General features: G+C 74.9%; 55 protein-coding genes and 1 pseudogene (2 of these 56 cut by a window edge). 27 read left to right on the top strand and 29 right to left on the bottom strand.

Features of this window, described 5'->3' with window-relative positions; translation table 11 throughout:
* Window positions 1-243 carry the start of a helicase-associated domain-containing protein gene (locus tag ACFVHB_RS04880; protein ID WP_380315133.1) on the bottom strand. 2,163 nt of this gene lie to the left of the window's left edge, so the window shows 243 of its 2,406 coding nt (coding positions 1-243); the start codon lies at window positions 241-243; its stop codon lies beyond the left edge, outside the window.
* A 193-nt stretch (window positions 244-436) separates the two neighbouring features.
* Window positions 437-1,054, bottom strand: a complete 618-nt coding sequence (locus ACFVHB_RS04875; RefSeq protein WP_380315130.1) for a TetR/AcrR family transcriptional regulator — start codon at window positions 1,052-1,054, stop codon at window positions 437-439.
* Between the two features lie 106 nt (window positions 1,055-1,160).
* Between ACFVHB_RS04875 and ACFVHB_RS04870 the strand changes: the two genes are divergently transcribed.
* From ACFVHB_RS04870 to ACFVHB_RS04860, 3 genes are all read left to right on the top strand, one after another.
* Window positions 1,161-1,730, top strand: coding sequence for an ester cyclase (locus ACFVHB_RS04870; RefSeq protein ID WP_380315128.1), 570 nt, complete (start codon window positions 1,161-1,163; stop codon window positions 1,728-1,730).
* Between the two features lie 326 nt (window positions 1,731-2,056).
* On the top strand, window positions 2,057-4,033 hold the full coding sequence (locus ACFVHB_RS04865; protein WP_380315125.1) for a protein kinase: 1,977 nt from the start codon (window positions 2,057-2,059) through the stop codon (window positions 4,031-4,033).
* 83 nt (window positions 4,034-4,116) lie between these two features.
* The gene (locus ACFVHB_RS04860; RefSeq protein WP_380315122.1) at window positions 4,117-4,926 is read left to right on the top strand and encodes a hypothetical protein; all 810 of its coding nucleotides are present in this window, start codon (window positions 4,117-4,119) and stop codon (window positions 4,924-4,926) included.
* Window positions 4,927-5,104: 178 nt separating this feature from the next.
* Here the strand turns inward: ACFVHB_RS04860 and ACFVHB_RS04855 are convergent, their stop codons facing one another.
* Together ACFVHB_RS04855 and gcl are read right to left on the bottom strand one after the other, a co-directional pair.
* A complete protein-coding gene (locus tag ACFVHB_RS04855) occupies window positions 5,105-5,593 on the bottom strand; it encodes a glutathione peroxidase (RefSeq protein WP_380315119.1) in 489 nt (162 codons plus the stop codon).
* 179 nt (window positions 5,594-5,772) lie between these two features.
* Complete coding sequence (gcl, locus tag ACFVHB_RS04850) at window positions 5,773-7,551, bottom strand: glyoxylate carboligase (protein ID WP_380315201.1); 1,779 nt, start codon at window positions 7,549-7,551, stop codon at window positions 5,773-5,775.
* Between the two features lie 1,202 nt (window positions 7,552-8,753).
* Here gcl and ACFVHB_RS04845 point away from each other — a divergent pair.
* A complete protein-coding gene (locus ACFVHB_RS04845) occupies window positions 8,754-10,361 on the top strand; it encodes a SulP family inorganic anion transporter (RefSeq protein ID WP_380315198.1) in 1,608 nt (535 codons plus the stop codon).
* Window positions 10,362-10,566: 205 nt separating this feature from the next.
* Window positions 10,567-10,848: a hypothetical protein gene (locus tag ACFVHB_RS04840; protein ID WP_380315116.1), complete on the top strand. Its 282-nt coding sequence runs from the start codon at window positions 10,567-10,569 to the stop codon at window positions 10,846-10,848.
* A 152-nt stretch (window positions 10,849-11,000) separates the two neighbouring features.
* Here ACFVHB_RS04840 and ACFVHB_RS04835 read toward each other — a convergent pair whose 3' ends face one another.
* Window positions 11,001-11,486 carry a DoxX family protein gene (locus tag ACFVHB_RS04835; RefSeq protein ID WP_380315113.1) on the bottom strand — a complete coding sequence of 162 codons (486 nt, stop codon included), beginning with the start codon at window positions 11,484-11,486 and terminating at the stop codon, window positions 11,001-11,003.
* Window positions 11,487-11,653: 167 nt separating this feature from the next.
* Here ACFVHB_RS04835 and ACFVHB_RS04830 point away from each other — a divergent pair, with 167 nt between their 5' ends.
* The 4 genes and pseudogenes from ACFVHB_RS04830 to ACFVHB_RS04815 form a co-directional block, all read left to right on the top strand.
* Window positions 11,654-12,244: a TetR/AcrR family transcriptional regulator gene (locus ACFVHB_RS04830; protein ID WP_380315110.1), complete on the top strand. Its 591-nt coding sequence runs from the start codon at window positions 11,654-11,656 to the stop codon at window positions 12,242-12,244.
* 92 nt (window positions 12,245-12,336) lie between these two features.
* The gene (locus ACFVHB_RS04825; RefSeq protein WP_380315107.1) at window positions 12,337-13,428 is read left to right on the top strand and encodes an MFS transporter; all 1,092 of its coding nucleotides are present in this window, start codon (window positions 12,337-12,339) and stop codon (window positions 13,426-13,428) included.
* A gap of 118 nt (window positions 13,429-13,546) precedes the next feature.
* A complete protein-coding gene (locus ACFVHB_RS04820) occupies window positions 13,547-14,743 on the top strand; it encodes an RNA-guided endonuclease InsQ/TnpB family protein (RefSeq protein WP_380315105.1) in 1,197 nt (398 codons plus the stop codon).
* Window positions 14,744-14,780: 37 nt separating this feature from the next.
* A pseudogene (locus ACFVHB_RS04815) lies at window positions 14,781-15,170 on the top strand (SDR family NAD(P)-dependent oxidoreductase); the annotation flags it as partial.
* A 104-nt stretch (window positions 15,171-15,274) separates the two neighbouring features.
* Here ACFVHB_RS04815 and ACFVHB_RS04810 read toward each other — a convergent pair.
* From ACFVHB_RS04810 to ACFVHB_RS04800, 3 genes are all read right to left on the bottom strand, one after another.
* Window positions 15,275-15,514 (bottom strand): hypothetical protein, encoded by a 240-nt coding sequence (locus ACFVHB_RS04810; protein ID WP_380315102.1) that lies wholly within the window; start codon window positions 15,512-15,514, stop codon window positions 15,275-15,277.
* On the bottom strand, window positions 15,511-16,419 hold the full coding sequence (locus ACFVHB_RS04805) for a hypothetical protein (RefSeq protein WP_380315099.1): 909 nt from the start codon (window positions 16,417-16,419) through the stop codon (window positions 15,511-15,513). The genes ACFVHB_RS04810 and ACFVHB_RS04805 overlap by 4 nt, the downstream gene beginning before the upstream one ends.
* Window positions 16,420-16,689: 270 nt before the next feature.
* Window positions 16,690-16,962, bottom strand: a complete 273-nt coding sequence (locus ACFVHB_RS04800; protein ID WP_380315096.1) for a helix-turn-helix domain-containing protein — start codon at window positions 16,960-16,962, stop codon at window positions 16,690-16,692.
* 93 nt (window positions 16,963-17,055) lie between these two features.
* Here ACFVHB_RS04800 and map point away from each other — a divergent pair, with 93 nt between their 5' ends.
* Together map and ACFVHB_RS04790 are read left to right on the top strand one after the other, a co-directional pair.
* On the top strand, window positions 17,056-17,823 hold the full coding sequence (gene map, locus ACFVHB_RS04795; protein WP_380315093.1) for a type I methionyl aminopeptidase: 768 nt from the start codon (window positions 17,056-17,058) through the stop codon (window positions 17,821-17,823).
* Between the two features lie 202 nt (window positions 17,824-18,025).
* On the top strand, window positions 18,026-19,375 hold the full coding sequence (locus ACFVHB_RS04790; protein WP_380315091.1) for a DUF2254 domain-containing protein: 1,350 nt from the start codon (window positions 18,026-18,028) through the stop codon (window positions 19,373-19,375).
* Window positions 19,376-19,579: 204 nt separating this feature from the next.
* Here the strand turns inward: ACFVHB_RS04790 and ACFVHB_RS04785 are convergent, their stop codons facing one another.
* Window positions 19,580-20,479 (bottom strand): hypothetical protein, encoded by a 900-nt coding sequence (locus ACFVHB_RS04785; protein ID WP_380315089.1) that lies wholly within the window; start codon window positions 20,477-20,479, stop codon window positions 19,580-19,582.
* Window positions 20,476-21,483, bottom strand: coding sequence for an SPFH domain-containing protein (locus ACFVHB_RS04780; protein WP_380315086.1), 1,008 nt, complete (start codon window positions 21,481-21,483; stop codon window positions 20,476-20,478). The genes ACFVHB_RS04785 and ACFVHB_RS04780 overlap by 4 nt, the downstream gene beginning before the upstream one ends.
* A 119-nt stretch (window positions 21,484-21,602) precedes the next feature.
* On the opposite strand from ACFVHB_RS04780, the gene ACFVHB_RS04775 reads away from it, so the two are divergent.
* Entirely contained in the window at window positions 21,603-22,703 is a 1,101-nt protein-coding gene (locus tag ACFVHB_RS04775) for a hypothetical protein (protein WP_380315195.1), read from the top strand.
* 213 nt (window positions 22,704-22,916) lie between these two features.
* On the top strand, window positions 22,917-25,241 hold the full coding sequence (locus ACFVHB_RS04770) for a transglycosylase domain-containing protein (protein ID WP_380315083.1): 2,325 nt from the start codon (window positions 22,917-22,919) through the stop codon (window positions 25,239-25,241).
* 154 nt (window positions 25,242-25,395) lie between these two features.
* Here the strand turns inward: ACFVHB_RS04770 and ACFVHB_RS04765 are convergent, their stop codons facing one another.
* Entirely contained in the window at window positions 25,396-26,682 is a 1,287-nt protein-coding gene (locus ACFVHB_RS04765; protein ID WP_380315080.1) for a glycerophosphodiester phosphodiesterase, read from the bottom strand.
* 458 nt (window positions 26,683-27,140) lie between these two features.
* On the opposite strand from ACFVHB_RS04765, the gene ACFVHB_RS04760 reads away from it, so the two are divergent.
* Window positions 27,141-27,707, top strand: coding sequence for a DJ-1/PfpI family protein (locus ACFVHB_RS04760; RefSeq protein WP_380315077.1), 567 nt, complete (start codon window positions 27,141-27,143; stop codon window positions 27,705-27,707).
* 149 nt (window positions 27,708-27,856) lie between these two features.
* Entirely contained in the window at window positions 27,857-28,399 is a 543-nt protein-coding gene (locus ACFVHB_RS04755; RefSeq protein WP_380315074.1) for a gamma carbonic anhydrase family protein, read from the top strand.
* 56 nt (window positions 28,400-28,455) lie between these two features.
* Here ACFVHB_RS04755 and ACFVHB_RS04750 read toward each other — a convergent pair whose 3' ends face one another.
* Window positions 28,456-29,778: a serine hydrolase domain-containing protein gene (locus ACFVHB_RS04750; RefSeq protein ID WP_380315071.1), complete on the bottom strand. Its 1,323-nt coding sequence runs from the start codon at window positions 29,776-29,778 to the stop codon at window positions 28,456-28,458.
* Between the two features lie 401 nt (window positions 29,779-30,179).
* On the opposite strand from ACFVHB_RS04750, the gene ACFVHB_RS04745 reads away from it, so the two are divergent.
* The 4 genes from ACFVHB_RS04745 to ACFVHB_RS04730 all read left to right on the top strand — a co-directional run bounded on the left by ACFVHB_RS04745 (window position 30,180) and on the right by ACFVHB_RS04730 (window position 32,056).
* Entirely contained in the window at window positions 30,180-30,416 is a 237-nt protein-coding gene (locus tag ACFVHB_RS04745; protein ID WP_380315068.1) for a DUF2277 domain-containing protein, read from the top strand.
* 37 nt (window positions 30,417-30,453) lie between these two features.
* Complete coding sequence (locus tag ACFVHB_RS04740) at window positions 30,454-30,690, top strand: DUF6296 family protein (protein WP_380315066.1); 237 nt, start codon at window positions 30,454-30,456, stop codon at window positions 30,688-30,690.
* Between the two features lie 102 nt (window positions 30,691-30,792).
* A complete protein-coding gene (locus tag ACFVHB_RS04735; protein WP_380315063.1) occupies window positions 30,793-31,077 on the top strand; it encodes a DUF427 domain-containing protein in 285 nt (94 codons plus the stop codon).
* A 94-nt stretch (window positions 31,078-31,171) separates the two neighbouring features.
* Window positions 31,172-32,056 (top strand): hypothetical protein, encoded by an 885-nt coding sequence (locus tag ACFVHB_RS04730; RefSeq protein ID WP_380315060.1) that lies wholly within the window; start codon window positions 31,172-31,174, stop codon window positions 32,054-32,056.
* Window positions 32,057-32,237: 181 nt separating this feature from the next.
* Here ACFVHB_RS04730 and ACFVHB_RS04725 read toward each other — a convergent pair whose 3' ends face one another.
* The 6 genes from ACFVHB_RS04725 to ACFVHB_RS04700 all read right to left on the bottom strand — a co-directional run bounded on the left by ACFVHB_RS04725 (window position 32,238) and on the right by ACFVHB_RS04700 (window position 37,802).
* Window positions 32,238-32,594: a hypothetical protein gene (locus ACFVHB_RS04725; RefSeq protein ID WP_380315057.1), complete on the bottom strand. Its 357-nt coding sequence runs from the start codon at window positions 32,592-32,594 to the stop codon at window positions 32,238-32,240.
* A gap of 109 nt (window positions 32,595-32,703) precedes the next feature.
* Window positions 32,704-32,865, bottom strand: a complete 162-nt coding sequence (locus ACFVHB_RS04720; RefSeq protein WP_380315054.1) for a hypothetical protein — start codon at window positions 32,863-32,865, stop codon at window positions 32,704-32,706.
* Window positions 32,866-33,004: 139 nt separating this feature from the next.
* A complete protein-coding gene (locus ACFVHB_RS04715; protein ID WP_380315051.1) occupies window positions 33,005-34,276 on the bottom strand; it encodes a GyrI-like domain-containing protein in 1,272 nt (423 codons plus the stop codon).
* 106 nt (window positions 34,277-34,382) lie between these two features.
* A complete protein-coding gene (locus ACFVHB_RS04710; protein ID WP_380315048.1) occupies window positions 34,383-35,597 on the bottom strand; it encodes a cytochrome P450 in 1,215 nt (404 codons plus the stop codon).
* 217 nt (window positions 35,598-35,814) lie between these two features.
* The gene (locus ACFVHB_RS04705; protein WP_380315045.1) at window positions 35,815-36,024 is read right to left on the bottom strand and encodes a ferredoxin; all 210 of its coding nucleotides are present in this window, start codon (window positions 36,022-36,024) and stop codon (window positions 35,815-35,817) included.
* A gap of 236 nt (window positions 36,025-36,260) precedes the next feature.
* Window positions 36,261-37,802 (bottom strand): ATP-dependent DNA ligase, encoded by a 1,542-nt coding sequence (locus ACFVHB_RS04700; protein WP_380315042.1) that lies wholly within the window; start codon window positions 37,800-37,802, stop codon window positions 36,261-36,263.
* Window positions 37,803-38,057: 255 nt separating this feature from the next.
* Between ACFVHB_RS04700 and ACFVHB_RS04695 the strand changes: the two genes are divergently transcribed.
* From ACFVHB_RS04695 to ACFVHB_RS04685, 3 genes are all read left to right on the top strand, one after another.
* Window positions 38,058-38,672 carry a GNAT family N-acetyltransferase gene (locus ACFVHB_RS04695; protein WP_380315039.1) on the top strand — a complete coding sequence of 205 codons (615 nt, stop codon included), beginning with the start codon at window positions 38,058-38,060 and terminating at the stop codon, window positions 38,670-38,672.
* Window positions 38,673-38,854: 182 nt separating this feature from the next.
* Window positions 38,855-39,802 (top strand): CAP domain-containing protein, encoded by a 948-nt coding sequence (locus ACFVHB_RS04690; protein WP_380315036.1) that lies wholly within the window; start codon window positions 38,855-38,857, stop codon window positions 39,800-39,802.
* Window positions 39,803-39,969: 167 nt separating this feature from the next.
* The gene (locus ACFVHB_RS04685) at window positions 39,970-41,571 is read left to right on the top strand and encodes a sigma-70 family RNA polymerase sigma factor (RefSeq protein ID WP_380315034.1); all 1,602 of its coding nucleotides are present in this window, start codon (window positions 39,970-39,972) and stop codon (window positions 41,569-41,571) included.
* Between the two features lie 139 nt (window positions 41,572-41,710).
* On the opposite strand, the gene ACFVHB_RS04680 is transcribed toward ACFVHB_RS04685, so the two are convergent.
* Window positions 41,711-41,962, bottom strand: a complete 252-nt coding sequence (locus ACFVHB_RS04680; protein WP_380315031.1) for a hypothetical protein — start codon at window positions 41,960-41,962, stop codon at window positions 41,711-41,713.
* A 165-nt stretch (window positions 41,963-42,127) separates the two neighbouring features.
* Here ACFVHB_RS04680 and ACFVHB_RS04675 point away from each other — a divergent pair, with 165 nt between their 5' ends.
* Window positions 42,128-43,228, top strand: a complete 1,101-nt coding sequence (locus ACFVHB_RS04675) for a chemotaxis protein (protein ID WP_380315028.1) — start codon at window positions 42,128-42,130, stop codon at window positions 43,226-43,228.
* A 131-nt stretch (window positions 43,229-43,359) separates the two neighbouring features.
* Here ACFVHB_RS04675 and ACFVHB_RS04670 read toward each other — a convergent pair whose 3' ends face one another.
* The 5 genes from ACFVHB_RS04670 to ACFVHB_RS04650 form a co-directional block, all read right to left on the bottom strand.
* A complete protein-coding gene (locus ACFVHB_RS04670; RefSeq protein ID WP_380315025.1) occupies window positions 43,360-43,785 on the bottom strand; it encodes a hypothetical protein in 426 nt (141 codons plus the stop codon).
* 169 nt (window positions 43,786-43,954) lie between these two features.
* On the bottom strand, window positions 43,955-44,500 hold the full coding sequence (locus ACFVHB_RS04665) for a L,D-transpeptidase family protein (protein WP_380315022.1): 546 nt from the start codon (window positions 44,498-44,500) through the stop codon (window positions 43,955-43,957).
* A 348-nt stretch (window positions 44,501-44,848) separates the two neighbouring features.
* On the bottom strand, window positions 44,849-45,886 hold the full coding sequence (locus ACFVHB_RS04660; protein ID WP_380315019.1) for a hypothetical protein: 1,038 nt from the start codon (window positions 45,884-45,886) through the stop codon (window positions 44,849-44,851).
* Entirely contained in the window at window positions 45,873-46,394 is a 522-nt protein-coding gene (locus ACFVHB_RS04655; RefSeq protein ID WP_380315016.1) for a SigE family RNA polymerase sigma factor, read from the bottom strand. The genes ACFVHB_RS04660 and ACFVHB_RS04655 overlap by 14 nt, the downstream gene beginning before the upstream one ends.
* A 503-nt stretch (window positions 46,395-46,897) precedes the next feature.
* Entirely contained in the window at window positions 46,898-48,412 is a 1,515-nt protein-coding gene (locus tag ACFVHB_RS04650; RefSeq protein WP_380315013.1) for a M1 family metallopeptidase, read from the bottom strand.
* A 358-nt stretch (window positions 48,413-48,770) separates the two neighbouring features.
* On the opposite strand from ACFVHB_RS04650, the gene ACFVHB_RS04645 reads away from it, so the two are divergent.
* The gene (locus ACFVHB_RS04645; protein WP_380315010.1) at window positions 48,771-49,190 is read left to right on the top strand and encodes a LysR substrate-binding domain-containing protein; all 420 of its coding nucleotides are present in this window, start codon (window positions 48,771-48,773) and stop codon (window positions 49,188-49,190) included.
* Here the strand turns inward: ACFVHB_RS04645 and ACFVHB_RS04640 are convergent.
* Window positions 49,118-49,657, bottom strand: coding sequence for a GNAT family N-acetyltransferase (locus ACFVHB_RS04640; RefSeq protein ID WP_380315007.1), 540 nt, complete (start codon window positions 49,655-49,657; stop codon window positions 49,118-49,120). The genes ACFVHB_RS04645 and ACFVHB_RS04640 overlap by 73 nt on opposite strands.
* 121 nt (window positions 49,658-49,778) lie before the next feature.
* On the opposite strand from ACFVHB_RS04640, the gene ACFVHB_RS04635 reads away from it, so the two are divergent.
* Together ACFVHB_RS04635 and ACFVHB_RS04630 are read left to right on the top strand one after the other, a co-directional pair.
* Window positions 49,779-50,303, top strand: coding sequence for a hypothetical protein (locus ACFVHB_RS04635; protein ID WP_380315192.1), 525 nt, complete (start codon window positions 49,779-49,781; stop codon window positions 50,301-50,303).
* A gap of 42 nt (window positions 50,304-50,345) precedes the next feature.
* Complete coding sequence (locus tag ACFVHB_RS04630; protein WP_380315004.1) at window positions 50,346-51,413, top strand: polysaccharide deacetylase family protein; 1,068 nt, start codon at window positions 50,346-50,348, stop codon at window positions 51,411-51,413.
* A gap of 45 nt (window positions 51,414-51,458) precedes the next feature.
* Here the strand turns inward: ACFVHB_RS04630 and ACFVHB_RS04625 are convergent, their stop codons facing one another.
* Window positions 51,459-51,905, bottom strand: a complete 447-nt coding sequence (locus ACFVHB_RS04625) for a YchJ family protein (RefSeq protein WP_380315001.1) — start codon at window positions 51,903-51,905, stop codon at window positions 51,459-51,461.
* Between the two features lie 145 nt (window positions 51,906-52,050).
* Window positions 52,051-52,707, bottom strand: a complete 657-nt coding sequence (locus ACFVHB_RS04620; RefSeq protein ID WP_380314998.1) for an NADPH-dependent F420 reductase — start codon at window positions 52,705-52,707, stop codon at window positions 52,051-52,053.
* Window positions 52,708-52,864: 157 nt separating this feature from the next.
* On the opposite strand from ACFVHB_RS04620, the gene ACFVHB_RS04615 reads away from it, so the two are divergent.
* Window positions 52,865-54,457 carry a PQQ-binding-like beta-propeller repeat protein gene (locus tag ACFVHB_RS04615; protein ID WP_380314995.1) on the top strand — a complete coding sequence of 531 codons (1,593 nt, stop codon included), beginning with the start codon at window positions 52,865-52,867 and terminating at the stop codon, window positions 54,455-54,457.
* Window positions 54,458-54,460: 3 nt separating this feature from the next.
* Here the strand turns inward: ACFVHB_RS04615 and ACFVHB_RS04610 are convergent, their stop codons facing one another.
* A complete protein-coding gene (locus ACFVHB_RS04610; protein ID WP_380314992.1) occupies window positions 54,461-54,661 on the bottom strand; it encodes a hypothetical protein in 201 nt (66 codons plus the stop codon).
* A gap of 112 nt (window positions 54,662-54,773) precedes the next feature.
* A protein-coding gene (locus ACFVHB_RS04605) for a hypothetical protein (RefSeq protein ID WP_380314989.1) crosses the window boundary here: on the bottom strand, window positions 54,774-54,993 show its 3' end. The gene runs 1,229 nt beyond the window's last position; the window shows 220 of its 1,449 coding nt (coding positions 1,230-1,449); its start codon lies off the right edge, out of view; the stop codon is at window positions 54,774-54,776.

Genomic DNA, 54,993 nt, shown 5'->3' with positions numbered 1-54,993 from the left:
CACCGCGTCCAGCAGGCTGGCCACGGCGTCCCGGGAGGCCGGCGCGACGGCGGCGACGGCTTCCGCCACCTGGAGGTGCGGCAGCACGAGCAGGGGCAGCGCCAGCGCCACTGAGGCCGGCCGCTGAAGCCGGTCCGCCAGTTCACCGACCGACCGCGGCTCCGGCGCCGACACCGCGTCCGGACGTGCCGCCAGGACCCGCTCCAGCTCGGGAGTGTCGAGCCCGCGCAGCCACCCGGCCATACCTGATCCGCTCGCCCCGCCGATGGGGACCACCTCATCGTGTAGGAGGAAGACCGTCCTGTCCCGGCGTCAGCCGGGGACCCAAGAATGGCGCACGCCACGGAGAAGAACGAATCCGAGACGACCACATGACGATTCCCGAGGCCATGGGCCGCTGGCCAACCAGCCGCCCGGTGGAGTCGAGGTCAGGGGTTCACGGCGTCCGCAGGGTGGCGAGGGCGGTTCGGAGGAGGAAGGCTTCGGCGCGGTCCCAGGGCCAGCCGTTCTCGGCGACGAGGGTGCGCCAGCCGCTCGGGCCGAACCAGAACCACAGGAGGTCCGCCGTCTCTTCCTCCTCCGGGCCGGCGGGCGGCGCCAGCGTGCGCAGGTGGCGTGCGGCGGCGCGGAGGGCCGCGCGGTAGTCGGCGGTGGCGCGCTCCCACAGGGCTTCGCCGTCCTCGTGCGACGGCAGCGCCTTGTGGACCGCCTCGTGCACGGCGAACATGCCTTCGTTCCCCGCCCGGGTGCCGTGGGCCAGTGCCCTGAGCACGGATTCCGCGTCCCCTGCGGCGAGTACGGCCCGCATCGCCTGCTCGTAGCCGGAGGCCCGGACGGCCGTGTCGACGATCTCGTTGAGGATGTCGCTCTTGCTCCCGGCGCTCGCGAAGACGGCCTTCGAGGAGACGCCCGCCTCGGCCGCGATGTCCGCGACGGTCACCCGCCCGTAGCCGCGTTCGGCGAACAGTCGGGTCGCCGACTGGAGGATCTGCGCCCGCGTCTGGGCGGCGGCCTGCTCCCGCCGGGGCGAGACGTAACTGCGTTTGGTCGGCATGGGGACAGCCTAGTCGCGGAAATGCTAGACCTATTCAATAGGTGATCTGTAACCTGAATATTGGTCAGGGCGGCGGACCGCCCCATGTGTGAGAGGAACCCAACCGATGGGAATGTCAGCCGAGGACGCGGCCCGCGGACTCTTCACGGTCCTGGCGACAGGGGACGCGGCGCTGGCCGCGGCAGTCGTGCACGAGGACTTCACCAACCGCGAGGCGGTCGTCGCCCCGGCCGCCTGCTCGCTCCCCGGCCCGGCGGGCGTGCTGGCCTCGGGCGCGTGGCTGCGCTCCGCCTTCACCGACCTGAGCTTCCCCGTCACCGACCTGGCCCACGACGGGGACCAGGTGTGGATCCGGCTGCGCATGCGGGGCCGCCACACCGGCCCCTTCGTGCACTACCGCGACGGAACGCTCCTCCAGGCGATCCCGCCCACCGGAGGTGAGATCGACTCCGAGCAGGTCCACGTGCTGCACCTGAGGGACCGCAAGGTCGTCCGGCACGAGGCGGTCCGCGACGACCTCGGCCTGCTCGGGCAGCTCGGCATCTTCCCCGCCGGCGCCACCGTCCAGCTCATCCGCGACTGGCACGAGAGCGGACGCGCGGCCAGCGCCGCGGCCCGGATCGCCGAGGCCGCCGAGCGGGCGGCGGCCACCGCCCACGAGCACACGTCCGGCTGAGCGGAAGTCGCCGATGTGACGACCCGTCGGGCGGGGGCCCGGGTGGCGAAGGGCCCGGGCCTCCGTGACGGGTCGGACGGGGGCGTGACGGCGCGTTGGGGGAGCGGGTGGGTGGGGCGCGCGACCGGTGTGTGCGCCGATGTGTTCCCGTTCGTCGTTTCCGCAGGTCGGCCGGGCTGCCTGCGGGAACGGGCAAGGTGGTGCACGACCTTTCGGCGGTGGGGTTCGGACGGCGCCCGGAGCGGGAACCGGGCTGCTCGCCGCCTCGTCGGCGGTGGCACGAGGCGAGGGCGGACCGGACGGCGTGCTGAGGGGGCGGGCGAGCGATGCAGGACGAGGCAGGGCGGAGAGCCGACGAGTGGCGGCTCCCGGACTACAGCCAGGTGCGGGAGCTGGGCGCGGGGGCGAGCGGCCGGGTGGTGCTCGCGCACCACGACCGCACCGGCACCCCGGTGGCGATCAAGTACCTGCTCGACGCGGTGGGCGGCTCCGGCCTCCGCGAGGAGGCGCAGATCCTGGCCCGGGTCGACTCCCCGTACGTCACGCGGCTCTACGAGTACGTCGAGGCGGGGCCGCACGCGGCGATCGTGATGGAGCTGGTGGACGGCGTGCCGCTGCGCACGCTGCTCAGGTCCGAGGGGGCGACGACGCCGGAGGCCGCGCTGGTGGTCCTCAAGGGCTCGCTGCTGGGCCTGGCCGCCGCGCACGCCGCCGGCCTGGTGCACCGCGACTACAAGCCCGCCAACGTGCTCGTCGCCGCGGACGGCTACACCAAGCTGGTCGACTTCGGGATCGCCGTGCCCAGCGGCGACGACCGGGACATCTCCGGCACCCCGGCCTACCTGGCCCCGGAGCAGTGGTCGGGCGCGCCGGCCTCGCCCGCCGCCGACGTGTACGCCGCCACCGTCACCTTCTTCGAGTGCCTCACCGGTACCCGCCCGTTCCCCGGCCGGACGGTCGTGGAACTGGCGGTGCAGCACCGGGAGTACCCGGTGCCGGACGAGCTGGTCCCCGAGCGCGTCCGGTCGCTGGTCCGGGCCGGGATGGCGAAGCTCCCGGAGGAACGGCCGGCCGGCGCGGCGGAGTTCGTCCGGCAGCTGGAGGCGGTCGCCGCGGCCGGGTACGGCGAGCGGTGGGAGGAGCGCGGACGCGCCGACCTCGCCGCCCTGGTGGCCCTGCTGGCGCTGCTGCTGCCGTGGGGCGCGGCCGGGCCGCCGCCCGGCGGGGCGACGGCGCTGGCGCGCACGGAGCTGGTGGCCGGCCGGGGCGCCGCGGCGAGCCGGGGCGAGCACGCGCTGGGCGGCCGTGCCTCGGCGAGCAGGAGCGCCCGCCCGCGCGGGGGTGCCTCGGCGAGCCGGAACGTCCGGCGGCTCGGGCTGCGCGAGCGGGCCCGGGTGGAGCACCCGATGCGGTCGCGCCGCCGGCGCGCCCGGGCGGTCGCGGGCGCGGTGGCGGGCACGCTCGCGGTGGCCTCGCTGGCCGGGGTGGCGCTCGCCGGGGTCGCGGACCGCGCGGACCGGACGCTGACGGGCAGCCCGATGCCGCAGGTCACCACCACGCTGGGGGCGGTGCGCGGAGCCGGCGGGGAGGCGACGGAGGGGCCGGCCGACCCCACGGCGTCGGCCGGCCCGTCCGACACCGGGACGCCTACCGGCCCGCCGTTCCCCTCGGGGAGCCCCACGCCGTCCGCGTTCCTGTCCCCGCCGCCCCCGTCGACGGACCCGTCGCCGTCGAGGCCGGGCGCGCCCGTGCCCGCGCCGTCGCCGAACTCCGGTACGACGTCGAGCCGTTCGGCCGGGCCGACGTCCGGTACCGGGCCCAGCCGGCCGCCCACCTCGGGCACCACCTCGCCGCCCGCGCCCAGGATCACGGACTCCCCCCGAACCACCCCGCCGCCCACCGGCACCCCGCCGTCCACCCCGGCCGGCCAGCCGCGGCCCACCGTGACCACCACGCCGCCGCCCGCGACCAGGGTGACCTCGCTGAACGTCGACTCGATCAGCTGCCTGGACAACGGTCATCACGGCATCCAGGCCAGGATCACCGTCGTGGCGTCCGGACCGCCCGGGGCCACGCTCATCGTGTCCTGGCAGCACCATTCCGGCGCGATCAACCCGCCCGTGACCATCGCCACCGAGACCGTGCGGCTCGGCACCGGCTCCGTCACCCTCACCCGGTCGTACGACTTCGGCAACGACGCCATGCGTCAGTGGGGCGTCCGGGTGGGCAGCGACCCCAGGCCGGAGAGCACGCCGACGCCCTACCGGGAGCTGCCCGCCATCGACTGCAGCCAGCCCGGCTGATCCCGCCCGCGGCTCCTGCCGCGGGGCTCCCGCCGCACGTCCCCCGTCGCACGTCCCCCGCCGCACGTCCCCGGAGGTCTCCCATGTCCCTGCCCCGACCGGAGCCCGGCCGCCCGGGTTCCGGCCCCGACCGGACCGTCCGACTCGGCGCCGGCCCCGCGGCCGAGCGGACGGTCCCGCTCGACGGCGCCGCGCCCGCCACGCCCCCCACGCCCGATGCCGAGGACGCCGAGTGCGCCACGTTCCTCGACCCGACCGTCTGGGGCACCTCGGGCGGCCGGACGCCCGGGTTCGGTGCCGGACCCGTCCCGCCGGCGCCGTCGACGCCGCCGGCCCCGGCCCCGACCCCAGCCACAGCCCCGACCCCGACCCCGACCCCGGACCCGCAACAGCCGTACGAGGTGCGCCGGTTCGGCCCCGGCGTGCCGCCGGTGGCCGCGGCGGTGTGGCACGGCGCTCCGCCACCCTGGCAACGGCAGCCGCGACCCCGCCGGCGCCGAGCGCTCGGCTGGCTGGTCCCGGCGGCCGTCCTGGTCGTCCTGCTCGCCTTCCTGACGGCCCGCTGCCGGTCCGAGGCGCCGCTCGCGCTGACCGGCGTCACGGTGGCGGCCGACCCGGCGGCCGGCCCGCCGTGCGGCGGCACCGCCGTGATCACCGCGACGGTCGGCACCGACGGCCACGCGGGCACCATCCGCTACCGCTGGCTGCGCAGCGACGGCACGTCGTCCGGCGAGCTGCTGCAGCCGGTGCAGTCCGGGGAACACCGGGCGGACCTGGTGCTCCGCTGGTCCTTCGACGGCCGCGGCACGATGCGGGCGACCGCGACCGTCGACATCCTCGAACCCCGCCGCCTGGGCGCATCCGCCTCCTTCACCTACACCTGCCAGGGCTGAGCGCGCGGGGCGGCCGCGGGGGCGCCTCGGGGCTGATCGCGGCCGGGCGGTTCGAGGCCGTCCGTGGGACGGTCCCGCGAGCGCCGCGGGCGTGGTCACCGGCTGCCGGGACGCGGTCGTGCGGGTACGCCGAAGGGCCCGGGGCACGCGGCCCCGGGCCCTTCGGCGAGTGCGCGGGTCAGGCCGGGAGGACGGCCTCGATCGCGGCGATGACCTCGTCCGACTCCGGCTCGGTGCGGGGGCGGATGCGGGCGGCGACGGCGCCGTCGGGGGAGACGACGAACTTCTCGAAGTTCCAGGCGATGTCGCCGGCCCGGCCCTCGGCGTCGGCGGTGCGGGTCAGGACCTCGTACAGCGGGTGGCGGTCGTCGCCGTTCACGTCCGTCTTCTCGAACAGCGGGAAGGAGACGCCGTAGGTGGTGGAGCAGAAGGTCTGGATCTCCTCGGCGCTGCCCGGCTCCTGGCCGGCGAACTGGTTGGACGGGAAGCCCAGCACGGTGAAGCCGCGCGCGGCGTACCGCTCCTGGAGCCGCTCCAGGCCGGCGTACTGCGGGGTCAGGCCGCACTTGGAGGCGACGTTGACGATCAGCAGTGCCTTGCCCTTGTAGTCGCCCAGGGAGGCGGCCTCGCCGGACAGGGTGCGCAGCGGGATGTCGTACAGGCTCACGGAAGTCCCCTTCGGGTGGTCGGTTGTACGTGTACGGGGCAGCACTCGTCACGGAACGGTAGCCGTCCCCGCCTGCCCCAACCACGACCGGGCCGCCGGTGTTCCGCCCCGGGCGGCTGGATCCGCTGCCGGATCGGGCCGGCCGCGGTCCCCTCGACCGCGGCCGGCCCGGATCCCGACTACACCGCCAGCGGCTTGATCGCCGTCGGGGCGTGCTCCGGCAGGGTGGCCAGCTCCTCGAACTCGGTCACGTTGCTCATGTCGACGGTCTTGCTCATCGAGATGTTGGTGACGCGCTCCAGGATGGCCTCGACCACGACCGGGACGCTGTGCTCGGCGGCGAGCTTCTTGGCCTCCTCGAAGGCGGCGCCGAGCTCGTTCGGGTCGGTGACGCGGATGGCCTTGACGCCCAGGCCCTCGGCGACCTTGACGTGGTCGACGCCGTAGACGCCGATCTCCGGGGTGTTGATGTTCTCGAACTCCAGGTTGACCTGGAAGTTGATGTCCAGGTTGACCTGCGCCTGACGGATCAGGCCGAGGTAGGCGTTGTTCACCAGCACGTGGACGTAGGGGACCTTGTGCTGGGCGGCGACCGCCAGCTCCTCGATCATGAACTGGAAGTCGTAGTCGCCCGAGAGCGCGACGATCGGGGTCTCCGGGTCGGCGGTGGCGGCGCCGATCGCGGCCGGGATGGTCCAGCCGAGCGGGCCGGCCTGGCCGCAGTTGATCCAGTGGCGCGGCCGGTACACGTGCAGGAACTGCGCGGCGGCGATCTGGGAGAGGCCGATGGTGGTGACGTAGCGCGTCTCCGGGCCGAAGGCCTTGTTCATCTCCTCGTACACGCGCTGCGGCTTGATCGGGATGTCGTCGAAGTGCGTGCGGCGCTGCAGGGTGGCCTTGCGCTCCTGGGCGGAGGCGGCCCAGGCCGAGAAGTCGGGCAGCTTGCCCTCGGCCTTGAGCTCCTCGGCGACCTCGATGAAGAGCTCCAGGGCGACCTTGGCGTCGGAGGCGATGCCGTAGTCGGGGGCGAAGATCTTGCCGATCTGGGTCGGCTCGATGTCGACGTGGACGAACGTGCGGCCCTTGGTGTAGGCCTCCATGTTGTAGCCGGTGTGGCGGTTGGCCCAGCGGTTGCCGATGCCGAGGACGAAGTCCGACGCGAGGAAGGTCTCGTTGCCGTAGCGGTGCGCGGTCTGGACGCCGACCATGCCGGCGGCCAGCTCGTGGTCGTCCGGGATGGTGCCCCAGCCCATCAGGGTGGAGATGACCGGGACGCCCGTGAGCTCGGCGAACTCGACCAGCAGGTCGGAGGCGTCGGCGTTGATGATGCCGCCGCCGGCGACGATCAGCGGGCGCTCGGACTCCAGCAGGAACCGGACGGCCTTCTCGATCTGGGCCCGGGTCGCGGACGGCTTGTAGACCGGCAGCGGCTCGTAGGTCTCCGGGTCGAACTCGATCTCGGTCAGCTGGACGTCGATCGGCAGGTCGATGAGGACGGGGCCGGGGCGGCCGGAGCGCATCAGGTGGAAGGCCTGCTGGAAGACGCCGGGGACCTGCGCGGCCTCCAGGACGGTGGTGGCGGCCTTGGTGACCGGCTTGGCGATCGCGGCGATGTCGACGGCCTGGAAGTCCTCCTTGTGGAGCTTCGAGACCGGCGCCTGGCCGGTGATGCAGAGGATCGGGATCGAGTCCGCGATCGCCGAGTACAGGCCGGTGATCATGTCGGTGCCGGCGGGGCCGGACGTGCCGATGCAGACGCCGATGTTGCCGGCCTTGGCGCGGGTGTACCCCTCGGCCATGTGCGAGGCGCCCTCGACGTGGCGGGCGAGCGTGTGCTTGATGCCGCCGACGTTCTTGAGCTCTCGGTAGAACGGGTTGATGGCCGCGCCGGGCACGCCGAACGCTTGCTCAACACCCTCGCGCTTGAGGATCTCCACTGCCGCGGCGGCGGCGGTCATACGAGGCATCGGGTTTCTCCTGCGTCGGCCCGCAGTGGGTCGGAGGGCTCATCTCCAGAATTCCACCATACGGAAGAACGGTTTCTGTATGCGAAAACAAAGTAAGGCGGCGCCTGTCGGGGCGTCAAGGGGAGTTTCAACAGAATGTGGAAGCCGGCCGCTCGGCGGCTGTTCGACGAAAGCCGCAGGTCGGACCGGGCGGGCCGGGGCGACGGAGGGCGCTCCCGGGGTGTCCGGCCAGGCTGTCACGGCAGGAGGCGACCGATCCATCGCCCGTTCCTCCAGTCCCGGGCGGTGCCGCGGGGGTGCCGGTCGTTCCTTCCTGCAAAGCCCCGGACCCGGCGCGCGGACTTCGCCGGGCCTTCGTCGGGCCTGCGCCGGACCTTCGTTCGTATGCCCGACCGGCGAACGCGTGCACCCGCCGGAGGGGTCGATCCGGACCGAAAAGTGATGCCGGTGTGTCACCACGGTGAAGGATCGGTGCACGAGGTTGGCTCGGTCCGGACCCCTGGGTACCGTCGGTGGCACGCCGGGCCATGGTTCTCATGTTCAACTAGGGCCGCGGCAGGGGGGTTTGGGAACGACCGGGGAGCGGGGGAGCTCCGGCCGTCGTGTCCCGTCCGGAACCGCGCGCGCCCGGTCCGCCCGCACCCGACCGAGGGACACGCCCCCTGACCGCGAGCCACCCGACCCGACACCCACCGCCGCCGCCTCCGGCCCGCCGGGGCGTCGGCCGTACCGCTGCCGAGCGTGCTCGCCCCCGGGGCCGGCCCACCGCGCCCCGCTCCACCCTGCCGGTCCCGGCAGCCTCGCCGGTCCCGGCGTCCCTGATGGTCCGGCCACCCCGTCGGCGCGCCCGAGTGATCCCTCCGACGTACCCGAGCGGCCCGCGCCTGTCCGGCCGGCCGCAAGCCCCGCGCCCCACACCCGCACGGCTCATGCCCGCACGGCTCACACCCGCACGGCTCACGCCCCGCGGCGCCGCGCCGCGAGCGGCCGCCACCCCTCCCAGCGGCGCACCCGCCCCTCCGGCGGGCGCGCGGAAGGAACGCCTCCATGCACCGACCCGCCTGCTCTCCCCCCGTCCGCCCCTCGCGCGCCCCGGTGGTGGCGCGGTGAGCGCCCTGCCCCGGCGCCGCAAGAGCCCGCCCGGCGGCCCCCGCCGGAAGGCTCCGCAGGGCCGCGCCCGCCCGCACCGCGCGCTGGGCCGCCGCGGCCCTGCCGCGATCGCGGCGCTGCGCGCCGTGCCCTGGCGCTTCGACCTGCCGGCCTCGCTGGTGGTCTTCCTGGTCGCCGTGCCGCTCTGCGTCGGGGTGGCCGTCGCCTCCGGCGTGCCCGCCGAGCTCGGGCTGGTCACCGGGATCGTCGGGGGCCTGGTCGTCGGCTCGCTGCCCGGCAGCAGCCTCCAGGTCAGCGGCCCGGCCGCCGGGCTGACCGTCCTGGTCTACGAGGCCGTGCAGGAGTACGGCGCCGGCGCGCTCGGCCTGCTGGTGCTCGCCACCGGCCTGCTCCAGCTCGCGATGGGGGCCCTGCACCTGGGCCGTTGGTTCCGCGCGATGTCCGCCTCCGTGGTGCACGGCATGCTGGCGGGCATCGGCCTCACCCTGCTCTTCGGCCAGCTGTACGCGCTCGCCGACCGGAAGGCGCCGTCGACCGGACCGGAGAAGATCGCCGGACTGCCCGCGCTGCTGCGCGACGCCCTCACCGGCGCCGCCACCCCGAGCGCGGTGGCCCTCGGCATCGGCACCCTGCTGGTGCTGGTGTTCTGGAAGTACCTGCCCGTCCGGGTGGCCCGGGCGGTGCCCGCGCCGCTGGCCGCCGTCGGCCTCGCCGCGGCCGTGACCGTCGCCGCCGACCTCCCGGTGGCCCGGGTCCGGGTCGCCGGCCTGCTGGGCGTGGTGCGGCCGCCGGACCGCGACGCGCTCGGCGCCCTGGCGAGCACGGCCGGACTCGGCACCATCCTCGCCTTCACCCTGATCGCCTCCGCCGAGACGCTGTTCAGCGCGGCCGCGGTGGACCGGATGCACCACGGCCCGCGCACCGACTACGACCGCGAGCTGACCGCCCAGGGCGTCGGCAACGCGCTGTGCGGCCTGCTCGGCGCGCTGCCGATGACGGCGGTGATCGTGCGCAGCGCGGCCAACGTCCAGGCGGGTGCCCGGACGAAGGCCTCGCGCGTCCTGCACGGGCTCTGGCTGCTGCTGTTCGCCGCGCTGCTGCCCGGCGCGCTCGGCCTGGTGCCGCTGACGGCACTGGCCGCCGTTCTGGTGCACGCGGGTGCCAAGCTGGTGCCGGTCGGGCGGATCGCCGGGCTCTGCCGGGAGCACCGGGGCGAGGCGGTGGTGCTGGTGGTGACGGCGGTCGCGATCATCACCACGGACCTGTTCGAGGGCGTGCTGATCGGCATCGGGCTGGCGGTGGTGAAGTCGGCCTGGCAGACCTCGCACCTGCAGATCGGCGTGGAGGAGCTGCCCGCGGGCGGGCCCGACGCGGTGACCGGGGCGCCGGCCGGGTCGGCGGACGGCCCCGACGGCCCCGACGGCCCCGGCGGCCCGGGCGGCTCGGACAGCCTGAACGACGCGCGTCCGCTGCGCGTCCGGCTCAGCGGCAACGCGACCTTCCTGCGGCTGCCCCGGCTGCTGGACGCGTTGGAGCGCCTGCCGGGCGACCGCCCGGTCGAGCTGGACTGGTCCGGCCTGCGCCACCTCGACCACGCCTGCACGGTGGCGCTCAGCACCTGGGCCGCTCAGCACCGGGCCCGCAGCTCGGCGCCGCTGGCGGTCGAGCCCCCGCTGCCGACGGTGGTCTGACACCGGTCGCGCGACGGGCCCCGGTGGCCTCGCCGACCGGCTGGCGAGGCCACCACGGGCGTGCGAGCCTCGATCTGTGGGGGCGGTTTTTCCGAGGACGGCCGAGGTCGGTCGAGGTCGGCCGACGAGCGCCGACGGTGACCGGCGTGCGGTCACCGAGGGCAACCGAGGCCGCGGACCCCAGGCGGAACGAGGTGAGGTCGCCATGACCGCTCAGACCCGGATGGCCGGACCCGACGTGGACACCGGGTTCTTCAAGGCCCTGGAGAAGGTGTTCGACCAGTACCCGGACCTGGTCGGCAAGTACGTGATCCGGTGGAACCGTGACGGCGCGTCGAGCCGGGGCGGCCGGGGCGGCCCACCGGCCGGCGGGCCGGACGGCGGGCAGGGCCCCGGCGCGGTCCCCCGCGCCGGCAGCTTCCACGCCTGCTGCGAGTGGGACTTCAACGGCGGCCGGTGGGAGTGCAGCCACCAGTGCGAGGAGTGACCACCACCGCCACCGCCACCGTCGTTGCCACCGCGCACCGCTGACGGCACGTCGCCGGGTGGTACGTCCGGCCGTCGGGCGCCGGGGCGGTGGACGGCGGCGGACGGCCGATGGCCAGAGCGCGCCCCGCAGGGCGCGCCCTGGCAGAGCGGTCAGCTCGCCGGGGTCGGCTGCGAGCTGCGCCCGGCGCCGTCGGCGTGTCCGGTCTTCCCCGCCCGGCCGGCGTTCCGTCCGGTGAACAGCCGCTCCAGGGCGAACGGGCCGGCGCCGAGTACCGCGATGGCGAGGAAGGCCCAGCAGAACAGCACCGAGGCCTCGCCGTTGTTCTGCAGCGGCAGCAGCGCGTGCTCCTGGTGCACGGTGAAGTACGCGTACGCCATCGAGCCCGAGCAGATGACGGCGGCGATCCGGGTGCCGAGGCCGGCCAGGACCAGCACGCCGCCGACGAGCTGGATCAGCGCGGCCCACCAGCCCGGCCACTGCCCGACCGGGATGGTGCCGCCGCCCTTGGCGCCGCCGAACACGCCGAAGAGCGAGGCGGCGCCGTGGCAGGCGAAGAGCAGGCCGATCACGATCCGAAAGGCCGTCAGGACGAGGGGACGGGCGGCGTCGAGCGCCTGTTGCAGGCTTGCGGGCATGGGAAAGTGCCTCCTGTGGGGAGGGGACGGGGGGACGAGCGGCGGTAAGGGTAGCCTTATTGTTCGATGTTTGACAATACTCAGTCAATGAACCCGTAGTCGAAGCTTCGGCTCGCCCTCCCGCTCCTTTCTTGACCGATCGATCTGGATATGACTAGAGTTCAGTCATGGCCCGCACCAAGGAATTCGACCCGGACGCGGCGCTCCAGTCGGCTCTCGAACTGTTCTGGCGGCGCGGCTACGAGGCGACGTCGATGGCCGACCTGGTCGAGGAGCTCGGGATCGCCCGCGCCAGCATCTATGCCACTTTCGGCAGCAAGCACGAGCTCTACCTGCGCGCCCTGGAGCGTTACGGCGAGCAGTGCGACCCGGCGCTGCTGTCCGAGCTCTCGCAGCCCGGCCCGGTGCTGCCCGCGGTCCGCGCCGTGGTCCGCCGCTACGCGTCGGAGTCCGGCGAGGACGGGGAGGGCGGGGCTCGGCGCGGCTGCTTCGTCACCAACACGGCGGTCGAACTCGCCCCGCACGACCCGGATGCGGCCCGCCGGGTGGCGGCCAGCCTCGGTCACCTGGAGACGGCGCTGACCTCCGCCCTGGTCCGCGCCGAGGCGCAGGGGGAGCTGCCCGAGGGGCGCGACCCGCGGGCGCTGGCCCGGATGCTGCTGGTGCTGCTGCAGGGCATGCGGGTGATCGGCAAGGCCGGCGACGGTGCGGCGCGCCTCCACGACGCGGCCGAGCAGGCGCTCGCACTGCTGGACTGAGGTCTCCGGCGGTCCCGGGCGGCGGCTCGGGCCGCCGTTTTCTCGGCCCTTATTTTGGATCGAACGGTCAATATAGAGAGGGGGATTGCGCGATGGTTCCGGTCCCGGAGCGGACTCCGCGGTCCTTACGCCCGGGCTTCGCCCTGCTCGGCGCCGTCCAGGCGACGCTGATCTTCACGATCGTGATCCTGTCCGTCCCACTGCCGCTGGTCGCGCGGGAGTTCGGCTTCGGCCCGTCCGGCGTCCTGCTGCTCAGCGCCGCGTACGGACTCTCCTTCAGTTCCCTGCTGCTGCTCGGCGGCCGGCTCACCGACCGGAACGGCGGCCGCCGGATGCTGCGCGCCGGGCTCCTGCTGCTCGCCGCCACCGCCGGCAACCTGCTCTCCGGCGCGGTCACCGCCTGGACCTCCTGGCGCTGGCTGTTCGCGGTCCCCGTGCTCGTCGCCCTCGCCGGGCTCGCCCTCTCCGGGCGACTGCTCCCCGCCGCCGCGCCGACCGGACGGACGCCCGGCGCGCTCGACCTGCGCGGCGCCGCCCTCGCCACCGCCGGTGTCTGCGCCGGCAGTTACGGCCTGGTCGCGGCGGGCGAACACGGCTGGCGCGCACCCCTCGTCCTCCTCCCGCTCGCCGCCGGCGCCGCCCTGCTGCTCGCCTTCGCCGCCGCCGAACGCCGCACCACCGACCCGCTGCTGCCGCCCGGCTTCCTCGCCGACCGCCGCCGGGCCACCGCCCTGGCCGCCGTCATGGCGACCGCCGCCGGCACCGCGCTCACCTTCCTGCTCGTCCCGCTCTACCTCCAACAGGTATGCGGCTCGGGCGTGTTGGCCACTTCCGCCGCCTTCCTCCCGTACGCTGCGGTGCTGCTCCTGGCCGGCCGGCTGGCCGCGCCGCTCGCCGCCCGGTACGGCGCCATCGCGGTGACCGCCGGTGGCCTGGCCGTGGCCGCCGGCGGACTGGCCCTGCTGGCCGGCCTCGCCCCCGGCAGCCCGTACGCCACCGGCCTGCTGCCCGGGCTGCTCCTGCTGCCCGCCGGTGCCGGCCCGGCCTTCGCCGGCGCCTCGGTGCTCGCCACCGACGGCGTCCCGCCCGGCCGTACCGGCCTCGCGGCGGGCGTCCTCAACACCGCCATCCCTGATCTTCGGAGGGTATCCCCGGCTTCAGCCGGGGAGGGAATCCGATCCTGAGCCCGGCGGCGCGGAGCGGCGCCACGTCACTGTGCGGCAGAAGGCCGGCCGGGAGGATCGTGCCGTGTGTCAGTGGTGTGTGGCATGTTGGTCACCGGGCCGGGAGGGGGTGGGTCGGATGATGCGTGCGTACAAGTTCCTCATCAGGCCCACCGTGGGCCAGGAGCAGCAGCTCGCCGCGATGCTGCGCGACCACTGTGGGCTGTACAACGCGGCACTCCAGGAGCGGCGGGATGCCTTCCGGCACGTCTCCAGGACGACCGTGCGCTACGGCGATCAGTCCGGGCAGCTCAAGGAGATCCGGGCGTTCGACCCGGACCAGGCCCGCTGGTCGTTCAGCTCGCAGCAGGCGACGCTGCGCCGGTTGGACAAGGCTTTCGCCGCGTTCTTCCGCCGGGTCAGGGCCGGTGAGAAGCCGGGCTATCCGCGCTTCCGGTCCTCCCGGCGGTTCGACACCGTGGAGTTCCCGAAGGACGGCGACGGCTGCCGCTGGAACTCCACTCCGCACGACCCGGTCACCCGCGTCCGGCTGCAGGGCGTCGGCCACGTCAGGGTGCATCAGCACCGGCCGGTCGTCGGCAGGGTCAAGACGATCAGCGTCAAGCGTGAGGGCCGCCGCTGGTACGTCATCCTCACCACCGACCAGGCCCGGCCCGAACCGCTGCCGCCAACCGGCAGCGCGGTCGGCATCGACCTGGGCATAGCCAACTTCCTCGCCGACTCGAACGGCGGGTTCGTGCCCAACCCCCGCCACGGCGCGAAGGCCACTGCCAAGCTCGAAGCCGCACAGCAGGCCCTCACCCGGTGCAAGCGCGGCAGCAAGCGACGCCGCGAGGCCGTCGAGACCATCGCCCGGCTGCATCGCAAGGTCCGCCGCCAGCGGCTCGACCACGCTCACAAGACCGCCCTGAGCCTGGTGCGTGAACATGACTTCATCGCGCACGAAGACCTCAGGATCCGCACCATGGTCAAGGCCCCCGCGCCCAGGCCCGACCCCGACCGGCCGGGCGGCTTCCTGCCCAACGGGGCCGGGGCCAAGGCCGGGCTGAACCGCTCGATCTCGGATGCCGGTTGGGGGGTGTTCCTGACGATCCTCACCGCCAAGGCAGAATGCGCCGGACGGGAAGTGATGGCCGTGGACCCCCGCAACACCTCCCGGCGGTGCCCTGCATGCGGGCACACCGCCAAGGAGAACCGGCCCACACAGGACACCTTCCACTGCGTCGCCTGCGGCCACCGCGCGCACGCCGACACCGTGGGAGCCGTCAACGTTCTACGGGCCGGGCTGGCCCGTCGCGACACCCGCAAGGGATAGCGAGAAGCCCCCGGCATCAGCCGGGGGAGGAGTCACGAAGCACCAGATCGTCGAGCTGCGCGCCCGCGGTGGTGGCGCCATCGTCAACATCTCCTCGAACCTGGGCACCCACCTCCGCCTCCCCGGCCTGGGCGCCTACGCCGTCACCAAGGCCGCCGTCGCCACCCTGACCCGCGCCGCCGCCCGCGACCACATCGCCGACGGCGTCCGGATCAACCTGGTCAGCCCCGGCCCGGTGGACACCAGCATGTCCACCCGGCCCGGCGAGACCGCCGCCGACAAGGCCGACCGGATGAAGGAGCAGGTGCCCGTCGGCCGGGCCAGCGCGCCGGAGGAGATCGCGGCCGCCGTCCTCCACCTCGCCTCCCCGGAGTCCGCCTTCACCGTCGGCGCGGACCTCGTCCTCGACGGCGGCGTCACCGCCTGACTCCGCGCCACCTCACCGCCCGCCCGGGCGGCCGGGCGCACCGCGCGCCCGCCCGCCCGGACACCGCGCGCCCGCCCGCACCGTCCGCGCGCCCGGGCGGCCCGTCACCCCGGCCCCCGTCCGACCCCGTCGGCGGACGGGGCCCCGCCGCCGGGCGGTGCGGGATCGGCCGGGCGGAGCGACGCCGCCAGGAGCTTGCCGACCTCGGCCCGCTGCGGGGCGGTGCACCCGGTCATCAGCCGTTCCAGCCGGCGCAGCACCAGCAGGTCCCGCAGGAGCCGGACGCCGGCCGCGGCCAGCCCGTACAGGGCGAGCACCCCCGCCATCGAGAGTCCGGTCGTCATCGGGCGTAGTCCTCACGGGTCAGCGCGTCGAGCGCCTCGGGGCTGATCGAGTGCGTCGGTACCGTGCACGAGCGGTGGCGCCGCAGCACCAGGGCCTGGCCGCCCAGCAGGGCGGTGTCGGAGGCCGGGAGGTACCTGGCGGCCGCCGCCTTCGGCAGGCCCTCCGCCGTACCGTGCGCGAGCAGGGTGGCGAGGAGTTCCTCCAGGGCGGGGCCGCAGCACCAGGAGATGACCAGGTCGGTGGTGCCGTGGGTATAGCAGTTCGCGATGCCGTGCGGGGCGGCGGCCCGGTTGACCAGCGCCGGGCGGCGGAGGACCCGGCTGAGCAGGAGGTCGCGAGCGGACCGGTCGCGCTCGGGCGGGGAGTCCCAGCGGCGGGCGCCGGCCAGCTCCGGGTCCACGAGGACCGCGGGGGAGCGGTCCCACAGGGGTGTCTCCCCGTCGAGGACGCGCGGCGTCCGGAAGGGTGAGCGGTCGGCCGTGGCCAGGGTGATCCGCGCGCCGCCCAGGAGGCTGGACAGCACCACCTGGTCGCCGTCCGCCCGGGGCCGGAGCCCGGGGACCCCGCGCAGGCCGCGGTAGTGGGCGTCCCAGCGCGGCAGGAGCTCGCCGAGGGCCTCGGTGGCCATGCCGGGCTCCAGTCGGAGCAGCAGTTCGTCGCCCTCGGTGTCGGCGTGGACGACCCCGAGCAGGGCGCCGTTCAGCTGGCGGTCCTGGAAGGCGTTGGCGAGCGTGTGGGTCACCATGGCTTCGAGGCGCAGCTGGTCCGCGTCCACGGTGTCCGGGACCGGGGCCTTGACGAAGGCGTCACCGCTCCGGGCCAGGCGCAGCGCGGTGGCCCAGGGGATCTCGGTCGACCGGCGGATCCGTTTGGCCAGCCGGGTGATGTTGTCGGACGAGGACACCGGACTCCCCCTCATCGTTACCGCCCGGCATCGGTCGGAGAGGCAGGTCGCACGTGCCCTGCGGGTGACATGGGTGAGGAACCGCGGGCGACTCTCCAAAGCCCTCTGCTCACCCCGGCCTGCCGGGACCGGGTGCGTGAGACGTGTTGCCGCGTCAACGGCGGCAGCCTACACGCCCGGACGCCGTCCCGTCGGCGCCCGGGCGGACGCCCTGCTCGGGGCCGGCGGCGGCGCTCGGGCGGACGGCGGGACTCGGGCCGACGGCGGCGCTCAGGCCGACAGGGCCTGCCCGTCCTCGGCCGGCAGGGCGCAGGCGGCGGCGAGCTCGTCGAGGGAGAGGCCGAGGGCGTGGGCGAGCGCGGCGACGGTGAAGAAGGCGGGGGTGGGGGCGCGGCCGGTCTCGATCTTGCGGAGGGTCTCGGCGGAGATGCCGGCGGCCGCCGCCACCTCGACCATGCTCCGCGTGCCGCGCGCCTCCCGCAGCAGCGCACCGAAGTGCTCGCCGCGCTCGCGCTCCCAGGGGGTCAGTGGGGTCCTCACCATGCCCCGATACTAATACCGCTCCAACCGTGATAGATATACCGGTATAAGAATTGGGCGCCGGGTTCGGCGCCGGACCGGAAGGGGAGCGGTGGCATGGTCGAGCTGAAGTCGGAGGCGGCGCTCGCGGCGATGCGGGAGGCCGGGCGGGTGGTGGCCGAGGCGCTGGCGGCGGTGCGGGGCGCGGCGGCCGTCGGGGTGAGTCTGCTGGAGCTGGACGAGGTGGCGCGCGGGGTGCTGCGGAACGCGGGGGCGAGCTCGCCGTTCCTCGGGTACCGGCCGGCCTTCGCGCCGGTGCCCTTCCCCGCCGTGATCTGCGCCTCCGTCAACGACGCCGTGGTGCACGGCATCCCGGACGGCTACCGGCTGCGGGACGGCGACCTGGTGAGCATCGACTGCGGGGCCGTGCTGGACGGCTGGGCGGGCGATGCCGCCGTCAGCTTCACCGTGGGGGCGGCGCGGCCGGCGGACGAGCGGCTGATCGACACCACCCGGCGCGCGCTGGACGCCGGCATCGCGGCCGCCGTGGTCGGCAACCGGACGGGCGACATCGCGCACGCGATCGCCGGCGTCGCCCGCGCGGCCCGCTGCGGGCTCCCCGAGGGCTTCGGCGGGCACGGCATCGGCCGGCGGATGCACGAGGACCCGCACCTGCCCAACGAGGGCCGCCCGGGGCGGGGTTACCCGCTCCGGCCGGGCCTGGTGCTGGCCATCGAGCCGATGCTCACCGCCGGCGGCCGGGACGACCACCACACCGACCCGGACGGCTGGACCCTGCGGACCACGGACGGCAGCCGGGCCGCCCACATCGAGCACACCGTCGCGATCACCGAGGACGGCCCGCGCATTCTCACCCTCGTCTAGAACGCCCTCCCCCGGTGAGGCCCCTCACCCGGGCCGCCCGCTCGCGGTCCCTCGCACCGCCTGCGCGGTTCCGCCGGGCGCGGCACCACCCGACCGGCCCCCGGGCGGGCAGTCCGGCGGGCGGGCGGCGCCCGGTGAGCCAACGCTTGAGTGAGCGAGCAGGCGTTCGGCGGCCCGGTGCGCAGGACTGGAGGCGGGCGAGGTGATCGGTGGGGTCCACCTGGAGGCGCAGTGGCGCAGGGAGGCGCTGCGGACGAACCTCTGGGTGGTGCCGGTGCTGGAGGTGCTGCTCGCCGGCCTCCTCTTCCTGGTCACCTGGTCCCTGGACCGGGCGGCCCACCGGGGTGACCTGACGCTGCCGACCTGGGTGATCAGCGGTACGTCCGACGCCGCCCGGCAGATCCTGGCCGCCATCGCCGCCGCCCTGATCACCGTCGTCGGCGTGGTGTTCTCGATCATGATCGTGACCCTGACGCTCGCCTCCACCCAGTTCGGGCCGCGGATGCTGCGGACCTTCATCCGGGACCGCACCACCCAGCTGACCCTGGGCACCTTCGTCGGGACGTTCGTCTACGCGGTGCTGTCGCTGATGGTGATCGGCCCTTCCGCCCGCGGCGACTTCGTCCCGCACCTGTCCATCACCGTCTGCATGGGCCTGGTGCTGGCCGACCTCGGGGTGCTGATCTACTTCATCCACCACATCGCCACCTCGATCCAGTTGCCCCGGGTCATCGCCAACATCGCGGCCGAGCTCTCCGCGGCGATCGAGGCGGGGGCGGGCGAGCCGGCCCCGGGCGGCGACGTCGAGCGGGGGCCGCCGGTGGCCGAACTGCACGTCCGGCTGGACGCGTCGGGGGCGGCCGTCCCGGCGCCGGACAGCGGCTACCTGCAGTTCGTGCGGCACCGCACGCTGGTCCGCATGGCGACCGAGCTCGACGCCGTCATCCGGCTGGACCACCGGCCGGGTCACTTCCTGGTGCAGGGTCACCAGCTGGCCACGGTCTGGCCCGCCGAGGCGGCGGTCGAGGTGACCAGGAGCTTCGCCCGCGCCCACATCACCGGTCCGACCAGGACGCTCGCCCAGGACATCGCCTTCGCGGTGGACCAGTTGGTGGAGATCGCCATCCGGGCGCTGTCCACCGCGGTCAACGACACCTTCACAGCCCTGACCTGCATCGACTGGCTCGGGGAGGGGCTGTGCCGGATCGCGTCCCGCTGGCAGCCGGACCCGGTCCACCGGGACGCGGCCGGGCACATCCGGGTGATCTCCGCGCCGGTGAGCTACGAGCGGCTGGTGGAGCGCGCGTTCGAGAAGATCCGCCAGGCCGCGCCCGGCATGCCCGCGGTCCTGATCCGGCAGCTCGACGCGCTGGCGGAGATCATGGCGGAGACCACGACCGAGGCGCAGCGCCCGGTGCTGCTCCGCCAGGCGGCGATGATCGACCGGTTGGGGGCCGAGTCGGTGCCCGAGCCGGCCGACCGGGAGGACGTCCACCGTCGCTACCTCGCCGTGCTCGCGGTGCACGCGCAGCGCACCGGGCGGCAGCACTGAGCCCGAATCCGTTGCCGCGGTCACCCGCGGCCACCGCAGTGACCCGCGGCCGCCGCAGTGACCCGCGGCCGCCGCAGTGACCCGCGCCCGCCGGGGTTCGGCCTGTCACCGGTAACGCCCAGGGGAGCCCCGCCCACCGGACCGCCGAGGACGGCCCGCGCCTCCTCCCCGCAGTCAGCCGGCGCCCGGCACGGCCGGCCGGCGCTATCCCATCAGCCGCAGCCGGGTCGCGGCCACGCCCAGCCGGACGCTCTGGCCCCAGCTGAGCTCCAGCGCGTCCGCCTCGATGCCGTCGCCGAAGGCGACCAGCCGGTCCGACTCGACGGTCAGGACGAGCCGCCCCCCGGCGTCGAGCAGCCCGTGCACCTGGGCGGTCCCGGTGGAGGGGGAGGGCCAGGCCTCGCGGACGAACCAGGCGAGCGCGGGTGCGGCCGCCGGGGGCAGGGCGAGCGGGCCGCCGCGTTCCAGCCAGGCGGAGCGGCACCAGCCGGTGGCGCCCGTCCCGGTGCCGACGAGGACGCCGGAGGAGGCCTGCGGCTCGGGCGTGCCGCCGTCGACGGCCAGCCGGTAGCGCGCGGTCTGGTGACCGGGCTGGCCCACGTACACCTCGTTGAGCGCCAGCAGCCTCTGGGTGTCGTCGGCGACCGCCTCGACCATGGTGCGCTCCTCCAGGTGCCGCGCGCCGCTGCGGGCGGCGGCGGCCGGGAGCAGGGCGGCCAGCGCGTCGGCGCGGTGGCGGACCAGCACGCCGGGGTTGCGGCCCGGGTCGGCGTCCACGCCGATGACCGGCTGCCCGTCCAGGTACTTGGCGACGTTGGCGACCAGCCCGTCCTGGCCGACCACGACCACCACGTCCTCCGGTTCGAACAGGAACCGGGGCAGGTCGGCCCGCTCGACCCGGGTGCGCCGCCAGTCCAGCGGGACGGCGGCCGCGGCCCGGGCGAGCGCCTCGGCCTGCCGCCCGTGGCGCTGCTCGACCTCCGTGACGGACCGGCCGCGGGAGGCGAGGAAGAACGCGGCCTGCCCGGGCGTGCCGTGGTGGGCGATCAGCTCCTCGTACTCGGTGCGGCGGTGCACCAGGACCGCCCGGGGTGCGAGGGTCACCGCTCGCCCGCGGGGGTGGCGAGCCGCCCGAGCAGCCCGGTGAGCAGGTCCGGGGTGACGGTGACGCTGTCGATCTGCGGCAGGTGCTCGGCCAGCTTCATCAGGGCGAGCGCGCGCAGCACGGCCGGGTCGGCCTGCTGGTGGGCGCTGAGCCAGGCGGCCTCGGCGGCGGCCCTGGCCTCGCCGAGCACGCGCGCGGCGTCGGCCTCGGCGCCGGCCAGCCGGGTGCGGCGCTCGGCCTCGGCCTCGGCGCGGACCCGGTCGGCCACTGCCTCGTCCTCGGCCCGGAGCCGGGCGTTGGCGCCCTCCTGGGTGAGCAACTGCTTCTCCCGCCGGGCGAGTTCGATCCGGTTGGCGAGCTCGTTCTCGGCGATGCCGCGCTCGTGCTCGACGGCGACGGCGCGCCGCTCGAAGGTGGCCCGGTCGGCCTCCTGCTGGACCAGCTCGCGGGCGGGGGTCCGCAGCGCGCGCTCCACCTCGGGTTCGGGGCGCAGCGCGACCACCCGGACGGCGATCACGGCGAGCCCGGTCTCGGTGATCCGGGGTTCGGCGGCCAGCCCGGCGGCCATCCGGTCGCGGACGGTGCTGACGCCGTCGGCGAGCGCGGCGGCGAGCGGGGTGCGGGCGAGCAGACCGAGCGCGTGCTGCTGGGCGGTCTCGGTGAGCAGGGTGGCGATCTGGTCGAGCGGGGCGGCGCGCCACGCTCCGGTGTCGGGGTCGATGCCGAAGTCGACGCGGGCGGCGGCGGTGGCGGGTTCGGTGATCCGGTAGGTCAGCGTGGCCTGCACGGTGACGTCCTGGAAGTCGGCGGTGCGGGCGTGGAAGAGCATCGCCAGTTCGCGGTCGTCGACCGGCACTTCGGAGAGGGCGGCGGTGAGCGGGCGGAACCAGAAGGCCAGGCCGGTGCCGTCGTGGGCGATCCGGCCCCGGTTGAGGTGGCGGATGTGGGCGGTGGGGACGGCGCGCAGGTGGCGCAGTCCGAAGCGCTTGGTGATGTCGGCCATGAGTGGCACCCCTTTTCGTCACTGCGACGATATTGGGCGGGCGGTGATCTCGTCAAGGTGACGAGAAGTGGCGGGTCCGCCCGGCCCGGCCGGCGTGGGAGGATCACCTGGTGCTGAGGATGCGAACGGACGGGCGGCGGCCGGCGTGGCGGCGCGGAGCGGCCCGCGCCTCGGCGGCCCTGCTCGCGGCCGCCTGTACGACCACCGCCGTGCTCGGTACCGCCGGTACCACGCCCGCCCGGGCGGCCGACCGCGCCGGGCAGGCGTTCACCATCAACGACCCGCGCATCACCGAGTCCAGCGGCCTCGCCGCCAGCCTGGCCCACCCCGGCGTCTACTGGACGCACAACGACAGCGACGACGGCCCCTACGTCTACGCCGTCGACTCGCAGGGCCGCACCGTCGCCACCGTCACCCTGCGCGGCATCGAGCCGCGGGACGTCGAGGCGATCTCGCTCGGCCCCGACGGCCGGCTCTACGTCGGCGACATCGGCGACAACCTCGGCGGCAAGTGGTCCGAGGTGTGGATCTACTCCTTCGCCGAACCGGCCGAACTGCGCGACCAGTCGGTGGACGTGACCCGCTACCGGGTCCGCTACGAGGACGGGCCGCGCGACGCCGAGGCGCTGATGGTCCACCCGGTCACCGGCCGGGCCTACATCGCCAGCAAGAAGCAGGGCGGGGGAGGCCTCTACCAGGGCCCGGAGAAGCTCTCCACCGCCGGCGTCAACACCTTCCGCCGGATCGGCGACGTCCCGTGGGTCACCGACGGCGCCTTCTCCCCGGACGGCACCCGGTTGGTCCTGCGCGGCTACCTCGCCGCGACCCTGTACCGCTGGAAGGACGGCGCGCCCGTCGAACTCGGGACGCTGTCCATGCCGTTGCAGCGCCAGGGCGAGTCGGTCACGTTCACCGCGGACGGCCGCTCGGTGCTCTACGGCACCGAGGGCAAGGACAGCCCGGTCTGGCGCGAGCCGCTGGACGGCGGGCAACTCCCGGACACCGTGAAGCCGTTGCCGGCCGCGTCGCCCTCGGGCACCGCCCCCGCCGGGCCCGGCCCGTCCTCCCCGGCGTCCGGCGCCGCCTCCGGTGCGCCCGCCGCCGGGGCGTCCTCGGCCGACTCCTCCGGCGGCCCGTCCGACCGCGCCCTGGGCGTGGTGTTCCTGCTCGCCGTGGTGGGGGCGCTGCTCGGCCTGCGCAAGAAGCGGAAGGCCGGCTGACGGGCGGTCGGTGCGTCCCGCCCCGGGCCGGCGCCGGCGGACCCCGGCCGACCCGGCCGATCCGGGCGTGGTCGAACGACCCTTCCCACAGTGCGAAGTTGGCCGAAAGTGATGTCACCCCGTCCCGGATGCGGTGAATCTGTCGCCGATTTGTGACAAAGCTTGGCCAACACCCGTCCCACGAGGGGTTTTCGTGGACGTAGTGTTCCGGCTATGCCACGGAAGAGCCGCCGCACCTCCGCCCCGGACCAGGGCGACACCTGGGTCCCCCGCCCCCGGCGCCGCGAGACCCCGCTCGGAATGCTGGGTCACACGGTGAAGTTCCTCGGCTACAGCACGCTGGCCGGCGTGCTGCTGGCGGGCATCGCCCTGCCGGCGGCGGGTGCGCTCGGACTGACCGCCAAGAACACGGCGGACGACTTCGACAACATCCCGGACGACTTCAAGACCCCGCCGCTGACCCAGGCCTCCTTCATCTACGACGCCAACGGCGGCCTGATGGCCAAGGTCTACGAACGCGACCGCACGGTCATACCCGCCGACCAGATGTCACCGCTGATACGCCAGGCCCAGGTGGACATCGAGGACGCCCGCTTCTACGAGCACGGCGCGGTCGACCTCAAGGGCGTGCTCCGGGCGGTGACCAAGAACGCCGAGAGCGGCGCCGCCGTCCAGGGCGCCTCGACGCTGACCCAGCAGTACGTGAAGAACGTCAACGTGGAGAAGGCCGGCGACGACCCGGTCCTCGTGCGCGAGGCGCAGCGCAAGACCCTGGGCCGCAAGATCCAGGAGCTCAAGTACGCCATCAAGCTGGAGGAGGACCTGACCAAGGAGCAGATCCTCACCAACTACCTGAACATCACCTTCTACGGGAACAAGGCCTACGGCATCCAGGCCGCCTCCCGGCGCTACTTCAGCAAGGACGCCAAGGACCTCACCCTGCCCGAGGCGGCGACGCTGGCGGGCCTGGTGCAGAACCCGACCCAGTACGACCCGAAGCTCCACCCGGAGGCCGCCCGCAAGCGCCGGGACGTCGTCCTCGACAAGATGGTGGAGAACAAGCACATCACCGTCGAGCAGGCCAGGGAGGCCAAGGCGGGCCCGCTGGTCCTGCAGTACCAGGCCCCGCGGAACGGGTGCATCACGGCCAACGCCGGCATGGGCTTCTTCTGCGACTACGTGCGGCGGGTGATCAAGCAGGACCCGGTGTTCGGCAAGACCGCCGCCGAGCGGAAGAAGCTGTGGGACGAGGGCGGTCTCAACGTCCGCACCACCCTCGACCCGGTGAAGCAGGCCGCCGCGCTGAACGCGGTGACCACCAAGGTCTACGTCACCGACCCGGTCTCGGCGGCGATGACGATGGTCGAGCCGGGCACCGGCAAGATCCTGGCGATGGCCCAGACCCGCCCGTACGGCATCGACAAGGACAAGAACGAGACCGTCATCAACTACAACGTCGACGCGGCGATGGGCGGCGGCAACGGCTTCCAGCCGGGCTCCAACTTCAAGCCGATCGTGGCCGCCGCCGCGCTGGAGGCCGGGCTGCCGCCGACCCAGGCCTACCCCTCGCAGAACCGGATCGACTGGCCGAACATGTCGACCTGCTCGGGCACCTGGAAGAACCTGCAGAAGGGGAAGAAGGAGGGCACCGTCCCCAACGAGTCGGCGGGCGAGGTCGGCCCGTACGAGCTGAAGAAGGCCATGGCCCTCTCGGTGAACACCTACTTCGTCCAGATGGAGCAGGAGATCGGCCTCTGCGCGGTCAAGCAGATGGCCAACAAGCTGGGCATCGCGGGCAAGGCCAACGGCGACGCGCTCGAGGAGGTGCCCGCGCTCGGCCTCGGCACCCAGGAGGTCAGCCCGCTGACCATGGCGAACCTCTACGCCACCTTCGCCGCCCGGGGCACCTACTGCGCGCCGGTGGCGCTCACCCGGATCACCACCGTGGACGGCCGGGACGTGCCGGTCCCCCCGGTCAAGTGCAACCAGGCGATCTCGCAGAACACCGCCGACGTCCTCAACACCGTGCTGCTCGGCGTGACCGAGAAGGGCGGCACCGCGCGCGACCTCGGCCTGGACGACGGCCGGCAGATCGCCGGCAAGACCGGTACCGCCGACGAGAAGAAGGCCGCCTGGTTCAGCGGCTACACCGCCAACCTGGCGGGCTCGGTCTGGCTCGGCGGCCCGGCCAAGGGCGTGCCGATGCGGGACATCAGGATCGGCGGCAGGTACCACGACGAGGTGTTCGGCGCCACCGGCCCCGGCCCGATCTGGCAGCAGGCGATGAGCCAGGCGGTTCGGGGCATGCCGGAGGAGAACTTCCGGACCGTCTACATCCCCGACCCGCCGCCGAAGAAGGACCCGACGACCGAGAGCCCGAGCGGGACCGGCCCCAGCGGCACCGCCCCCTCCGGGACGGCGGGACCGGGTGGCGGCGGCCGCCCCGAGACGACCCCGGGCCGGCCCGGCGGCAACCGCCCCACGGCTCCCGGCCGGCCGCACAGCGCGGCGCCGACCGACCCGGCCGACGACCACTGACACCGCCAGGCCCACGACCGTGCCCCGGACCGTTCGAACGGTCCGGGGCACGGTCGGTCCGGGGCCGGGCCGCCGGTGGGCCGCCGCCGGCGGAGTGCCGACGGGAGCCCGGCGGGGGTTCCCGGCAGGGTTCGGCGGGGCCGTCAGCGGGCCGTCAGCTGACGCCCTCGGCGGCCCAGAAGTCCTGCCGGGCCAGGATCGAGGTGTCGGCCTGGTCGGTGAAGAAACCGTCCACCCCCAGCTCGTAGAGGTACCTGGCCCAGCCGATCGCGTCGCCGTACGCGTTCGGGTCGGTGCCGCGGCGGTAGTCCAGTGGCAGGAAGCCGTTCTCGTTGCGGACCGTGTAGGGGTGCAGCAGCAGGTTGGCCGCGTGCGCGTCGCGCACCAGCGTGGTCGGCGCCTGGAGCTTGCCGTTCGCGTCCACCGGCGCGATCAGCTGGGTGGTCGGGCCGATGCCGTGCGCGAAGGAGGCGATCCAGCGCAGCCCCTCGGGCTTCACCAGGTCGGCGACGGTCCGCTTGTCCCCGGCCAGGACGAAGTCGTACGGCTGGCTGGTCGGGCCGCCGAGCAGCTGGATCCGCGGGTTCTCGACCAGCCGGGCCAGCCGCTGCAGGCTGCTCGGCTCGAAGGACTGCAGGATCGCCCGCCCGCTCCGGCCCGCCAGGCCGGTGCGGCGCAGCTCGTCCGCGAGCCGCTCCTCCAGCGGCAGGCCGATCGAGCGGAAGTAGCTCGGGTGCTTGGTCTCCGGGTAGAGCCAGACGTCGCGGCCGAGCTCCCGCCCGCGCTTGCGCGCGAAGTCGGCGAGCTCGCGGAAGGTGAGGATCTGCCAGCGGCCGTCGTACAGGGTGTTGCGCTGGCGCTGCTGCGGCAGACGCTCCTTGGCGCGCAGGGTCTTCAGCTCGGCGAGCGTGAAGTCCTCGGTGAACCAGCCGGTGAGGGCTTGGCCGTCGACGGTCCTGGTGGTCCGGCGGCCGGCGAACTCGGGGTGGTCGGCGACGTCGGTGGTCTCCGCGATGTTGTTCTCGTGCCGGACCACCAGGTGGCCGTCCTTGGTCGGCACCAGGTCCGGCTCGATGACGTCCGCGCCCAGCTCCAGGGCCAGCTCGTACGAGCCGAGCGTCTCCTCCGGGCGGTAGCCGGGGGCGCCGCGGTGGCCGATGACCAGCGGGTGCGGCAGCCGGTCCAGGCCGGTGCCGGTCCGCACCGGCGAGCGGGTCCCGGCCGGGCGGGCGGCCGCGCCGCGCTCGTCGGAGTCGTCGGCCCGGTCGGAGGCGTCCGGCCGGTCCTCGCCGGGCGCCGCGATCGCGTCCCCGGCGCCGGCGGCGAACGCGGCCGCGCCGAGGCCGGCGACACCGGTCGCGCGCAGGAACCGGCGGCGTGAGGAGCCGGCGTCCTGCGCGGGCTCCGCCGGGCTGCTGCCGTCGAGCGGACGGTACGTCATGGAAACTCCTTGCTCGCAACTGTGGCGTGGCGGTGGTGGGCGCGGCGGTGGTCCGTCGCCCGCAGACTAGGAGCAGCGGCGCCCGCCCGGGTGGCCGCCGGGCGAACTGCGGGCGAAGTTCGGCCATGTGTTCGTGTCCGTGCGGTGGGCCCGGGCGGGCCGCCGCGGCGCGGCGGTGCGTACCGGCACGGGTGCGGCCGGCCCGGGCGGGGGATGGCCGCGCCGGGACGCGTCCGGGCCGTGCGACACCGGGGCCGGAGCCGTGGAGCGCGCGCCCGGCGGGCGGCGCGCCCGACCGGGCACCGGCGCGTCCCGGCGCTCACGCGCTGTCGTGCGACCGGTGCGCCCCGTTGCGTCGCCGCCGCCGGGTGCGGAAGCCTGGTCCCGGCCCGCGCCGGTCGCCACCGTGGCGGGCCCGCACCCTGTCTGACGGCCGTTCAAGTGGAGGGATGTCGGCGATGACATCGAAGATCCTGCTCGTCACCGGTGACGCCGCGGAGTCGCTGGAGGTGTTCTACCCCTACCAGCGCCTGCGCGAGGAGGGCTACCAGGTCGACATCGCGGCCCCGACCCGGAAGCGGCTGCAGTTCGTCGTCCACGACTTCGTCGAGGGCTTCGACACCTACACCGAGAAGCCCGGCTACACCTGGCCCGCCGACCTCGCCTTCGCGGACGTCGACCCGGCCGAGTACGTCGCGCTGGTGATCCCCGGCGGCCGCGCGCCGGAGTACCTGCGCAACGACCCCGAGGTGCGGCGGATCGTCCGGCACTTCTTCGAGGGCGACAAGCCGGTCGCGCAGATCTGCCACGGCCCGCTGGTGTCCACCGCGGCCGGCGTGCTCTCCGGCCGGCGCACCGCCGCCTACCCGGCGCTGGAGCCGGACATGGTGGCCGCCGGCGCCGAGTACGTGGACGGCGAGGCGGTCGTGGACGGCGTCGTCGTCTCGGCCCGGGCGTGGCCGGACCACCCGGCCTGGATCCGCGCCTTCGTCGAGGTGCTCCGGGTGAAGGCCCCGCTCGCCTGACCCCGCCCGCGGCCCGGGGAGGTGGCCCGGCCGCCCGCCGCCCGCCCGCCGGCCGCGTCGCCCGGCTGACGGGTGCTCGAACGGATCGTCGACCGGGGGTGCCATCATGGCCGGCACATGATGGGCCGACGTCACCAGGAGGACGAGCCATGACAGAGCCGCTGATCGCCGCCGTCGGGGGCCGGGTGCCCGCCGTCGACCCGACCGCCTTCATCGCCCCCAACGCGGTGGTGGTGGGGGCGGTGACGGTCGCCGCCGGGGCGAGCGTCTGGTACGGCGCGGTGATCCGCGGCGACGCCGAGACGATCGCGGTCGGCGCGGGCAGCAACATCCAGGACAACTGCACCCTGCACGCCGATCCGGGCTTCCCGCTGGTGATCGGCGAGCGGATCTCGGTCGGGCACAACGCCGTGCTGCACGGCTGCACGATCGAGGACGACGTCCTGGTGGGGATGAACTCCACGGTGCTGAACGGCGCCCGGATCGGCACCGGCTCGCTGGTCGCGGCGGGCGCGGTGGTGCCGCAGGGCATGGAGGTGCCGCCCGGCTCGCTGGTGGCCGGCGTCCCGGCGAAGGTCCGGCGCGAGCTGACCGAGGAGGAGCGGGCCGGGATCAAGTCCAACGGCGAGGGCTACCGCCTGCTGGCCGACGGCCACCGCCGGATCGAGCCGGTCGAGCGTCCGGCCGGCTGACGGCACGCGCGGGCGCGCCCCGCCGGAGGCCGGCGGAGGCGCGCCCGCGGCCCGCGCTACTTGTTGCCCGCGGGGATGAAGTAGACGTGGTCCGGCGTCACGGTGCTGGTGATCGCCTGCCCGAACAGGGTGGTCGGTTCGAGGCCGTCCGTGAGGATGTCGGTGTTGAGGACCACCACGAGGGTCGCGTCCAGCTCGGGCAGGTAGAGCACGAGGCTCTCGTACCCGGGCAGCGAGCCGTTGTGGCCGATCCACCCCTGGACGTCGAAGATCCCGAGCCCGTAGCCCGCGCCGGGCAGACCGGTGGGCACGAACTTGGTGCGCTGCGCCTGGGTCTCGGGCGAGAGCAGGGTGCCGGTGGCGAGGTCCTTCGCCCAGTGCTTCAGGTCGGACAGGTCGGAGATCATCGCACCGGCGGCCCAGCCCCAGCTCGGGTTCCAGTCCGTGGCGTCCACCGTCGCGCCGTTGGGGGTCTGGTTGGTGTAGCCGTGCGCGTGCGGCGACGGGAACTCGGCGCCCTCCGGGAACACGGTGTGGCGCAGGCAGCTCGGGTCCGTCACCCGGTCGTGGATGAACTCGGCCAGCGGCTCACCGGTCACCTTCTCGACCACCAGGCCGAGCAGGATGTAGTTGCTGTTGTTGTACTGGAACTTCGTCCCCGGCGGGTCGACGTTGGGGTGCTTGTAGCCGTACGCGAGCAGTTGTTCGGGGGTGTAGGGCTTGGTGGGGTCCGACTCCAGCGCCGCGATGAAGCCCGGGTCCGAGGAGTACGGGAACAGGCCGCTGCGCATCTCGGCGAGGTTGCGCACGGTGATCCGGTCGCCGTCCGGGACGCCGCTCACGTACTTCGAGATCGGGTCGTCGAGCCCGACCAGCCCTTCGTCGACCAGTTCCAGCACCGCGGTGGCGGTGAAGGTCTTGGTCACGCTGCCGATCCGCATGTAGAGGTCGTCGGTCATGGGGGCGCCGGTCTTCTTGTCGGCGACGCCGAACGAGCGGACGTACCGCCCCTTCCCCGGCAGCCAGAGCCCGACGGACACGCCGGGAACACCGGTCTTGGCCATCGTCTGCTGGATGGCCGCGTCGAGCTTGGCCGCCAGCTCGGGGCTCAGCGCGGCGGACTGCTCGTCGGTGCCGGCACGGACGTCGGTGTCGCAGCGGTCGGCGTCGCGGTGGCGGTCGCCCTGGGCGTAGCCGTCGTCGTGGCCCTCGTCGTGGCCGTGGTGGTGCCCCCGGTGGTGGCCGTGCCCGTGGTGGTGGCCGTGGTGGCCGCGGTGGTGTCCGTGTCCGTGCGCGGCGACCAGATCGGGCACCGCCGCGTTCGCCGGAGTCGCCCCCACCGATATCAGGCCCGTGAGGGCCATGGCGGCCACCGCCATGCCTCGGTACGCTCTCGGGCTCCTTCGGCGGGTCAGCGATCGGGTCATCTCGATTGTCCTCGTTCCGGGTTGGGGTCCAGCTCTTGGTGCGATCGTCGGTGGCCGGTCCCACCGCGACGACTCTGACGGGCTGTCCGGGTGACGGGGTGTCGGGCCGTCCCGGCGGCGTTCTGACGGCGCCCCGCCGGGCCGGACCCGATGCCCGGGCGGTTCCCGGCTGCCGGGAACCGGCGAGGTTCACCCGTGCGAGTGCGGGCCCTTCGGCGGTGGCCGGTGCGGACGGAGCGTATTCGTTCGCCCGGAATCCCAATCCGGCCGGATTCCGCCCCCGCGGGGCGCCCGCGCCCGGCCGGGCCCGGACGGGGGTCGCCAGCCCGGCTCCCGCGCGCGAGACTGGGGTCATGTGCCGCAGTATCAAGACGTTGAGACCGCCCGTGACACCCGACGCCTCCGAGGAGGACTTCCGTGCCGCCGCACTGCAGTACGTGCGGAAGGTGTCGGGGTTCCGGGCTCCGGCGGCACACAACCGGGAGGCCTTCGACCGCGCCGTGGACGCCGTCACCGAGGCGACCGCCAGGCTGCTGGCGGAGCTGGAGGTGCGCGGCGCGCCCGCTCGTACCGTGGACGCCACCGCGTGACCCGGCGGCACCCACCAGCAGGAAGAGGAGGTCGGCGATGAGCCCCGCGGACCGTTACGCACTGACCTTCCCGGGCACGCCCGGCACCCAGGCCCCGCAGGACGTCGTCGTGGTCACCCGGACCAGTGCGAGCGGTCCGGGAGGTCACCCCGTCTACGAGGACGCCAGCGGCATCGTCCGGGCCGAGATCAGCGACGCCGGCGAGGTGCGGATGCTCGCCAGCGGCGGCCACCAGACGCCGCACTTCCCGGTGCACGCCGAGCCGCTCCCGTAGACCCGGTGCGCCCGGCTCCGGGGGGGGGCCGGCGGGGTCCGGTGGGTCCGGCCGGCGCGGGGTGCACAGCCGTGGCGCGCCGCCGTCCGGCAGAATCGGCGCATGACCACAGCGCGCTGGCAGGGCACGGTCATCGCCGAGAGCGATGACACCACCGTCGTCGAGGGCAACCACTACTTCCCGGCCGAGTCCGTCCGCAGCGAGTACCTGCGGCCGTCCGACACCACCACCGTCTGTGGCTGGAAGGGCACCGCCGAGTACTACACGATCCACGTGGACGGGGCGACCAACCCCGACGCGGCCTGGTACTACGCCGACCCCGAGCCCGCAGCGGCGCACGTCCGCGGCCGGATCGCCTTCTGGCACGGGGTGGAGATCACCGACTGAGGCGTGCCCGACCGCCCGCGCCGCGCGCCCGGCGGGAACCGTCGGACCGCCCGAGGACCGCGTACCACCGGGCCTCGCCGGGTACCGGCAGAACATGGCAATCTTCAGGAGGCCGGGGCGCTCCGGGCAGCCGGAGCCGACCCCCGCGCACATCGCCGACGAACTGGCCGAGCTGGTCGAGGAGCTGGAACCCTCGGCGCCCGGCGCGGCCGAGGGCGGCCCGGCCGAGGAGCTCAGCGAGTACCAGGCCGAGCGGGGCCGTCGCCGGGGCACGGCGCTGGTCGCCTCGGTCGCGAGGGTGCTCGGCGCCCGCAGCCGGTCCGCGGCCAGGGGCGTCGCGTACGGCGGCCGGGCCATGGCCGACCAGCTGCTCCAGGCGGCGCCGCGCATCCCGGTCCGCGACCTCGCCACCCTGCGGGCCCAGCACCCCGGCGCCGTCGACGCCGACCAGCTGGCCGAGCTGCTGATCACCGGTGCCACCCGCGCCTCCGCCGCGCTCGGCGCCGGCGTCGGGGCGGCGGCGATGCTTCCCGTCCCGCCCGCGATGCCGGTGGAGATCGTCGCCGAGACGTTCGCCGTGGCGGCGGTCGAGATCAAGCTGATCGCCGAGCTGCACGAGACCTACGGCGTACCCGCCCGGGGCACCGCCGCCCAGCGCGCCTCCGCCTACGTCGGCGCCTGGGCCAACCGGCGCGGCATCGACGCGACGCTGCTGGTGAAGCCCGCCGGGTTCGCCGCCATGGCGCTCGGCTCGGAGGTCCGCCAGCAGGTCCGCAAGCGGCTCACCCGCAGCACGCTGCGCCGCCTGCCCTCGCTGATCCCGCTCCTGATCGGGGCCGGCATCGGCGCCACCATCAACCGCCGGGACACCCGCAAGCTGGGCCGCAAGATCCGCGCCGACCTGCGCTCCCGCCGCCCGGTGGACGGCGGCTACTGGTCCGCCGCGGCTCCGGCCCTGCCCGGCGAGGCCGGCCGCTGATCCCGGCCCTGCCCGGCGAGACCGGCCGCTGATACCGGCCCCGCGGCGGCGGTCCGGGGCAGCACGGCCGGGGGCCGAGGGCGCCCGGGGCCCGGAGCCGGCCCGGCCCGAAGCCGGCCCGGCCCGAGGACGGGCGGGGGCCGAGGGCGCCCGGGGACCGGTGACGAGGGGGCGAACCCGGTCAGGCGCCCGGCGCCGACGGGGCACCGGCACCACGGCCGGCCTTGACGGCGTTGACCATGGCCTGGTGGATCGCCCGGGCGGTGATCTCGTCCGCCGCCTGGACCGGGCTCCCGGCCACCGTGTACCAGTCCAGGGCCCCGGTGTACTGCACGGTCAACCGGGCCTCACCGTCCACCCACGTGGTGTGCACGGTGAGGTCCCCGGAGATCGGCCCCACCTCGGCGGTGGTCACCCCGCCGGGGCCGCTGATGATCGACTGGGTGGTCCAGGTGGCCCACGACGCCCGGGGGTCCGCGGGCCGCCCGCCCGTCCGGCCGCCCTGCGCCGCCGCTGCGCCCTGCTGCTGCTCGCTCATGCGCTCATCCTCCCCCGCCGGTCCGCCGCCGATGCGGCAGCGACACCAGCGGTCGCGGAGGCCGCCCGGGCACCGGGCGGCCTCGTGACAACTCGTTCGTCGCGGACGGTCAGCTGTCGGCCTGGGGCTCGTTCAGCGCCTCGCCCTCCGCTTGTGAGGTGTCCTGCGCGTGCAGGTTCTGCATCGAGGTGATGCCCTCCTCCGGGTCGGCGGCGCGGACGTCCTCCTCGCGGTCGGTGCTCACCTCGGACCGTGCGCTCATGTCGGTCATCGCGGGCTCCGTCTCCTCAGCCGGCCGGCGCACACCCGGGCGCACCGCAGGACGGGCGGCGCCGGGGCGGCCGCCGGACCGGGTCCCTGTCTCGCCCTTCCAGCCTGCGCCCGCAGCCACGCCGGAGCCAACTGCGGGGCTATCCGACCCGTTCCACCGGCTGGCGCAGGATCGTGCGCAGCTTCTCGGGGGCGGTCCTGCGCGGGTCGGCGAGGTAGATCTCGTGGTGCCGGCCGGTCGGCCGCAGGCCGTTGGCGCCCAGGTAGGTGTGGTGGAGTTCGTCCAGCACGGCGGTCTCGTCGTCGTACGGGCCGACGTGCAGCACCTGGGCGCTGGGGCCCTCGTGCAGGGTCAGCTGCCGGACCCGGGAGATCGCGGGGAGCTTCTTCTTGGCCAGCGCGGTCCGCACGGCCTCCTCGATCATGTCCTTGGTGACCCAGGAGGGCATGCTGATCAGCATGGTCCAGTTCCAGGTGTCCTTGGCGCGGGCCGTGAAGGCGTCCGGGCGGTCGGACCACCACAGGCCCTCCAGCGGACCCACGACGAAGTCGCCGCCCGCCGTCTGCTTGGCGGCGGACTTGAGCGTGTAGGCGACGGCGTAGAGCGCCTCGACCGCTCCGGCGTAGGCGGGCGAGGTGTTCGGGTCCCCGGCGCCGTCGACGGCGATGAACTGCTGCTCGGGGACGTCGATCAGCGCCCACGCGGTGTTCTTCGGCGCGTAGAAGGGCTTCTGCTCGCGCTTGACGTCGTAGGGGGCCACGGTGGTCTCTCCTCCTGGGGTCTCGGGGCTTGCTGCTTCTCCCGGTCCTGCGGGTCCTGCCGGCCCTGTTGGCCCTGTTGGCCCTGTTGGTCCTGTTGGTCCTGGTCGTTCCGGGACGGGCGCACCGCCCAGTGAGGCGCGGTAGTGGGACAGCCAGGACTGTTCGGCCGACAGCTGGCCGAGGCTGTGGTCGAAGATCGCGCGGACGAACTCGGGGGCGTGCGCGTCGTCGGCCGCCGCCCGGCGGACCCGCTCGATCTGCCCGGCGAGCGCCTCGGCCCGCCGGTCCAGGGCCGCGAGCAGGCGCTCGGGGTCGATGGCCGGCTGGTTGGCCAGCCCGACCAGCAGCCGGGGGAAGACCGGCCGCAGTTCCGCGATCGCCTCCTCGGCGGCGACCGAACAGGCCCGCCGCCCCTCCGGGGTCGCGGCGTACACCTTGCGCGCCTTGGCGCCCCCCGGCCGGGAGGTCTGGGTGATCAGGCCACGCTCGCTGAGCTTCGTCAGCAGGTAGTAGATCGAGCTGAACCCGATCTCCGTCCACTCGCGCATTCCGCGTTCGGCGATCACCGCTTCCAACTCGTAGCCGTGCCGGGGCTGTTCCACCAGCAGGCCGAGCAGGGTGAGCTCGGCCGCGGTCAGGGCTTGGTTCATGCGCCTATTCTAGTACTGGAATAGCCGCCCATGGGGAGGCCGGGGCCGATTCGCGCCGACCGGCCCCGGCCGCCTCGCCCACCCGCGCCTTCCGCCCGGCCCGGGTTCACCAGGTGACCGGCAGCTCCCGCAGGCCGTAGATGAGCGAGTCCGTACGGAAGGCCGGCTCGGCGTCCGGGGCCGCGAGCCGGAGGCCGGGCAGCCGGCGGAACAGGGTGGCGAGGGCGATCTGGAGCTCGGCGCGGGCGAGGGGCTGGCCCAGGCACTGGTGGACGCCGAAGCCGAAGGCGACGTGGCGCCGGGCGTCCCGGTCCACGTCCAGCTCGTCGACGGGACGGGCGCCCGGGGTGCCGAACAGCTCCTCGTCCCGGTTGGCCGTGGAGAGCATGGCGATCACGCCCTCGCCGGCCCGGACCAGGGTGCCGTCCAGCTCGACGTCCTCGACGGCGAGCCGGGGCAGCCCGGTGTGGACGATGGTGAGGTGGCGCAGCAGCTCCTCCACGGCGCCGGGGACGGCCGCCGGATCGGCGAGCCGGGCGGCCTGCTCCGGGTGGCGGAGCAGCAGCAGGGTGGAGAGCGCGATCATGTTGGCGGTGGTCTCGTGCCCGGCGACGAGCAGCAGCAGGCCGGTGGAGGCGATCTCCCGGAGGCTGAGGTCGTCCCGGGTGACCAGCCGGCTGAGGATGTCGTCCCCGGGCCGGTGCCGCTTCTGCGCCGCGAGGCCGCCGAGGTAGTCGAGCAGCTCCTGCTGCGCCCGGCCGACCTGCGCCTCGTCGGCCGTGGTGCTGATCAGCACCCGGCTGAGGTCCTGGAACAGCTGCCGGTCCCCGTACGGGATGCCCAGCAGCAGGCAGATCACCAGCGAGGGCACCGGCAGCGCGAATCGGGCGACCAGGTCGGCGGGGGAGCCGGTCGCGGTCATCCGGTCGACCGCCTCGTCGACGATCTGCTGGATCCCGGGACGCATCGCCTCCACCCGTTTGACCAGGAAGTCCCCGGTGACCATGCGGCGCAGCCGGGCGTGTTCGGGGTCGTCGAGCCGCAGGAAGCTGGGGTTGGCCGCGACGAGCTCGCGCCGGCCGGGGACGAGCAGGGGGAACTCGGGCCGCCGGACGTCCGCACTGAACCGGCGGTCGGAGAGCACCGTGCGGACCTCGTGGTAGCCGGTCACCAGCCAGCAGGAGGAGCCGTCCAGCAGCTCGGCGCGGGTGACGCTGCCCGCCCGGGCGGCCTCGGTGTAGGCGGGCGGCGGGGCGAAGGGGCAGCCGCCGTCGTGGGGTGCGGGCAGCAGCGGGGCGGGGGCGGTGGGCGTGCTCGTCAAGGTGGGATCTCCTTGCGGGGCAGGTGGCACGTGGAAGTGGCGGACGGCAGGTGGCAGGCGACAGGTGGGCAGCTGACAACCGGCAAGTGGCGGACGGCAGGTGGCGGACGGCAGGTGGCACGGGGTCGGCCGGCCGGCGGCACCTGCCGGACGGCGGCTGACGAGTGGCAGCCGCCGTGCCGGGGCGCGCGAGGGCGGGGCCCGCGCGAGGCCGCGGCTACGCGCTCGTGCCGTCCTCGGTGACGGTGATCGCCCCGCCCGGGCAGAGCTCGGAGGCGAGCCGCACATCGGCGTGGTGCGCCGGCGCCAGGACGGTCAGGCGGAGTCTCACCAGGCCGTCGTGGTCGTCCTGTTCGAAGACCTCCGGCACGGTCGTGACGCACTGGCCGGAGCTGCAGCAGCGGTCCTGGTCGATGCTCACCTGCATGTACGGACACCTCTCAGTGGTGTGGCGCCGGATCACCCGGGCCGGGAAGGCCGCCCCCCGCTGTCGTTGTCAACCTAACCGCCGCTCTGTCGCACACGAAGGGTGCGGCGCCGCTCTCGTGCAGATTGGCCGATTCCGCTCCGAACGTGAAGACCATTGGAAAGCGGAAGGTTTGAAGACCTGCCAGGTGCAGCTGCCAGGTGCGGTGCGGGTCCGGCCGGGTGCGGGTGGAGTGCTCAGAGGCCCTCGGCGGCCGCGATCTCGCGGACGGTCGCGACGGTGTCCGCCTCGGCCGCGGCCTTGTCGGGGCGGTAGCGGAGGACGCGGGCGAAGCGCAGGGCCAGGCCGGCGGGGTAGCGGGGGCTGCGCTGGACGCCGTCGAAGGCGATCTCCACGACCAGTTCCGGCCGTACCCGCACGGTGTAGGAGTCCCGGTCGACCTCGCGGGCGAGGAGTTCGGTGGTCTGCCAGGCGAGCGTCTCGTCGGTCAGGCCCTTGAAGGTCTTGCCGAGCATCACCCAGGGGCCGAGCCCGGGTTCGCCGGCCGCCCGGGCGCCGAGGTGGAGGTTGCTGAGGAAGCCGCGGCGGCGGCCGCTGCCCCACTCGGCGGCGAGGACCACGAGGTCCAGGGTGTGCCGGGGCTTGACCTTGATCCACCCGGCGCCGCGCCGGCCGGCCGCGTAGGCCGTCGCCGGGTCCTTGGCCAGGACGCCTTCGTGGCCCAGCGCCAGGGTGTCCCGGAAGAAGGCGTGCGCCTGTTCCACGTCCGCGGTCTCGGTGCGCGCCACCCGCAGGCCGGCGGGCACCGACCCGGCCAGCGCGGCCCAGCGCTCCCGGCCCGGCCGGTCCACCAGGTCCGCGCCGTCGTGGTGCAGCAGGTCGAAGAAGTAGGCGGTGAGCGGCACTTCGGCCCGCAGCCGGGCCGGGTCCTGGCGGGACGCGGTCCGGGCGGCGGTCTCCTGGAACGGGCGCGGGCGGCCGTCCGGCCCGAGGGCGATCGCCTCGCCGTCCAGCACCGCCGAGCGCAGCGGCAGGGCGAGCGCGGCCTCGGCCACCTCGGGCACCCGGGCGGTGATGTCGTCCAGGCTCCGGGTGAACACCGCGACGTCCCGGCCGTCCCGGTGCACCTGGACCCGGATGCCGTCGAGCTTCCACTCCAGCGCGGCCGGGGTGATCCGGTCCAGGGCGGCGGCGACGTCCGGTGCCGAGGCGGCCAGCATCGGCCGGACCGGGCGGCCGACCTCCAGCCCGAACGCGTCCAGGGCGGGCACGCCCCCGGTCAGCGCCGCCTCGGCGACCGCGCGCGCCGAGCCGCGGAACATCAGCGCCCGCCGCACCGCGGCCGCCGGCACCCCGGCGGCCTCTGCGACGGCGTCCGCCACCACCGCGTCCAGCGCGCCCTGCCGCAGCTCGCCGACCAGCACCGCGCGCAGGAACGCCTGCTCGACGTCGGTGGCCCGCTCGAACAGCCCGGACAGCAGCCGCCGGCGCTCGGCCTGCGCGCCGGCGCCGTGCACCTCGGCGATGGCCTCCAGCACCCGCTCCGCCTCCCGGACGCCGAGCGACGGCTCGGCGGCGGGCGGCGGCAGGGCGCGCAGGGCCGCCGGGCCGATGCCGGTGCGCAGCCGGTGCGACTCGCCGGAGAGCAGCGCCACCGCCGCGGGTGCCTCGGCCGGGCCGAGCTCGCGCAGGCGGTCGGCGAGCAGCGTGATCTTGGCCCGGCGGCCGGGCTCGCCCGCCACGGCGCGGGAGGTCTGGGCCAGGTGACGGAGCAGCATGGGGGCACCTCGGGGGAGTGCGACGGGCCCGGGCGGGCGGGAGCTCCAGCATCGGCGACCGGGCCCGCCCCGGGGAGCAGGACACGCCTGCCCGCGGCGGCCGGCCCGGCGAGCGCCGATCCGTAGTGAACCGGGCGCTGGTCTTGTCCGCGGTGTCCAGCCACAACGAGCCGACGGACCGTCATGCTGGCGCGGTACCGTGCGCGGTGAGCCGCCGCACGCCGACCGTGGTCCCGCCACCCCTTGGAGGCCGAGATGACGTCCCACAGCACCGCCGGCACCACCGGTGCCCCCGCCACCGATGGCAGCTCCAACGGAGCCGCCGCTGGAGCGGCCGCCGATCGCGCCGCCGGAGCGACCGCCGATCCCGCCGCCGGAGCCGCCGCCCGCTGGAGCGTCGGCGCGCCCGAGAGCGGCGACTTCGGCGTCTGGCGCGAGCTGTTCCGCGGCTACTGCGAGTTCTACAAGGTGCCGATGCCGGACGAGAAGGCCGAGCTGGTCTGGTCGTGGCTCACCGACCCGGCGCACGAGCTGGAGGGGCTGCTCGTCCGCGACACCGACGGCACGCCGGTCGGCCTGGCGCACTACCGCCCGTTCGTCCGGCCGCTGCACGGCGCGGTCGCCGGCTTCCTGGACGACCTGTTCGTCCGCCCCGACGTGCGCGGCGGCGGCGCGGTGGACGAACTGCTCGCCCGGCTGCGCCTGATCGCCGCCGAGCGCGGCTGGAACGCCGTGCGGTGGATCACCTCGGACGACAACCACCGGGCCCGCAGCAAGTACGACCAGGTCGCCACCCGGACCATGTTCGTCACCTACGACATGGCGCCCGACCACGCCACGGCGCCCGACGCGAGCCGGGGGCGCGGCTGACACCGGTCGACTGACACGGGTCGACTGACACGGGTTGGCTGACACCCCTTGCCGTGCCCCGGGGGTACCCCCGGTCGGGAGTCGGAAATTCGTTCGTGTTTTCTGTTATCGGTGCGCCGCCACGAGGTCTCCCAGGTGTCGGCACCCGTACCGGCCGATCCCGAGACAGGAAGCGTGCCCAGGTGAACAGCGAAGACAGGACGACCATCCTCCCCGCGTCCGGCCGCCGCGACGCGGTCGGCGGCCGCGCCGCGCGCCGTGCCGCCGACCGGGGTCGCGGACGGGGTCGCCGTGGCCGCCGGGGCGGTGCCGGCCCGGTGGTGGCCGTGGTGGCCGCGGTGGCCGGCACCGGGGTCATCGCGGCGCTCGCCGGCGCCGGGTACGCGATGTACGGCGGGGCCGGGAGTGACCGGGACGCGATGGCCGCGGTGGCGATCGACCCGCAGATCGCCGCCGAGGCGGGCAACCACGAGGGCATCCAGATCCCCGGCGCCGGCGATCCGGCCGCCGCGCCCGCTCCCAGCCCGTTCGCCACCGACGCCGCCCAGGCCGCCCCCGCCACCCCGACCACCGCCGCGCCGACCGCCACCGCCTCCACCACGCCCACCGCGACCGCGTCGAGCACCGCCGCCTCCGCCAAGCCGAGCACCGCTGCCGCGTCCGGCTCCGCCAAGGCGTCCGCGGGCACCGGGACCGCCGCCCGCACCGGCGCGCCCGCCCCCGCCACCGCGGCGAGCGGGACCGCGGCCCAGTACGCCCAGCAGGTCGTCGACCTGGTCAACGCCGAACGCTCCAAGGCCGGCTGCGGCCCGCTGACCGCCGATTCCAAGCTGGCCGCCGCCGCCCAGGGCCACAGCGAGGACATGGCCAACCGCAACTACTTCGACCACGCCAGCCCCGAGGGCTTCCACGCCGACCACCGGATCGAGGCCGTCGGCTACCGCTGGAGCAGCTGGGGCGAGAACATCGCCCGCGGCCAGAAGGACCCGGCCGCCGTGATGGACGCCTGGATGAACAGCCCCGGCCACCGCGCCAACATCCTCAACTGCTCGTTCAAGGAGATCGGCGTCGGCGTCCGGACCGGCTCCGGCGGTCCGTGGTGGACCCAGGTCTTCGCCGTCCCGGCCTGACCCGACCGCGACGGTCGGTGAAGCCGCCTGCCAAGCCACCGGCCGACCGTCAGCATCCGCTCGAACTCCCGTTTCCGAATCCGCGCGAATTGTTGTTATCTGGGCTCTCCCCGGAGGTCTCCCAGGAGGCAGCGGCGGACGGATGACGGCAAGACGGAGTGCGGACCATGAACGTTGTTGACGTGCAGAACAGGACCGGGACGACCCTGGTGCTGGCGGCCCAGTCGGGTGACCGGCAGGCCCAGGAGGCGCTGGTCGCCACCTGGCTGCCGCTGGTGTACAACGTCGCCGGACGTGCGATGAACGGCCATGCCGACGTGGACGACGTCGCGCAGGAGACGATGATCCGCGCGCTGGACGGCCTCGACGGGCTGCGTGACCCCGAGTCGTTCCGCTCCTGGCTGGTCGCGATCACCATGAACCAGGTCCGCCGCCGCTTCACCGGTCAGCAGCAGAGCACGGTCGGCGGTCTCGACGAGGCCTGGGAGCTCGCCGACCCCCGGGCCGACTTCACCGACCTCACCATCCTCCGCCTCGGCCTGTCAGGGCAGCGCCGCGAGGTCGCCGAGGCCACCCGCTGGCTGGACCCGGACGACCGCGAGCTGCTCTCCCTCTGGTGGCTGGAGGCCTGCGGCGACCTCACCCGGGCCGAACTGGCCGAGGCGCTCGACCTGACGCCGCAGCACACGGCCGTCCGGGTGCAGCGGATGAAGAAGCAGCTGGAGGCCGGCCGGGTCGTGGTCCGCGCGCTCTCCGCCTACCCGCGCTGCCCGGAGCTCGCCGAGGTGACGACGGGCTGGGACGGCACGCCGAACTCGGTCTGGCGCAAGCGCATAGCCCGGCACATCCGGGGCTGCGCCGCCTGCGACGGGCTCGGCCGCGACCTGTTCCCGGCCGAGGGGCTGCTGGCCGGCCTGGCGCTGGTGCCCATCCCGCTGGACTCGACCATCAGCGTGCCGTTCCAGGCCACGGCCGCCGCGGTGACGCCCGGTGCCGCGGCGAACGGCGGGGCGGGCGGCACGGGCGGCACCCCCGGGAGCCCGGCCGACGCCACCGCCGGCGGGCAAGGCCCGTGGGGCGCCCTCACCCGGCGGAAGGGTGCCGTCGCGGGCGGTGCGGCGACGGTCCTCGCCCTCGCGACCCTCGCGCTGGTCTGGCCGCAGCACGCCCAGCCCGAGCCGATCGCGCCCGAACCGACCGCCCCGGCCGCCGCGCCCGACCTCGCGACGGTGCCCGCGATGCCGGCGCCGCCCGCCCCTGAACCGACCGTGACCGAGACCCCGGCGCCCCCGGTGACCGCCGCGCCGGTGCCGACGCCCACCGAGCCGCCGGTCACCGCCACCCCGACGCCGTCCCCGACCGTCGTGCGCGCCACGCCGCCGCCCAGCCCGGAACGCCAGCTGGTGGACCTGGTCAACGCCGAACGTGCCAAGGCCGGTTGCGGCCCGCTGCGGATCGACCCGAAGCTGCACACGGCGGCCCAGAAGCACGCGGACGACATGGTGGCCCGCGGCTTCTTCGACCACGTCAACCCGGACGGCGCCCGTGCCGACGCCCGGCTGACAGCGGCCGGCTACCGCTGGTCGCAGTGGGGCGAGAACCTCGACCGGGGGCCGAGCGCCCCGGCGACCGTGTTCTCGCGCTGGATGGACGGCGGGATCCACCAGTCCAACATGCTGGACTGCGCCTTCAAGGACATCGGGATCGGCGTCGCGACCGGGCCGGCCGGGGTCTACTGGACCCAGGACGTCGGCACCGCGCTCGGCTGACGGGCCCGCGATTGGCTTGCTGGTGGCCGGCCGCGCTGGTGGACGGCCACCAGCTGACGGTCTCCCTCCCGGCCGGGGCCATGCGGCCGGGCCCCGGGGTTCCGGTGGTCCGATGTTCCGGAGTTCCAGCGGCCGACGGTCAGGCGGGCAGCCCGACCAGGCCGTCCGCCTGACCCGTCACATGGCTCGTCGCGTCGCCGACCACACCGCCGGCGTCGCCGACCTGCCCCGTGACGGCGCCCGGCGCGGTGGTGAGCGCCCCGCCCTGCTGGAGCGGCCCGGTCAGGTCACCCTGGCCGCCGACCGCACTCGCGTGCGCGCTGGGAGCGGTCAGGGAGGCCACGACACCCACGGCGAGCGAGGCGACGGCGAGCATGCTGCGCTTCTTCATGCCCCCTCCAACGACGATCCGCCACCCGGGTTACGGGACGCCGGAGGGTTTCCGGTGGCGGGCGGCATGGGAGGGCGGTGGGATGGGGAGGGGTCGGGGAGCAAATCCGGCGAAAGCCTCCGCTTTCCGGTCTCTCCCAGCCATTCGCGACAAGAAGGGCTCCCGATGCACGCAGCCGAGCTCACGCCCGCCGTCCTCGCCGAACTGCGCCGCCCCCGGCGCTATCCGGCCGTCTCCGTCCTGTTGCCGACCCACCGCAGCGAGCCCGACAACACCCAGGATCCGGTCCGCCTGCGCAATCTGATCGCGGAGGCCAAGAACCGGCTGCAGGCCGACGAGGCGGTCTCCCGGGCCGACCGGCTGGACGTGGTCGAGCAGTTGGACCGGGCGCTGCGCGAGGTCGACCTGGTGCACGCCGAGGACGGTCTGGTGATCTTCGCGGCGCCCGGCGAGCACCAGGTCTGGTCGCTGCCGCGCACGGTACCCGCCCGGGTGGTGTTCTCCGACACCTTCCTGACCCGCAACCTGGTCTCCGCCTACGCCGCCGGCGCGCCGTACTGGGTGCTGACCGTCGCCGCCGACCGGGTCGCCCTGTTCGGCGGCAGCGGGCCCCGGCTGACCGAGCACACGGCCGGCCGCTTCCCGCTGGACCAGGTCCGGCCGGACTGGGACGTGGAGCGTCAGGAGCGGATCGGCGACGTGCCCAGCACCTTCCGCGACGAGGAGACCCGCCGCTTCCTGCGCGAGGCCGACACCGCGCTCGGCACCCTGCTGGAGACCGACCCGCGCCCGCTCTACGTGCTCGGCGAGGCCGCCGCGCTCGCCCTGCTGGACGAGGTCGGCACCGCGGTCAAGCGCGCCTCCGCCCAGGTGCCGCGCGGCGGGCTCGGCCACGCCTCGGCCGCCGCCGTCGCCGAGGCCGCCCGGGCCACCGTCGAGCAGCAGGCGCAGCGGGCCGTCGCCGAGCTGCACCAGCGGCTCGACCAGGCGCAGAGCGTCAAGGCGTTGGCCAGCGGCATGGACGAGGTCTGGCAGAACGTCACCGAGGGCCGGGTCGGCCTGCTCGCGGTCGAGGAGGACTACTGGGAGCCCGTCCGGGTGACGGACAACCACCTCGTCCCCGCCCCGGCCGGGGAGCAGGACGTCCGCGAGGACATGGTGGACGAGATCGTCGAGCGGGCGCTCGACACCGGCGCCAGGGTGCAGTTCGTCCCCGCCGGCGAGCTGGCCGGCCGGGCCCGGATCGCCGCCGTCCTGCGCTACTGACCGTTCCGCCCCCGGGCGCACCGCCCGCCACCGCCCGCACCGGAGGCCCGTGGCCGGCGGTCGTCAGCTGCGTCGCCCCGGGCCCGGCCGGCCACCACCGGCCGGGCCCTCGGCGCGCGGCCGACCGACCGTCAGCGGTAGAACGTCCGCCCGGCGGCCCCCGAGGAGACCGACCAGACCTCGCTGATCAGACCGTCACTGATCCGCAGGGTGTCCGTCCCGCTGCGCGCCACGGTCGCGCCGTGCTCGTCGGTGAACTCGGCCAGGTAGGGCCGGGCGACCAGCCCGGTCGGCCGGCCGTCGACCAGCGCGAGGTCGACCACCGCCGTCCCCTGCGCGGTGAAGCGGATCCCGTCCCGGTAGCGGTGCCAGCCGGCTATCAGCTCGGCGAGCTGCGCGGGCACGCGCGCGTCGTCGAAGGCCTCGGTGTTCGCCTGGGCGTAGCGCAGGGTGAACTCCGGGGCCATGATCTCCTCCGCCAGGCCCACCTCGCCGTTCCACATCGCCGTCCAGCGGTCGTAGGCGTCCACGCCGAACTGCCGCAGCTCATCGTTCATGAATTCCCCCATGATCCCCATCGGATTCCGACGTCCGTGACGGTAGCAAGGGGGACTGACAATGCCGGCCTCGCCCGGGCCCGGCCCGGGCGCCGCCGGGAGGCCGTGGGCAGGCGAGGACGCAGGTCGTGCCGGCGACCGACCCGCGTCCGTCCGTTCGTCCCGGCCGCTACTGCGCCAGGGTCTCCGCGTCCCCCATCACCACCACCGGCCGCCGGGCCGGGTCGAGGGCGAGCAGCAGCTCCCGCAGGTGTTCGGGGCGCAGGCCGACGCAGCCGTGGGTGGGGCCGCCGTGGTCGACGTGGAGCCAGATGCCGCCGCCGTACCGGCCGCCGCGGGGGCGGCGGCGGTCCAGCGGGGACGTGCCGGGGACGCGGTTGTAGTCGATGGCGATCACGTGGTCGAAGGAGCCGGCGAGCGGTTCGCCCTCGAAGCCGGTGCCGTCGACGGTGAAGGCGTCGGAGCGGTCGTAGCCGAGGCGGGAGCCGGGGTCGGGCAGGCGGCCGCCCGCGTCGGACAGGGTGAAGACGCCGACGGGGGAGCGCAGGTCGCCCTCGCGGTGGTCGGTGGTCCAGCCGCGCCGGCCGTTGCGGGCGGGCCAGGCCGGGCCCGCCCGCCAGCCCTCGCCGTCGTCCCGGTAGAGCGTGGCGGTGGCCGTGCTCGCGTCCGGCCCCGAGCCGCTGACCACCAGCGCCTGCCGGCTCTCCGTCGGCACGGCGCCGAGCAGTCGGGGCCCGACGCCGGGGCAGCCCGTGGGTCGGGGCCGCTTCGAGCGCCCGGGCCGCGTCGGGTGCCTGGGCCGCCGCGGGCGCCTGGGCGGGTTCGGGCGGCACCGGGCGCGCGGCGACGGGGGCGGGGGCGGGCGTGGGCCCGGCGGACGGGGCGGTGTCGGCGCCGCCGGCCGGCCGCGGGGGCGCCGGGGCGGCCCGGTCGGCCGGGGACGCCGCGCCGGGGGCGCAGCCCACCAGGAGCAGCGCCATCCCGGCGAGGGCGCGACGGGGTAGGGACATGGCGGAACCGCCTTCGGACAAGGAGGAGGCAGCGGAACGGAGGCGGCGCGCGGTCAGCCGCGGATGCTGTCGGGGGCCGCGGGGGCGGTCCCGGTGTTGCGGAGCGAGTCGAGGAGCTTCTGCACCTGCCGCAGGGCCGCATCGGACGGACGGTTGAGACAGGCGGAGAGCTCGACCACGTCCATCCCGTAGTCCAGGATGACGGCCCGGTGGCCCACCAGCTGAGCGGTGCCGCCCCGCCCGTGGCAGGTCTTGTCGACCTCGATCGCGACGGCCGGGCCGTCGAACCCGTAGATCTTCTCGGCCTGCGGACGGTCGGAGGCGGCCGTGAGGGTGATCAGCGTGCCGCCTTCGACCAGCTTGTCGACGGGTTCGCAGGACTCCTGGCGGGGCGTGCAGGAGGCCTTGGCGTACAGCGGCTGGCTCGCCAGGTAGCCGGTGGCGCTCGACGGTTTGCCGGTCATGGCGGCAAGGCCGGTCCAGCCGGCCGGGACGTCGATCATCACCCCGCCGAGGTCCGGGAACCGCAGCGGGCGGTCGATGATGGTGGGGGCCGGGGAATCGCTCGGTGCGACGCTCGGCGTCGGGCCCGCTTCGGCGCCCCCGGCGGTGCCCGCGCCGGTGTTCTCGGCGGCGCCCGGGCCGGTACCGGCATTGCCTCCGGCCGAAGGGCTCGGTCGGGTGCCCGGTGCGCCGGTCGCCCCGGTGGACGCGGTGCCGGGGCCGGCGCTCGCGGGGTGCAGCGCGACGGACGCGCCGGGGGCGAGGGCGGGAGCGGCGGCCAGGGCGGCGGCGACCAGACCGGTGGTCAGCCCGGCCGCCAGCGCGGCGGTCCGCCTCCGTCGGCGGGCCCGGTCGGCGCGCTCGCGGATCCGCTCCATCCGGTCGGCGGGCGCCGGCAGGTCCGGGGCGGCCCGGTCCAGCAGGACGCGCAGTTCGCGCTCCACCTCGGCATCGGTCTCGGCACCGGAGCCCCCGGCCGCGTACGCGCCGGACTCGTACCCGGCGGGCTCGTACCTGCCCGGCCCGAATCCGCGGGGGCCGTGTCCGCCGGGCCGGTACCCGCCGGCGCCGTTGTCAGGCTCGATCACGACGCCCCCCGGCCAGCAGCAGTTCCCGGGCGGGCAGCTTGCCGCGCAGCGCCAACAGCGCGCGGTGCGTCTGACTCTTGACCGTACCCGTGCTGCAGCCCAGGGCCTCGGCCGTCTCCTCGACGCTGAGGTCCTCGAAGTAGCGCAGCACCACCACGGCCCGCTGACGCGGCGGCAGTGCCCGGACGGCGGCGGCCACCACCTGGCCGGTCACCACGTCCTCGTAGGGGTCCGCGGCGGTCGGCGGCTCCGGCAGCTCGCCGTGCGGCAGTTCCCCGTGCCAGCGGCGGCGCCACCAGGACACGTGCGAGTTCACCAGGACCCGCCGGACGTACGCCTCCGGCCGGTCGATGGAGATCGTCTCCCACTTCGGCCAGACCCTGGCGAGCGCGGTCTGCAGCAGGTCCTCGGCCAGGTGCGGATCGCCGGTCAGCAGCCACGCCATGCGCAGCAGACGGGGGCTGCGGGCGGCGACGAACTCCTCGAAGTCCGGTGTCGCGTCCCTCATCGTGCCGCCCCCGCCATGGTGTTCCCGTCGTTGCCGTGTCCGCCGGACGTGCCGGCCACCGCGGCCGCGTCCTGGGTGTCGTCGGTGTTCGTCTCACGGCAGGTCAACGCGGTGGGCGCCCGTCGGGGTTGCCTGGCCGGAGCGGATTTTCTCAGCGGATTTTCCCGGTGCCCCGCCCGGACCCGCCCGAGCGGCTGCCGGGACCGGCCGGTGTGGCTGCCGGGACGGGCCCGCAGGTGCGTCCGGGAACGTTGGACGGCCCGCGAGCCGGCCGGAACTCGGCCGGGCGGCGGGCGGGCCGTGGCACCACGATCCGCTCGTGGGCCCGCACCGTCCAAGGGCGCGCGACCGGCGCCCGAGCGCACCGGACGGGCGCGCCGGGAGTACGGCGCCGAGTGTGCGGCGCCGAGTGTGCGGGGCCGGAGTGCGGGGCGGGCGCGGACTCCCGGCACCGGCCGCCCGCATCACCGCACGCGGTCAGCGGTGGGCCCGGCCGGCCCGGTTCAGAGCGTCCCGGAGCCGTGCGGCACGGCGGCGAGCCGGCGGGCGGACGGGTCGACCGGGGTGACGGTCCAGTCCGGGTGGCCGGGCATCGGCGGGGTGCTGGTCCCGTACAGCCACTCCGTCAGGAATGCGGTGAGGTCCTGGCCGGAGACGCGCGAGGCGGTGCGCAGGTAGTCGCCGGTGGTGGCCGAGCCGTTCCGGTACTGCCGCAGGAAGGCCCGCTCGATCCGGTCGAAGACCTCCGCTCCGACCCGCTCGCGGAGCGCGAACAGCACCAGCGCGCCCCCGGTGTAGCGCTGGCTGTCGAAGAGGCCGGCGGCCGTGGGCGCGGCGACCGGCCCGGAGTCGTGCCGCCACTGGTCGCCCTCGGCGTAGACGTCGCGCATCCGGTCGCCGAGGGTGGTGTGGCCGGCCGAGTCCGGCCAGCCGCGCTCGTACCGGTACATCAGGCCGTACAGGTCGGCGTGACCCTCGTTCAGCCAGAGGTCCGCCCAGCTGCGCGGGGAGACGCTGTTCCCGAACCAGGAGTGCACCAGCTCGTGCATCATGTGCGAGCCGATCTGGCGCTCCGGCTGCAGCAGGAAGTTCGGCTTGTAGAGGGTGAGGGTCTGCGTCTCCAGCCCGGTGAAGTCGAAGGCGGCCGGGTCGTCGGTGTTGGCCGGCAGCAGCCCGTACGTCTCGAACGGGAACGGTCCGAGGTGCCGCTCGGCCCATTCCAGTTGACCGGGGGTGAGCGCCAGGGCGGGCTCCAGGGCCTCGGCGCGGGCGGCCGGCACGACGTCCCGCAGCGGCAGCCCGCGCGGGCCGCGGCGCTCGCGTACGGTGTGGTCGCCGACCGACACCTGCAGCAGCTCCGTCGCCATCGGCTCGCGCGACACGTACCGCCGGGTGGTCAGGCCGGCCCGCGGGTGCCCGGTGGTGGTGAGCCGGCCGTTGGCGACGCCGAGCAGGCCGTCCGGCGCGGTGACGGCGACGGTGAACCGCGCCTTGTCGCTCGGGTGGTCGTTGCACGGGAAGACGGTGTGCGCGCCGTCGGGCTGGCCGGCGACCGCGAAGCCGTCCGGCGTGGGCACCCAGCCGGTGTGCGGCAGCCTCGCCCGCGGGTCGGCGGTGTACGCGACCTCCACCCGCAGCAGGGCGCCGCGCCGCACCGCCCGGGCGGGCACCACGGTCAGCTTCTCGCCGTACGCCCGGAACCCGGCCGGCCGCCCGTTCACCCGGACGGCGTGCACGTCCAGCCCGAGCGCGTCCAGCTCCAGGCTCGGCAGCGCGGTGAGCGCGCGCGCCGTCAGCACCGCGGTGGCGTCGACGGTCCGGTCGTCCGGTCGGTAGCGGAAGTCCAGGTCGTAGGCGAGGGCGTCGTAGCCGGCGTTGCCGAGCGCGGGGAAGACCGGGTCGCCGACGCCGCCCGCGTCGGCGGGGGAGGCCGCCGCGGGCACGGTGACGGCCAGGGCCGCGGCGGCGAGCGCGGCCGCGACGGCGAGGCTGGAACGAGGCCGGAACAGGGTGATCACCGCTTTCGTGTCGTCGTCCGTCGTCCGTCGTCCGTCGGGCGCGCGGCAGGCTGGTCCCGGCACGGCGCACCGGGGATCGCGCCGCTTCGTGACCTTCCGGGTACGGATCGTAGCGGAGGGGTCCGACCGTCCCGGCCGACCCGGCGACACGCGGCCGTCCCCCGGACGGCCGACTGCGGTGGTCGAGCGACCGCGGGGTGTCATAACGTTCGAAGTGCCCCGCCCCCTGACGGACGGGGCCACGGCCGTCGGAGTACCTGGCCAGGTCCGGCGGCCGTCCCTCATGCCCGCGCCCTGCCCGGGGCCCGGAAACCCGGGCAGGGTCGCGTCGGCCCCCGGCCACCCGCCCGCCCCCGTCGTGGCCGGGCACGCCGCCCGGGAACAGGTTCGACCGCGCGGCGGGCGCCGCCGGCTCGCACCCCGCGGATCCGCTTCCGGCACCGACTCCTACGACGTCGCCCGGGCCCTGGTCGGCACCGGCGTCGGCGGCGCCCTGGTCTCCCGGCTGGCACTGACCTCCGTCCCGGGCGCCACCCACCGCGAACGCGCCGATCCCCGGCCGCTCCGGCGGCTCCACGCCGTCGCCCCCGCCGAGGCCGCCCGCACCCCAGTGGTGGAGGTCTTCCTCCACCTCCTGCGCGACGTCGCCGCCGACCTCACGGCCGCCTGGACGCCGAGCGGTTGGGCAGCGGTGACGTCGGCGGCTCAGCCGGCCGTGGCCGCCGGCGCCGTGACGTCCTTGCCGTACCAGACCTGGGCGTACGGGCCGCTGTTGTAGGCGGGTATCTCGCGGTAGCCGTGGCGGGTGTAGAGGGCGCGGGCCTCGACCAGGTCCAGGCGGGTGTCCAGGACGATCCGCTCGGCGCCGAGGGAGCGGGCGGCGTCGTCCACGGCGGCGAGCAGGCGGCCGCCGCCGCCGGTGCCGCGGACGGCGTGCCGGACGAAGACCCTGGTCAGCTCGACCGTGCGGTCGTCGAGGACGCGCAGGCCCGCGCAGGACTGCGGCTCGCCCCCGTAACGGCCGAGCAGGAACAGCCCGGTGGGCTCGGCGAGGTCGCCGCTGGGGGAGTCGGCGAGGCCGGTCTCGATCTCCTCGGGCGTGCACTCCCGGTCGAAGTGCAGCCGGTAGTACCGGTTGGCGACGTCGACGTAGTACTCGCGCAGCAACGCCTCGGCCTCCGGGGAACCCACATCGGCCCGGGAGATCGTCCAGAGGTCGGAAGCGTGCAGCGTGCTGATCGTCATGCGCGCATTATCGACGCTCCGTCACCCCGTCCGCGAACCGTTTTCCGAGGCCGCCGGACCGCCCGTCGGACCGCCCGCCGGGCCGGCCCGGCGGGCGGGCTACCCTCGCGCGGTGCACCCGATCCCGCGCCCGCTGCTCCTGCTCGACGTCGACGGTCCGCTCCACCCGTACCACGTGGACCCGGACTCCCGTCCACCCGCCTACCGGCCGTTGCGGGCGGAGCCGCGCTGGTCGTCCGGCCCGGTGGAGGTGTGGCTGAACAGGGCGCACGGGGAGCGGCTGCGCGCCCTGCCGTTCGACCTGGTCTGGGCCACCACCTGGCAGGACTGCGCGAACCGCTGGATCGCTCCCGCGCTCGGCCTGCCCCCGCTGCCGTTCGTCACGCTGCCCGGTCCGGCGGTCTGGCGGCCGGACGACACGAGTCCGAAGACCTGGCCGCTGGTGGAGTGGGCCGCCGGCCGCCCCTTCGCCTGGGTGGACGACGACATCGGGGAGGCGGACCGAGCCTACGTGGCCGCCCATCACGCGGGGCCGGCCCTGCTGCACCGGGTGCATCCGGGGCGGGGGCTGGTGGAGGCCGACTTCGCGCTGTTGGCGGCGTGGGCGGTGGGGCTGCACGGGGGTGGCGGTGGGCCGGGCGGGTGATGGGGGGATTGACCCGCTGGCGTGTCGGGGGAGCAGTGCTCCATGGACACACCATCCGATAATCGCACTAATGGGGGTCTGAGGGGGAGTCACCGGACGGCACACCGCCGGATCGGGAGCGGCCTGGTCGCCGCGGTCTGCCTGTCCGCCGCGGTCGCCGGCTGCGGCGCGCCCGCCGGACAGCGCGGGCCGTCCGCCCGGGCCGGTGCGAGCGCCGCACCCGCCGGAGCGGGCCCCCAGCGGGACCGGCCGGCCGGCGCGCAGCCGGAGCAGCAGGCCGGCGCCGAGGCGGCCGACCGGGGCGGCCCGCGGCCGCCCGCCGTGCCGCTGGCACTGCCCGGGCTGGCCCGGGTGGAGGAGGAGAGCAGTGGCGAGGCGGTGGCCCGCCGGGAGGCGGCGGTCCGCGCCGGTCTGGAGACCGCGCACCGCTGGGGCCTGGAGCGGCTGCCCGACCGGGCGCCACAACACCCGCTGGTCAAACCGGAGTTGAAGCAGGCGCAGGGCGTCAAGCTCGCGGACGGACTGCCCCCGGTGGTGTACCGCGTCCCGACCGACCAGAAGATCGTCTTCCTGACGGTGGACGACGGAGCCGAGAAGGACCCGGAGTTCTCCCGCATGGCGGACGAGCTCGGGATCCCGCTCAGCACCTTCGTCGCCGACTACCTGGCCCGGTCCGACTACGGCTACTTCCGCAAGCTCGCCGCCCAGGGCGACGCGGTGAACAACCACACCATCAACCACCGCAACCTGAAGGTGCTCGACTACGCCACCCAGCGCGACGAGATCTGCCGGCAGCAGGACCAGCTGGAGCAGCAGATCGGCGTCCGCCCCCGGCTGTTCCGGCCCCCGTACGGCGAGTACAACGACGACACCCTGCGGGCCGCGGCCTCCTGCGGGATCGAGGCGGTGCCGCTCTGGAACGAGGAGGCCTTCCCGGACCGGATGGAGTACCGCTACGAGGACCAGCGGCTGCACCCGGGCGACATCATCCTCACCCACTTCCGGGGCACCGACCTCTGGAACGGCACCATGCCGGACCTGCTCCGCAAGGTCGTGAACGAGGTCACCGCCCAGGGATTCACCCTCGCCCGCCTGGACGACTACCTCTGAGCCCGTCCCGGGCGCGGGCCGGGGCCGGGTGGCCGCCCCGGCCGCTCACGAGCCCGTGTCGAGGGAGAGGGCGTCGAGGTAGACCCAGGCGCCCTCGTGGCGGACGAAGCGGCTGTGCTCGGTGAGCACCCCCTCCTCCCGGCCCTCGGTGTAGTGGGCGCGGAAGGCGACCGTGCCCTCGGTGTGGAACGGGCCGCCGTCGCTGGTGGAGAGCACGTCGAGGCGGGTCCAGCGCAGCGCCGGGTCGAAGTCGACCGAGGCGGGCCGGGTGTCGGGGTGCCAACTGCGCAGCAGGTAGGCCTCGTCGTGGGCGGCGAAGGCGCTGAAGCGCGAGCGCATCAGCGCCTCGGCGGTCGGCGCGGCGGCCTGGCCCCGGTGGTAGCGGCCGCAGCAGTCGCCGTACGCGGCGGGCAGGCCGCACGGGCAGGGCGACGAGGGCAGCAGTCGGGGAGCGGGGGCGGCGGCGCGGGGCGCGGAGCGGCGTCGGGACATGCCGTCCATTCTCGCCCCTCGCCGCGGTGCCGCGGTCCGGCGGGGGGAGGCGCGCCCCGCCGGACCGCGCGCCCGTCCCGCGCCCCGCGCGCCCCTGCTACCCCGCGCGCCCGGCGTGCCCGTCCCTCGGCCTCGCGCGCCCCTGCTACCCCGCGCGCTTGATGGAGTAGTTGAAGTCGGTCGTCCCGAAGGTGCGCATCAGCTGGAGCCAGAACGGCATCAGCATCTCCATGCCCCGGGCGGACGTGATCCCGCCGAGGTCGATGACCGCCTCGGCCGGCCAGCCGAACTCGCCCAGCAGGGAGACCACTTCGGTCTTGGCCGCGGCGTCGTCCCCGGCCACGAACAGGTTGTGCTCGCCCGGCACCCGGCCCGGGTCGACCATCAGCGGCGCGGAGAGCGTGTTCAGCGCCTTCACCACCCGGGCGTCCGGGAACTCCCGCTGGATCCGCTCGCCGACGCTGTCGGTGTTCACCGGGTCGAGGCTCACCGTGCCCTCGGTGGAGAAGACCAGCGGGTTGGAGATGTCGACCAGCACCTTTCCGGCCAGCCGCTCGGCGCCGGCCGCCCGCAGGGCCTCCAGCGAGACCGTCCCGGCGGTGGCGTTCAGCACCACCCGGCCGAACCCGGCCGCGTCCGCGAACGTGCCGCTGTGCCCGTTCGGGCCCGCCTGCTCCGCCCAGGCGAGGGCCTTCTCGTTGTCCTTCGTCCGCGAGCCCAGCGTCACCTCGTGGCCCAGCGCCACCAGCTTGTCCGCGAGCGTCCGCCCGACCGTGCCCGTGCCGATGATTCCGATTCGCACCGCGTCCCCGTTCTCGTCCGTGGCCCGCCCGTTGGCGTGCGCCGCGACGACCATAGAGGATCACGGCCCGGGATCCGGGTGAAACGCTGCGAACGGAGGACGGCCGACTGGACCACCTCCGCTGGTGGCCCCGCCGCCGCCGCCGAAGCATGGCGCCATGAACCGCCTCAACAGACCGACGGTGCGCGCCGCCGCCCTGCTCGCCGGCCTCGCCCTGCTCACCCCGGTGGCCGCCGCCCGGGCCGACGTCACCACCGTCTCCGTCACCACCGAACGCACCGCCTGGGACCGGAACGAACCCGGGCTCTCCCCCGCCGAGGTCGGCGCCGCGGACTTCGGCGTCCGCTTCTCCGTCCCGCTCGACGGCCAGGTCTTCGCCCAGCCGCTGGTCATCGGCCCGACCGTGGTCGTCGCCACCGAGACCAACCACGTCTACGGGATCGACGCCAAGACCGGGAAGATCACCTGGCACCGCGCGATGGGCGCGGCCTGGCCGTCCGCCGCGATCGGCTGCTCGGACCCCGGCCCCAACGTCGGCACCACCTCCACCCCGGTGTACGACCCGGCCACCGGCACGGTGTACCTGACCAGCAAGGTCAACGACGGCCCCGACGACAAGCACCCGCACTACTACGTGCACGCCGTCGACGCCCGGACCGGGGCCGAGCGCAGCGGCTGGCCGGTCACCGTCCAGGGCGACCCGGTCAACGCCCCCGGAAAGCCGTTCAACGCCTACCGCTCGCTCCAGCGCCCGGGGCTGCTGCTGCTCGACGGGCGCATCTACTTCGGCTTCGGCTCGCTCTGCGGCATCGGCGACTACATCGGCACCCTGGCCGGCCTCGACACCCGCACCCGCAAGCTCACCCTCTGGTCCACGGTGGCCGGCTCCGACACCCAGCGCGCGTCGATCTGGATGGCCGGCAGCGGTCTCGTCTCGGACGGGCCCGGGCGGATCATCCTCGCCACCGCCAACGGCCAGGGCGCGGGCGCCTCGCCCGCGAAGGGCCCCGGCGACAAGCCGCCCGGCGGCCTCGGCGAGTCGGTGATCCGCTTCGCCGTGAACGGCGACGGCACCTTCACCCCCAAGGACTTCTTCAGCCCCACCAACAACGCCACCCTCGACAAGCGGGACACCGACCTCGGCTCCGGCGGCCCGGTCGCCCTCCCCGAGAACCTGTTCGGCACCCCCGCCCACCCCCGGCTGCTGGTCCAGGTGGGCAAGGACGGCCGGATCTTCCTGCTCGACCGCGACGACCTCGGCGGCATGGGCCAGGGCCCGAACGGGACCGACAAGACCGTCGGCACGACCGGCCCGTACGGCGGCGTCTGGGGCCACCCCGCCGTCTGGGGCGGCGACGGCGGCTACGTCTACACCGTCGAGAACTACGGCAAGCTGCGCGCCCTCAAGTACTCGGTCGGCCCGACCGGCCTCCCGCAGCTGACCAGCGCCGGCACCAGCGCCGAGGACTTCCTCAAGATGTCGGGCTCACCCGTCGTCACCTCCGACGGCACCCGCAGCGGCTCCGCCCTGGTCTGGGTGATCTGGTCCGGCACCGGCCAGTACGGCGAGGGCGGCGAACTCCGCGCCTACGACGCCGTGCCGGTGGACGGCACGCTCAAGCTGCGCCGCTCCTTCCCGCTCGGCACGGTCAGCAAGTTCTCGGTGCCGGCCACCGACAAGGGCCGGATCTACGTCGGCACCAAGGACCACCACCTGGTCGCCCTCGGCCGGCCCTCCGCGTTCGCCTGACGCTCAGCTGCCCGGGCGGATGCTGGAGATCGTGAACACGGCCACCGCGAGCGCCGCCCCGGGCGCCGGCGCCGCCCGCACCCGCGCCGGCCGGAGCAGGTACGCCACCGGCCACGGCACCACCAGCGGTACCAGTGCGGCCACCGACAGGTGCTCCGGCGGTCGCCACCAGTTCGGGTGGGGCTGGGAAGCGGTTCGGGTCATGCGCCGGTCCCCGCCTCCCGGCCCACCCGGATCAGCGGACGAGTACTCACCTCGTGGCGCTCGAAGTACTCGGCCGTACTCCCACCGTAGGACGGCGGCGCCGGAACCGTGGTCAGGTCTCCGGGCCCTCGCCGTCGGTGGTGGGGACGGCGGTGCGGGTGGGTGCCACCGGAGGTGCCGCGGGGGGACTGCCGAACTCGCGCCAGGAGCCCTTGACGTTCTCCAGGACGGCCTTGCCCTGCTTGTCGATGGTCCGCGTCAGCCCTTCCTGGCTGATGCCGAAGACGGCGGCCCAGGCGACGATCTGGGCGCTGCTGTCCAGCGCCGACAGG

The sequence above is a fragment of the Kitasatospora sp. NPDC127111 genome (assembly GCF_042677465.1).
Taxonomy (GTDB): Bacteria; Actinomycetota; Actinomycetes; order Streptomycetales; family Streptomycetaceae; genus Kitasatospora.
The sequence above is the reverse complement of the archived record's forward strand: the minus strand, read 5'-3'. Positions and strand labels throughout refer to the sequence as shown.

Coding starts and splice junctions, on each gene's coding strand:
- ACFVHB_RS04740 (WP_380315066.1), top strand. CDS start 30,454: ATGAGCCCCGCGGACCGTTACGCACTGACCTTCCCGGGCACGCCCGGC.
- ACFVHB_RS04870 (WP_380315128.1), top strand. CDS start 1,161: ATGGGAATGTCAGCCGAGGACGCGGCCCGCGGACTCTTCACGGTCCTG.
- ACFVHB_RS04750 (WP_380315071.1), bottom strand. CDS start 29,778: ATGGCGGTGGCCGCCATGGCCCTCACGGGCCTGATATCGGTGGGGGCG.
- ACFVHB_RS04825 (WP_380315107.1), top strand. CDS start 12,337: ATGGTTCCGGTCCCGGAGCGGACTCCGCGGTCCTTACGCCCGGGCTTC.
- ACFVHB_RS04840 (WP_380315116.1), top strand. CDS start 10,567: ATGACCGCTCAGACCCGGATGGCCGGACCCGACGTGGACACCGGGTTC.
- ACFVHB_RS04700 (WP_380315042.1), bottom strand. CDS start 37,802: ATGCTGCTCCGTCACCTGGCCCAGACCTCCCGCGCCGTGGCGGGCGAG.
- ACFVHB_RS04760 (WP_380315077.1), top strand. CDS start 27,141: ATGACATCGAAGATCCTGCTCGTCACCGGTGACGCCGCGGAGTCGCTG.
- ACFVHB_RS04770 (WP_380315083.1), top strand. CDS start 22,917: ATGCCACGGAAGAGCCGCCGCACCTCCGCCCCGGACCAGGGCGACACC.
- ACFVHB_RS04720 (WP_380315054.1), bottom strand. CDS start 32,865: ATGACCGACATGAGCGCACGGTCCGAGGTGAGCACCGACCGCGAGGAG.
- ACFVHB_RS04830 (WP_380315110.1), top strand. CDS start 11,654: ATGGCCCGCACCAAGGAATTCGACCCGGACGCGGCGCTCCAGTCGGCT.
- ACFVHB_RS04610 (WP_380314992.1), bottom strand. CDS start 54,661: ATGACCCGAACCGCTTCCCAGCCCCACCCGAACTGGTGGCGACCGCCG.
- ACFVHB_RS04875 (WP_380315130.1), bottom strand. CDS start 1,054: ATGCCGACCAAACGCAGTTACGTCTCGCCCCGGCGGGAGCAGGCCGCC.
- ACFVHB_RS04630 (WP_380315004.1), top strand. CDS start 50,346: ATGGACACACCATCCGATAATCGCACTAATGGGGGTCTGAGGGGGAGT.
- ACFVHB_RS04820 (WP_380315105.1), top strand. CDS start 13,547: ATGATGCGTGCGTACAAGTTCCTCATCAGGCCCACCGTGGGCCAGGAG.
- ACFVHB_RS04755 (WP_380315074.1), top strand. CDS start 27,857: ATGACAGAGCCGCTGATCGCCGCCGTCGGGGGCCGGGTGCCCGCCGTC.
- gcl (WP_380315201.1), bottom strand. CDS start 7,551: ATGACCGCCGCCGCCGCGGCAGTGGAGATCCTCAAGCGCGAGGGTGTT.
- ACFVHB_RS04775 (WP_380315195.1), top strand. CDS start 21,603: ATGCGAACGGACGGGCGGCGGCCGGCGTGGCGGCGCGGAGCGGCCCGC.
- ACFVHB_RS04860 (WP_380315122.1), top strand. CDS start 4,117: ATGTCCCTGCCCCGACCGGAGCCCGGCCGCCCGGGTTCCGGCCCCGAC.
- ACFVHB_RS04625 (WP_380315001.1), bottom strand. CDS start 51,905: ATGTCCCGACGCCGCTCCGCGCCCCGCGCCGCCGCCCCCGCTCCCCGA.
- map (WP_380315093.1), top strand. CDS start 17,056: ATGGTCGAGCTGAAGTCGGAGGCGGCGCTCGCGGCGATGCGGGAGGCC.
- ACFVHB_RS04810 (WP_380315102.1), bottom strand. CDS start 15,514: ATGACGACCGGACTCTCGATGGCGGGGGTGCTCGCCCTGTACGGGCTG.
- ACFVHB_RS04800 (WP_380315096.1), bottom strand. CDS start 16,962: ATGGTGAGGACCCCACTGACCCCCTGGGAGCGCGAGCGCGGCGAGCAC.
- ACFVHB_RS04670 (WP_380315025.1), bottom strand. CDS start 43,785: ATGAACGATGAGCTGCGGCAGTTCGGCGTGGACGCCTACGACCGCTGG.
- ACFVHB_RS04735 (WP_380315063.1), top strand. CDS start 30,793: ATGACCACAGCGCGCTGGCAGGGCACGGTCATCGCCGAGAGCGATGAC.
- ACFVHB_RS04745 (WP_380315068.1), top strand. CDS start 30,180: ATGTGCCGCAGTATCAAGACGTTGAGACCGCCCGTGACACCCGACGCC.
- ACFVHB_RS04765 (WP_380315080.1), bottom strand. CDS start 26,682: ATGACGTACCGTCCGCTCGACGGCAGCAGCCCGGCGGAGCCCGCGCAG.
- ACFVHB_RS04675 (WP_380315028.1), top strand. CDS start 42,128: ATGCACGCAGCCGAGCTCACGCCCGCCGTCCTCGCCGAACTGCGCCGC.
- ACFVHB_RS04780 (WP_380315086.1), bottom strand. CDS start 21,483: ATGGCCGACATCACCAAGCGCTTCGGACTGCGCCACCTGCGCGCCGTC.
- ACFVHB_RS04685 (WP_380315034.1), top strand. CDS start 39,970: ATGAACGTTGTTGACGTGCAGAACAGGACCGGGACGACCCTGGTGCTG.
- ACFVHB_RS04695 (WP_380315039.1), top strand. CDS start 38,058: ATGACGTCCCACAGCACCGCCGGCACCACCGGTGCCCCCGCCACCGAT.
- ACFVHB_RS04715 (WP_380315051.1), bottom strand. CDS start 34,276: ATGAACCAAGCCCTGACCGCGGCCGAGCTCACCCTGCTCGGCCTGCTG.
- ACFVHB_RS04615 (WP_380314995.1), top strand. CDS start 52,865: ATGAACCGCCTCAACAGACCGACGGTGCGCGCCGCCGCCCTGCTCGCC.
- ACFVHB_RS04725 (WP_380315057.1), bottom strand. CDS start 32,594: ATGAGCGAGCAGCAGCAGGGCGCAGCGGCGGCGCAGGGCGGCCGGACG.
- ACFVHB_RS04655 (WP_380315016.1), bottom strand. CDS start 46,394: ATGAGGGACGCGACACCGGACTTCGAGGAGTTCGTCGCCGCCCGCAGC.
- ACFVHB_RS04640 (WP_380315007.1), bottom strand. CDS start 49,657: ATGACGATCAGCACGCTGCACGCTTCCGACCTCTGGACGATCTCCCGG.
- ACFVHB_RS04730 (WP_380315060.1), top strand. CDS start 31,172: ATGGCAATCTTCAGGAGGCCGGGGCGCTCCGGGCAGCCGGAGCCGACC.
- ACFVHB_RS04865 (WP_380315125.1), top strand. CDS start 2,057: ATGCAGGACGAGGCAGGGCGGAGAGCCGACGAGTGGCGGCTCCCGGAC.
- ACFVHB_RS04680 (WP_380315031.1), bottom strand. CDS start 41,962: ATGAAGAAGCGCAGCATGCTCGCCGTCGCCTCGCTCGCCGTGGGTGTC.
- ACFVHB_RS04835 (WP_380315113.1), bottom strand. CDS start 11,486: ATGCCCGCAAGCCTGCAACAGGCGCTCGACGCCGCCCGTCCCCTCGTC.
- ACFVHB_RS04705 (WP_380315045.1), bottom strand. CDS start 36,024: ATGCAGGTGAGCATCGACCAGGACCGCTGCTGCAGCTCCGGCCAGTGC.